Source organism: Ralstonia mannitolilytica (assembly GCF_905397375.1).
Lineage (GTDB): Bacteria > Pseudomonadota > Gammaproteobacteria > Burkholderiales > Burkholderiaceae > Ralstonia > Ralstonia mannitolilytica.
In genome coordinates, this window is sequence record NZ_CAJPVG010000009.1 from 113,487 (window position 1) to 170,588 (window position 57,102).

Consider the following 57,102-nt stretch of genomic DNA (forward strand, 5'->3'; position numbering starts at 1 on the left):
GTGACCGGCGCCCCGTGCGCGTCCACCAGGCGCAGCCCGGCTTCGGCTTCGATGCGGCCGATGCGCGTGACGGCCACGCCTGCCTGCCGGCCGGCAGCCACCACGGCACCGCGCGCCTCAGCCGGCGCGGTGAAGCAAAGCTCGTAGTCGTCCCCGCCGGCGAGCGTGCATTGCAACTGCAGCGCCGCCGGTTGCGCAGACAGCGTCGCCGAGCGCGGCACGCGCGCCACGTCGATCGTCGCCCCGACGCGCGATTGCGCCAGGATGTGGCCCAGGTCGCCGAGCAGCCCATCGGAAACATCGAGCGCCGCCCGGGCGATGCCCCGCAGCGCGAGGCCCAGTGCAACGCGCGGCGTCGGCATGTCCATGCGCGGCTGCACCTGGGCCAGCGCCCCGGGTGGCAGCGGCCATTCGTTGCGCAGCGCGCCCAGTGCGAGCCTCGCATCCCCGACGGTGCCCGAAAGCCACACATCGTCGCCTGGGCGGGCAGCATCGCGGCGCAGTGCGACGTCGGCCGGGACATCGCCAAAGACGGTCAGGCTGAGCGTGAGCGGACCGCGCGTGGTGTCACCGCCGATCAGCTCGCAATGGAGCGCGTCCGCCAATGCCAGCAACCCTTCCGAGAATGGGCCGAGCCACGCGGGATTCGCGTCGGGCAGCGCCAATGCCAGCGTAAACGCACGAGGCTCCGCGCCCATGGCGGCCAGGTCCGACAGATTCACAGCCAGCGCCTTGTGTCCAAGTGCGCGTGGCTGCGCATCCGCGAAGAAATGGCGGCCGGCGACCAGCATATCGGTCGAAATGGCGAGTTCATGCCCGGGGCGCGGCCCGAGCAGGGCGCAGTCGTCGCCCACCCCCAGCGTGGCACGGCGCGCGGGGCGCGTGAAATAACGGCGGATCAGCCCGAATTCCGACAATTCTGCGGTCAGATCGGCGGAGTTGGAGGGCGCGGCGGATGTGGGCACGGCAGCGGTGTTGGAAGGAAGTGGGGCAAGCCCGATGGTGCCGTGGCAAGGCGGTGGAATATTGTAGCGAATGCGCACAGCAGTCCCACCCAAAATCCCGTTGTGAGATCAGTTTTCACTATATAAAATGACGGGCCCAAGGAGGCGGACCTAGGGCCGGATATCGGCCTATCCCGAGACGCTCGTGAGGGTTTCCCGGCGGCCCGCTAGATGCGACGGCCGGCGTGCGCGCTGGCCACCCGATACGAGAGACCCATGACCACGGTGGATACCCAGCCTCAGCAGCCCGCCCGCACGGATGAAGAACTCAAGGCGCAGCAACGCGCCGCCTTGCGCAAGGCCGCGCTGGAGTACCACGAGTTTCCGACGCCGGGCAAGATTTCCGTCACGCCGACCAAGCCGCTGTCGAACCAGCGCGATCTGGCCCTGGCCTATTCGCCGGGTGTGGCCGCAGCCTGCGAAGAGATCGTCGAAGACGTCGCCAATTCGTTCCGCTACACCGCGCGCGGCAATCTGGTGGGCGTGGTGACCAACGGCACCGCCGTGCTGGGCCTGGGCGACATCGGCCCGGAAGCCTCCAAGCCAGTGATGGAGGGCAAGGCGGGCCTGTTCAAGAAATTCGCCGGTATCGATGTGTTTGACATCGAGATCAACGAAAAAGACCCGCAGAAGCTGGTCGACATCATCGCTTCGCTGGAGCCGACCTTCGGCGGCATCAACCTCGAAGACATCAAGGCACCCGAGTGCTTCTTCGTCGAGCGCGAGTTGCGCAAGCGCATGAAGATTCCCGTCTTCCACGACGACCAGCACGGCACGGCGATCGTCGTGGGCGCGGGCATCACCAATGCCCTCAAGGTGGTCGGCAAAGACATCAAGAAGGTCAAGCTGGTTGCGTCCGGCGCGGGCGCCGCAGCGCTGGCGTGCCTGGACCTGCTGGTCGACCTCGGCCTGCCGCGCGAGAACATCTGGGTGACGGACCTGGCCGGTGTCGTCTACGAAGGCCGTACCGAGCTGATGGACCCGGACAAGGCCCACTTTGCGCAGAAGACCGACAAGCGCACGCTGGCCGAAGTCATTGACGACGCTGACATCTTCCTGGGCCTGTCGGCCGCGGGCGTGCTCAAGCCGGACATGGTCAAGCGCATGGCCGACAAGCCGATCATCTTCGCGCTGGCCAACCCGAACCCGGAAATCCTGCCGGAACTGGCCAAGGAAGTGCGCCCCGACGTCATCATGGGCACGGGTCGCACGGACTACCCGAACCAGGTCAACAACGTCCTGTGCTTCCCGTTCATCTTCCGCGGCGCGCTCGATGTGGGCGCGACGACCATCACGCGTGAGATGGAAATTGCCGCCGTGCACGCCGTGGCCGAGCTGGCCCGCCAGGAGCAGAGCGACATCGTCGCCTCCGCCTACGGCATCCAGGATCTGTCGTTCGGCCCCGAATACCTGATCCCGAAGCCCTTCGACCCGCGTCTGATCGTCAAGATCGCGCCGGCCGTGGCGCAGGCGGCCATGCTTTCGGGCGTGGCGCAGCGTCCGATCGAAGACATGGACGCCTATCGCCAGCACCTGCAGCAGTTCGTCTACCACTCGGGCACGCTGATGAAGCCGATCTTCTCGGCGGCCCGCAAGGTGCCGATGGAGCACAAGCGCATCATCTTTGCCGAGGGCGAGGAAGAGCGCGTGCTGCGCGCCGTCCAGATCGTCGTGGACGAAAAGCTCGCCAGCCCGATCCTGATCGGCCGCCCGGGCGTGATCGCACACCGCATCGAGCGCTTCGGCCTGCGCCTGCGCGAAGGCGTGGATTTCACCGTGGTCAACCCCGAACACGACCAGCGCTTCCGCGAGTACTGGGAAACCTATTACAAGCTCATGGCGCGCAAGGGCGTGACGCCACAGTACGCCAAGCTCGAACTGCGCCGCCGCTCGACGCTCATCGGCGCGGTCATGATCCACAAGGGCGAAGCCGATGGCATGATCTGCGGCACGGTCAGCAACACGGCCGCGCACCTCCGTTACATCGACCAGGTCCTGGGTGGCACGAACAGCGTATACGCCGCAATGAATGGTCTGGTGCTGCCGGGGCGTCAGATCTTCCTGGCGGACACCCACGTCAATATCGACCCGACGGCGGAGCAGTTGGCGGAGATCACCATCATGGCCGCCGAGGAGCTGTGCCGCTTTGGCATCAAACCGAAGGTCGCGCTAGTGTCGCACTCGAACTTTGGCTCGTCAGAGGCGCCGTCGGCGGTCAAGATGCGCGAAACGCTCGCCATCTTGCGCGAACGTGCCCCGCAACTCGAGGTCGACGGCGAAATGCACGGGGACGCCGCACTGGACGAAAAGCTGCGCAACTCGCTGGTGCCGGATTCCACCCTCGCAGGTGAAGCGAACCTGCTGGTGATGCCGAACATCGATGCCGCCAACATCGCGTACAACCTGCTCAAGACGGCCGCCGGCAACAACATCGCCATTGGGCCGATCCTGCTCGGGGCGAAGAAGCCGGTGCACATCCTCACGCCGTCGGCCACCGTGCGTCGTATCCTTAACATGACGGCGCTGACCGTTGTGGATGCGGCCGCGCAAGTGCAGCGCTGATTGGCATTGCACAAGAAGGGGGCGCACGATGCTGCGCTCTTCTTTTTTGGCTCGCCAAGTGTGTGTGCGCTCACATTGCGAGAGCGTTAAGACTGGCAACAAAAAACCGCTCCAACATCGGCCGCCGGTTGATTGTTGTCATCGATGAGCGTACCCTTACGGCCTGAAGGGGTGCTTCTGAGCACACGAGGCCGGTAATCGCCTGGGCGCAGTCAAAAAAGCGATGTTTTGTACGCGTTCGGTTTGCCTTGTTCTGTGCACGCAATCGGTGTTGCAAGCGGAAGGATTCCCCAAGTCGTCTTCGGCGCTCGCCCGACTTGTCATTCTCCCCGCAAGGCCTCTTGATTGAGCCGCTTCGCTTTCAGCTGCAAACCGGTCGTCTGGATTCACGAGACGGCCGCCTGCGCTTGTAACCTGCGCCGGGCTGTCCTGTCGGCGCGATTCTCCCGTTAGGGCCTTGCTGATGACAAAGCGACTTGGAGCGTGGATCAGGCGCTCCGTTTGCCAGGTGGCGGTGCGCGGCGCGATGGCGGCGACGCTGGCGTTCTCGGTGGCCGGAGTGCCGGCCAGCGCGATTGCGCGAGATACCACGAATCTCAACGCCGGGCTGGGAACCATTCGCGTCGCAGATTTGCCCAACGAGGCGCAGCGCACGCTCGCGTTGATTGAGCAGGGCGGCCCCTTTCCGTATGCGAAAGATGGCACCACCTTCGGCAATTATGAGCGACGTTTGCCGGCGCAACGGCGCGGCTACTACCGCGAATACACCGTCAAGACGCGCGGTGCCCGCAACCGGGGCGCCAGGCGCATTATCTGCGGCGGCGATCAGCAGGCGGCCAACGACTGCTATTACACGGAAGATCACTACAACAGTTTTCAACGGATACAGCGATGACGACCAACATGTTTGGGCTGGACGACTCGCTCACCGCACGCGATGAGCGCGTGGCCCGCGAAGCGTGGCACAAGGCGCAAAATCTGTACGACGGCGTGGTCGGGATGCAATCCCTCGGCGCACGCCTTGGGGGTGCGACGGCAAAACCGCCGCAGACGAGCATGACGCAGGACATTACCAAGACGGACGACGGAGGCCGCGAAGACGCCATGAACCTGTTCAAGACCGTGCGTCCGAACATCGTGCAGTCGATTCGTGCGTTTCGCGTGGCGGACCTGGCCGAATCGGCGGCAAGCCTGGGCCAGCACTTCCTGTACGCCAACTGTTCGGCGGCCACCACGAAGAGCGAAGTGCTGGACGTCATCGCGCGCGAATTCCTCTTTCCCAAGCATTTCGGGAAGAACTTCGATGCGCTGGCCGATTGTCTGACCGACATGATCTACAAGGCCGGCCCGCAACCGGGTTTCGTGATCGTGCTCGAGGGCCTGCCGTGCCAGCCCAAGTTCGACAAGGAAGCGCGCGAGACGCTGCTGGATGTGTTTCGCGATGCGGCCGAGTTCTGGGCGGAGCGGAAGGTGCAGTTCCGCGTGTTCTACTCTTTCGCCTGAGGCGGCCGGCCAGTTCCTCGGCGTAGCGATGAAAAAGCCCGCAACTGCGGGCTTTTTTGCGTCTGGTGAACGCTGCGGCTCAGGCCGCGCGCTTGTTGCGGCGGATGCGGTCGAACCAGACCGCGAGCAGCAGGATTCCGCCGCGGATCAGGTACTGATAGAACGTCGGGACGTTCATCAGGCTCATCGCGTTCTGCACGGATCCCATGATGAGCACACCGACGAGGACGCCCGAGACCGTCGCCACGCCGCCCGTCAGCGAGACGCCGCCCAGCACGCAAGCGGAAATCACGCCGAGCTCCAGCCCGACCGACGTCTTCGGGTCGCCCAGGCTCATGCGCGAGGCGAGCATCACGCCGGCAAAGCCCGTCACCAGGCCCTGCAGCACGAACACGGCGATCTTGATGCGCATGACCGGCAGGCCGGCCAGCAGGGCCGCCTCCTCATTGCCGCCCACGGCCAGCACGTTCTTGCCGAAGACGGTCTTCTTGAGCAGGAAGCCGAACAGCGCGAAGCCGACGATGTTGCTCCAGATCGGGTAGGAGATGCCCAGGAACGCGCCGCCGCCGAGATCGAAGAAACGCTCTTCGGAAATCATCACCGCGTCGCCGTTGGAGGTGATGTAGGCGAGGCCGCGTACGACTTCCATCATGGCCAGCGTGACGATCAGCGAGTTGATCTGGTACCGCGCCACGAGCACCCCGTTGACCAGCCCGACCAGGCCGCCGGCCAGCACGCCCGCCGCCACGCCCAGCATCACGCTGTGCGTGGCGGTGATGAGCGTGGAGGCGACCACGCCCGCGAACGCGACGATGGACGCGACGGACAGGTCGACCTCGCCGAGCGCGAGCACGAACATCATCGTCACCGAGATCGAGCCGATGAGGGTGACCGACAGCAGCAGGCCCTGGATGTTGCGGCTGCTCACGAAGCCCGGCACGGTGAAGGCGAGGGTCGCAAACAGCAGCAGGAACACCACGACGATGCCCGATCGGTTGACGAGTTCCCACGCCAGGGTGGCGCGGTTGCCGAGGCGCGGAGGTGCCAGCGATGGCGCGCCCGGCACAGGTTCGGTGGATGGCGTTTGCATAGGTTCGGTTTCCATGGTCGTTGCGCGGCCCGTGAGTGGCGCGCCTTCAGCGTGGCAGCGCGAGTTTGATCAGTGCGTCGGGCGTGGCGTGCTGCCTCGGCAGATCGCCGACGATGCGGCCTTCCTTCATGACGAGCACGCGGTCGGCCACGCCGATGACTTCGGCCAGGTCGCTCGACACGACGATGACGGTGCGCCCGGCCTCGGCCAGGCCGTAGAGCAGGCTGTAGATCTCGCTGCGGGCGCCGACGTCGATGCCGCGCGTGGGCTCGTCCATCAGGAAGACGTCGATGTCTTCGGCCAGCCAGCGCGACAGGATCACCTTCTGCTGGTTGCCGCCCGAGAGCTTGCCGATCGGCGTGTCGCCGTTGCGCGTCTTGATGGCAAGCTTGTCGATGAACGCCTTCGTGGTCCGCGCCTCCTGCCGGTTGTTCAGCACGTTGAAGCGGCTGAAGTGGCGCCGGCAGCTGATGTTGAGGTTGTCCGACACCGAGGCGATGGCGACGATGCCTTCCTGCTTGCGGTCTTCCGGACAGAGGGCGACGCCGGCGCGCACGGCATCGCGCGGCGTGCTGAACTGTACGCGCCTGCCTTTGAGGTGCACCTCGCCTGCGGTCGGCTTGACTGCGCCGTACAGCAGCTTCATCAATTCCGAGCGCCCCGCGCCGACCAGCCCGAAGAAGCCCACGATCTCGCCGGCGCGTGCCGTGAACGAGGCGGGTTCGCGCAGGCCCGGGCCCATCAGGCCGCGCACGTCGACCTGCACCTCGCCGAGCTGGCGTGGCCGGTAGCCGTAGACGTCCTGGATGTCGCGGCCGACCATGCCGCGGATCAGCCGTTCGCGGTCGAGGCCCGCGCCGGCGTCGAACGTGTCGATGCGCCGGCCGTCCCGGAACACGGTGACGCGGTCGCACAGCTCGTACACCTCTTCCATGCGGTGCGTCACGTAGATGACGGCGCGGCCTTCGGCCCGCAGCGCGCGGATGATGCGGAACAGCTGCTGCGTCTCGCGCGAGGACAGCGAACTCGTCGGCTCGTCAAATGCGATGACGCGCGCATCGCGCATCAGCGCCTTGCCGATCTCGATCATCTGGCGCTGGCCGATCGACAGGTGCTTGACCGGCTGGTTCGGGTCCAGCTTCTCGCCGAGGCGTTCGAGCTCGCGCAGCGCACGCGCCATGAGCGTTTTCTCGTCGAGCACGCCGAGGCGGTTGGGCAGCGCGCCGAGCATCAGGTTTTCGGCCACCGTCAGCTCCGGCACGAGGTGCAGTTCCTGGTAGATGATCGCAATGCCCGCCGCGATGGCCGCGCGCGTGTTCGTGAACTGCTGCGGCACGCCGCCGAGCGACAGCGTGCCGTCCTCCGGTTGGTTGACGCCCGACAGCACCTTGAGCAGCGTCGATTTGCCGGCGCCGTTCTCGCCCATCAGGCCGTGCACCTCGCCGCGACGGATGTCGAGCGATACGTGGTCGAGCGCCAGCACGCCAGGAAAGCGCACGGTGATGCCGTCGAGCTTCAGATAGGCGCCAGCGGAAGCGTCGGCCGGACCGCTCGCATCAAGTGATTGGACTGTCATCGATTGCTCTTTGCGGATGCGCGTGGGGCGCGGAGCAGGCCCGCGCCGCGCGTTGCATCAAATGCCCAGTTCCTTGCGCACCTCCTGCCAGTTGCTGCGCGTCATCAGCTTGCCGGTGGTCTGCGTATCGGCGGGCGGCTGCTTGCCGGTCTTGATCCACTGGACGAGGTTGGCGGCGCTGTCCTTGCCGTGGCTCGTCGAACTCACGGCGATCGTGCCGAAGAAGCCTGTCGGTTCCTTGCGCTGGAACTCGGCAAACGCCTCCCCCGCGCCGTTGATGCCGACGCCGATCACATCGGCCGCGGGAATGTGCAATTGCTCGGTCGCCCGCACGCCGCCCAGCACGGTTTCTTCGTTGAGCGCGAAGATCACCCACTTCTTGATGTTCGGATGCTGCGCCAGCACCGGCGACGCCGCATTGAAGCCGCCTGCGTCATCGGTGGTCTTCTGCGGCGCGTCGAAGATGTTCTCCTTCTTGAAGCCGCCGGCCAGCAGCGTCTGCGTGGCGCCGTCGGTGCGCAGCTTGGCGGTCGGCAACTCGTAGTTGGTGATGCGCAGCGCGCCGACCTCTTCGGGTTTCCAGCCGCGGCGCTTCATCTCGTCGGAGATGGCCTGGCCGACCTGGTTGCCGATCTTGAAGGCGGACATGCCGAGGTGCGGCACGTCGGCCAGCGGCTTGCCGGACGAATCCACGAGTTGATCGTCCACGGTGACGAACTTCATGTCATAGCGCTTGGCGCGCGCCTTGATGGCCGGGCCCAGGCGCACGTCGGGCGCACAGATGACAAAGCCCTTGGCGCCTTGCGCGCCGAGGTTGTCGATGGCGGACAGCACCTTCTCGCCATCGGGCGTACCGATGTTCACGACCGTGAAGCCTTCCTTCTTGCCGAGATCCGTGGCGGCCTTCTGCTCGTTGATGAACCAGGCCTGCTCGGGCATCTTGACCAGGAAGCCGATCTTGAGCGGCTCGTCTGCATGGGCGGGCAGGCTGGCGGCCAGCGACCCCAGGCACAGGGCAGCGGCCAGGGCGGACAGGGTCAGCCGGCGAAGTTTGTGTTGCATGGTTTGTCTCCTCGTTGGTATGGCTCTAGTGGCACGACGTACTGCGGTGTGACTTCAGGGCTCGAACGGTTCGACCAGGTGGCGCCGGCCGAGCAGCATGGCGTCGGCCACGTGCTGCAGCGGGCGGACGTCCACGTCGCTCTGGCCGGCGTGGATCAGCTCAAGAAAGCGGGCGTACAGGCTGGGGTATTCGCGCTCCGGGCCGATCTCGATACCGACCCGGTCGATGGTCAGTTCCTTGCCGCCATGCGCGAGCCGCAGCGTGCCGTCACGCGTGGCGACTTCGATCTGCCAGAGCTCGCCGGCATCGTGGCGCCAGTCGAACTCCGCGTGGATGGGCGTGCCGCGCGCATCCGTAAAGTTGAGGTTCGCGGCAATCGGCGTTTGCTGGTTGGCGGGTACCCACAGCTCGGCGGACTCCAGGAAGAACGCGCGCGGCAGGATGCGCGTCAGGATCGACAGCGCGTTGATGCCGGGGTCGAACACGCCCAGCCCGCCTGGTTCCCAGATCCACTGCTGGTTCGGGTGCCAACGGCGCACGTCTTCCTTCCATTGCACGTCTACCGAGAAGATGGCCCGCTCAGCAAGCCACGCGCGTGCCGCCTCGACCCCCGGGGCGTGGCGCGAATGCCAGGACGCGAACAGCGTGCGGCCACGTTCGCGTGCCATCTGGGCGAGGAGGCCGACTTCGGACACGCTGGCGCCGGGCGGCTTCTCCAGCATCACGTGCTTGCCGGCGGCCAGTGCCGTGCGGGCTTGCGCAAAGCGCACCTGCGGCGGCGTGCACAGCGATACGGCCTGCAACTCCTGCTCGGCGGCCAGCATGGCCTCGAGCGACGTGTAGTGCCGCAGCCCCTCCACACGCGAATGCGGGCTCGCACACGCTGCCAGGCTGAATCCCGGTTCTGCGGCCAACGCCGGCAGGTGCTGATCGCGCGCGATCTTGCCCACACCGACGATGCCGATCGACACCTGCGTGAGTTCTCGGTGCATGGTCTATCGCCCCCAGCGCAGCACGAGCGGATCGAGCCGCCGCGCAATGTCGATCAGGCCGCGCCGCGTTTCCGGATGCATCGGCGGCAACGGGTGGCGCGGCGCCTCGCACGCGATCACGCCGCCTTCCTTCATCAGCGCCTTGGCGGCGAGGAGGCCGGCCTGGCGGTTCTCGTGATTGATGAGCGGCAACCAGCGCTGATAGCGCTCGAAGGCTAGGTCGAGCTGCCCTTGGGCGTGCGCCTCGATGATCGGCCGGATGCCGTCGGGATACGCGCCGCCGGTCATGCTGCCCGTGGCGCCGGCGTCGAGATCGGCCAGCAGCGTGATGGCTTCTTCGCCGTCCCACGGGCCTTCCACCGCGTCACCGCCGAGGCGGATCAGTTCGCGCAGCCTGGCCGCAGCCGCGGGCGTTTCGATCTTGAAGTAGGCCACTTGCTCGATCTCGCGGGCCATGCGCGCGAGGAAGGCGGGCGACAGCACCGTGCCGCTGGCCGGCGCATCCTGGATCATGATCGGAATGTCCACCGCGTCGGACACGCGCGCGAAGAATTCGTAGATCTGCGCTTCTGGCACGCGGAAGGTGGCGCCGTGGTACGGCGGCATCATCATCAGCATGGCGGCGCCCATGTCCTCGGCGCGGCGGCTGCGCTGTGCGCACACCTGGCTGCTGTAGTGCGACGTTGTGACAATCACCGGCACGCGGCCCGCCACGTGCTCGAGCGCCGTGCGGGTGAGCACTTCGCGCTCGTCGTCGGACAGCGAGAACTGCTCCGAAAAGTTGGCCAGGATGCACAGGCCGTCCGAGCCCGCGTCGATCATGAAGTCGATGGCACGCTTCTGGCTGGCGAGGTCGAGCTCGCCGGTTTCTGTGAACGTGGTGGGCACCACCGGAAAGATGCCCTGATAGCGCGGCTTGCGGGTCATGGAATCTGGAATGGGAGGAAGTCAGCGAACGTGTTGCGATCAGCGTGCAGGCCGCGCCGTCAGCAGGGCGCGCACGACAAACGTCATCATCACGGCAAACACGAGCGCGGCGGCGAGGAAGTACAGGCCGGCGGACAGGCTGCCCGTGGCGTTCTTGATGACGCCGATGCCGTAAGGGCCGAAGTAGCCGCCCAGATTGGCCAGCGAATTGATGGTGGCGATGCCGACCGCGGCGCTCGCGCCTGTCAGGAACTGCCCCGGGAGCGCCCACACCACGGCCTGGATCGCATAGGCCGCAAACCCGAAGAGGCACAGGCAGGCCAGTTGCAGCGCGGGCGTTTGCGCCCACGCGCTGGCCGCCATGCCCACCGCAGCCAGCGCCGACAGGGCGGCGATATGCCAGTACCGCTCGCCCGTGCGGTCCGAATGGCGCGGCACCAGGAGCAGGCCCACCACGGCAAACAGATATGGCACCGCCGACAGCACGCCCGTGGTGGCATCGCTCACGCCAAACTGCTTGATGATGGTCGGCAGCCACAGCGAGAGGCCGTAGATGCTCAGGGGAAACGGCAGGAACAGCAGCGCCAGCGCCAGGACGCGCACATCCTTGAGCGCCTTGAGCGGGTTGCCGTGCGACTTCAGCGCATAGGCGGCGTGGTCTGCGGCCAGCTCGTGCTCGATCCACGCGCGGTCGGCGGCGGGCAGCCACCGTGCATGCGCCGGGGATTCCGGCAGCACGCGCAGCGTGGGCAGGCACAGCAGCACAGCCGGCAAGCCGCTCCACACGAACAGCATCTGCCAGCTCGACAGCCCGAACGCGCCGGGCACCGACAGCAGCCACCCTGCCACCGGCCCCGTGATGATGAGCGCGATGGGCTGCGCCAGCACCAGCAGGCCGACGATGCGTGCGCGATGGCGCATCGGAAACCACTTGGTCAGGAAGTAGAGGATGCCGGGGTACAGGCCGGCTTCGGCCGCACCGAGCAGAAAGCGCAGCACGTAGAAGCTGACGGGCCCGCTCACCAGCGCCATGGCCATGGTGATCACGCCCCAGGTGAACAGGATGCGCGCGAACCAGCGGCGCGCGCCAAAGCGTTCCAGTGCCAGGTTGCTCGGCACTTCACACAGGAAATAGCCGACAAAGAACAACCCTGCGCCCAACCCGTAGGCCGCATCGCCGATACCGACCGCCGCATTCATGTGCAGCTTCGCAAATCCGACCACCGAGCGGTCGATATACGCCACCACGTAGATGAGCGCGAGAAACGGCATCAGCTTGCGCGTGAGCATGCCGATGATGCGCTGCTCCTGCGAGGCGTCGGCCGGGTTGGTGTGGGCGGTGCGGGCCGAAGTCGGCGTGCTGACGGTTTGAGTGGTCGCCATGTGTGCCCTCGGCTCAGTGGGAGTGGCGCGGCACGGCCGCGCCCCGGCAGCCGACCAGGAAATCGAGGTCGCAGCCTTCGTCGGCCTGCAGCACGTGGTTGACGTACAGGCGCTGGTAACCTCCCGCTTCGCCGTGCGAGCGCTGGTGCGGGTAGGCCGCCAGGCGGCTGGCGAGTTCTTCAGGCGAGATGTCGAGGTGCAGCGTGCCGGCCTCGCAGTCGAGTTCGATCCAGTCGCCGTCCTGCACGGCCGCGAGCGGTCCACCGGCGGCGGCTTCGGGCGCCACGTGCAGCACCACCGTGCCGTAGGCGGTACCGCTCATGCGGGCGTCGGAGATGCGCACCATGTCCTTCACGCCCTGACGCAGCAGCTTGGGCGGCAGGCCCATGTTGCCGACCTCAGCCATGCCCGGATAGCCCTTCGGTCCGCAGTTCTTCATCACGAGCACGGAGCTGGCATCCACCTCCAGGGTTTCGTCGACGATGCGCTCCTTGTAGTGCTCGAGATTTTCGAACACGACGGCGCGGCCGCGATGCTTGAGCAGCTCCGGACTCGCCGCGGAGGGTTTGAGCACCGCACCGCGCGGCGCCAGGTTGCCACGCAGCACGCGGATGCCGCCGTCGGCGATCAGCGGCTTGCTGAGCGGGCGGATGACTTCGTCGTCGGTGATGGGCGCGTCCTTGACGTTCTCCCACAGGGTCTTGCCGTTGACCGTCAGCGCGTCGGGATGCGGCAGCAGCTTGGCCTCGCCCAGGCGGCGCAGCACGGCTGGCAGGCCGCCGGCGTAATAGAACTCCTCCATCAGGAAGCGGCCCGAGGGCATCAGGTCAACGATGGTCGGCGTGTTGCGCCCGATGCGCGTCCAGTCTTCGAGCTCGAGCGGCACGCCGATGCGCCCGGCAATCGCCTTGAGGTGGATGACCGCATTGGTCGAGCCGCCGATCGCTGCGTTCACGCGGATGGCGTTCTCGAACGCTTCGCGCGTGAGGACCTTCGACAGCGTCAGCCCTTCCAGGGCCATCTCGACGATGCGGATGCCCGACATGTGCGCCAGCACGTAGCGCCGCGCATCCACCGCCGGGATGGCCGCGTTGTGCGGCAGCGAGGTGCCCAGCGCCTCCGCCATGCACGCCATGGTGGACGCCGTGCCCATCGTGTTGCACGTGCCGGCCGAGCGCGACATCCCCGCTTCGGCCGAGAGGAAGTGATGCAGCTCGATCTCGCCGGCCTTGAGCGCTTCGTGCAGTTGCCACACGGCGGTGCCCGAGCCGATGTTCTTGCCGTCGAGCTTGCCGTTGAGCATCGGCCCGCCGGTCACCACGATGGCCGGCACGTCGCAGCTTGCCGCGCCCATCAGCAGGGCCGGCGTGGTCTTGTCGCAGCCGGTGAGCAACACCACCGCGTCGATCGGGTTGCCGCGAATCGCCTCTTCGACGTCCATGGCCGCGAGGTTGCGTGTGAGCATGGCGGTCGGGCGCAGGTTCGATTCGCCATTGGAGAACACCGGAAACTCCACCGGAAATCCGCCCGCTTCGTAGATGCCGCGCTTGACGTGCTCCGCCAGCTTGCGGAAATGCGCGTTGCACGGCGTGAGCTCCGACCAAGTGTTGCAGATGCCGATGACCGGGCGGCCGTCGAACTCATGATCGGGAATGCCCTGGTTCTTCATCCAGCTCCGGTACATGAAGCCGTTCTTGTCGGCAGTGCCGAACCATTGGGCCGAGCGCAGCTTGGGTTTTGTTTCCGCCATGGGTGCGTGTGGGACGGACGCGCGCAATACTGGCGGCGCAGCATGCAGAAGCCGCGGCGCGTCCGTTGTCTCCGGTGTGGTTGTGGTTTTGATCGCCCCGAGTGTACGGAGGGCCCTGATATCCTTCCAATGAAATATTGGCCCCTATCGATATCCAATCCGATATCCCAGGAACACTCCGATGTCGAACACCAGTCCGTGGTACGTGCGTGCGCGCCTGAAGACGCGGCAACTCCTGCTGCTTATTGCGCTGGCTGAGGAAGGCAACATCCACCGCGCCGCCGCGGTGCTCAACATGACGCAGCCGGCCGCCTCCAAGCTGCTGCGCGAGCTCGAGGCGATGCTCGACGTGCCGCTGTTCGAGCGCATGCCGCGCGGCATGCGGCCGACGCGCTATGGCGAAGCGTTGATCCGCCACGCACGCGCGGTGGTCGGCAGCCTGGACCAGGCGCAGGAGGAAGTGCTGGGCCTCAAGGCCGGCCACCTTGGTCATGTGGCGGTGGGCACGATCACGTCGCCGGGCGTGCGGCTGCTGCCGCCGGTGGTGGCGCAGGTCACGCGCGAGCACCCGGGGCTGCGGGTGTCGCTCGAGATCGAGAACAGCAACGTGCTGCTGGAGCGCTTGGCGCAAGACAAGCTCGACCTTGTCGTCGGCCGGCTGTTTGCCGAGCACGACAAGCTGCACCTGCGCTACGAGCCGCTGGCCGACGAGCCGGTGGTGGCAGTCGCCCGCCCGGGGCATCCGCTGCTGGCCGCGCCGAGCCTGACGCTGAACGATGTGCAATCGGCCACATGGGTGGTGCCGCCCATCGGCAGCGTGCTGCGCCATCGGTTCGATCTCATGTTCCAGCGCGCCAGCCTGACCGCACCGACGAGCGTGGTGGAGACCTCCGCGCTGCTGTTCCTCACGCGCATCCTCGAGCAGAGCGACATGCTGGCCGTGATTGGCGTCGACGTCGCGCAGTACTACGCGTCGTATCGCATGGTGGAGATCCTGCCGCTGCCGATGCCGTGCCAGATGGACGACTTCGGCATCATCACGCGCACGGACCGGTTGCTGTCGCCCGCCGCGCTGCACGTGGTGGAAGCCTTGCGCGCGGCGGGGCGGGCGGCGTACGGCGCGGCGTGATGCAGCCTCGGCCTGAAGACAAGAAAAGCCCGCGCTTGCGGGCTTTCTGCTGTGGGGGCTTGCCGCTCAGGCGTTGGGCAGCGTGCCTTGCGGCGTCAGGTGGTTTACCGCCTCGGGCAGGCCTTCCGCGAGCTGGTCGGCAAGATCGCTTTCGTTGATTCCGAAGCTCGACGCGAGTTGCGACAGGGCGCCCGTGCCGCCCAGCGCCTGTGCGATCTGTTCGCCGGACACCGGCAGGTTTTGCCCGTTGCCGATCCACGACTTCACCTGTTCGCCCAGGCCGGCCTGCTCCAGGATCTGCTGCAGCGGGCCGATGCCGGCCGGGGCTGCCGCATCGACGGCAGCCGCATGGTCGGCGTTGCCACCGCCAAGCAGCCCGCCTAGCAGGCTGCCCAGGCCACCTGCGCCGGCCCCGCCGAGCAGGCTGCCAAGGGCACCCGCGCCACCGGCTGCACCGAGCAGGCCGCCGAGCGAACCGAACAGGCCGCCGCCCTGGTCCGCCTGGGCCTGCGGCGCAGCGTCGTCGGCACCTTGGGACCGGTGCTTCATCGCCAGGTACGCCAGCACGCCCACGGCGAGCAATAGCTTCTTGTTGCCGAGCAGGGACGATGGCGCGCCATTGGCGTCAGTGCCGCCGAGGATGGAATCGAGTAGACCCATGATGAAGCTCCTTTGGTCAGTGGCGGGCAAAGGGAGAAAGCCCGCCGGGGTGAGATCAAACGGTCAAGGTGTTGTCGTCAGAGCTCAAAACTCGCCAAGTACGGCGTGCAGCGCGGACACGGCCACCAGCGCAGCCGATTCCGTTCTGAGAATACGTCGTCCAAGTGTCAGTGGTAAGAAACCGGCAGCCTGGACAAGCGCTTCTTCGTCGGGGGAAAGGCCGCCTTCGGGGCCGATCAGCACAACGATGCCCGCAGCTTCGATGCGTGCGCGGGATTGCGCCGCCCACTGCGTGAGCGATTGCGTGCCGCGCGGCGACAGCAACACGCGCGGTGTGTCGGTCGAGCGGGCGGCAGCCAGCCACTCGCGCAGCGTGGCGATGGGTGCGACGCTTGGCACGCGCGCACGGCCGCATTGCTCGCATGCGGCCTGTACGAGCGCCTGCCAGTGCTGCACGCGTTTGACGGCGCGTTCGCCGGAGAGCCGCACCACGCCGCGCTCGGTCTGCAGCGGGGCGATGGCGTGCACGCCAAGCTCGACGGCTTTTTCGATCAGCCAGTCCATCTTGTCGCCGCCGGCGATGCCCTGGGCGAGCGTCAGGTGATAGCGTGCTTCGGTATCGGGTTGCGTCGCCTCTGCGAGGGTGGCGGTGGCATCGCGCTTGTTGATGGCGTCGAGCCGCGCCCGGAATTCCTGGCCGGAGCCGTCGAACAGGCAGACGTCATCGCCCACGGCCAGGCGCAGCACATGGATATGGCGCGTCACCGGTTCAGGCAGCGCGACGGTGGTGTCCGGGGCGAGCGGGGTGTCGACGTAAAAGCGGGGAAGCCCCATTTGAAGCGGTCCTTGTGGTGAATCCGGTCAGGCGATCAGGCAATCAGGCGGCTGCGGCGGGGCGGCAGGCCAGGCCCCAGCGGTAGCCGTCGGGGTCGCGCACGGCGGCGTAGCGTTCGCCCCAGAAGGCGTCGTGCGGGGCCATGACCGACGTGGCGCCCTGGTTCAGCGCGCGCTGGTAGACGGCATCGACGTCTTCGCAATACAGGTGGAAGTTCTGCGGGCATTCAAAGCCCGCGCTGGCCGGCGCCTTGGCGGTGGAGCCGAAGGCGCCCTCGGGGGCGAACATCAGCGTCAGTTCACCGTGGTAGGTCATCTCGACGTGGATCGGCCTGCCATGGTCATGAACTTCGTCCTGCACATCGAAACCGAACGCGTTGCGATAGAAGCTGATGGCGGCCGACGCGTCGCGCACGGTCAGGTAGGGCACGAGCCACGGTGTGTTGGCGGGGCGGGGGATGCTCATGGCGGGCTCCTTGTTCGGCTCAGGGCAACCAGGGACGACTAGTGTAGAGCGCCCGCCACGACACAATCAAAAAGAAATCAAAACACCTCGCTGGTGGGCGGCACGTTGCGCGCGCGCCCGCCGCTGCGTGCGACTTCATCGATGAGCCATTGGCGGAACAGCGCAAAGCCGGGGTGTTCGGCAGCCTGGTGCGGGTGGATCAGGTAGTACGACAGGCGCAGCGACGCCTCGGTCGCCAGCGGGCGCGTGAGCCGGCCGGCGGCGATGTCGTATTCGACGAGGATGCCCTGGCCGAGCGCCACGCCGTGGCCGTCGATCGCGGCCTGCAGTGCCATCAGCGCTTCGGAGAATGCCGGGCCGCGCGTCGCGTCGATCTGGCGCACGCCCACCTCGTCGAGCCATTGCTGCCAGGTGGGGTGGTGCGCGAGGTGGCGTCCGCCGCGTTCGTGCAGCAGCGTATGGGCGGCCAGGTCCTGCGGCATGCGGATGGCCGCCTGCAGCGCAGCGTTGCAGACGGGAAAGAAGTCGGTGGAGGTGAACCATTCCACGCGCAGGTTCGGCGCATTGACCTGGCGGTCGTCGATGCACAGGTCGAACTGGCCGTGGTCCTGCACGTCGGCGGTGGAGACCTCGACGCGCACATGCGGATGCTGGTTGAAGAAGCGATACAGCCGCGGAACCAGCCACTTGGCGCCGAAGGTCGGCGGGACGGCCACGCGCAGGGGCGCATCGGCGGTGTCCATCAGCAGGTCGGTGGCCTGCTCGAGTGCGCGCAGGGCATCGCGCACACGGGGCAGGTAGTTCTCGCCGGCGTCTGTCAGCGTGAGCTGGTTGTTGCGGCGGGCGAACAGCTTTTTCCCCAGATGATCTTCGAGCTGCTTGATCTGGTGGCTGACGGCGGCATTGGTGACGCAAAGCTCGCCTGCGGCCCGGCTGAAACTGAGGTGACGGCCCGCGACTTCAAAGACGCGCAATGCATTGAGGGGAGGGAGGCGCCGTGGCATGCGTTCTCGTTAAGAAAAATTTAACGTCTCGCGAAGAATTTGTAGTTTGCCACGCTTCGGGCACGCCCACTACAAATACGCCCGGGGACGGCGACGATGCCTGGTGTGTGCCTCCAGCGATCTCGAACCGCGCGGCGCGCCGGACCCCGTCCTACAAAAACATTTCAGGAGACGTCATGAATCGAACCACCGCTGTTCGCGGGATGCTTGCGTGCGCGATTGCGCTGGCAGGCTGGACCGCTCCCACCTTCGCCCAAACCAACGTCACGCTGTACGGCCGCGTGGCTGCCGGCATCGACTACCAGAACAACGTGGCCCCCACGTCCACGTCGCCGGGCGGCAGCCTCTGGCGCGGCGCCGACAACCAGTGGGGAACCAGCATGTTCGGCCTCATGGGCAAGGAAGACCTGGGCGGCGGCCTGCAGGCGGTGTTCCGGCTCGAATCCGGTTTTGGCGCGAGCAAGGGGCGCACGAACGGCGATGCGCTCTTCAACCGCCGTTCGTACGTCGGCCTGTCCAGTCCGACCTGGGGCACGCTGACGGCCGGCAAGAACCTCTTCATCAGCAACGACGTCTGGTTCCTCGACCCGACCGGCCAGCAGTTCATCGGCTCGGCCACGCTCGTGCGCGGGCGCAACTGGCCGGGCGCGAACAACATCGTTGAGTACCAGAGCCCGACCTGGGGTGGCTTCCAGATCGGCCTGCAGACCGGGCTGGGCGAACAACCGGGCTCGTTCAGCAACGGCCGCCGCGATGGCGTATCGGCCGTCTACAAGACCGGCCCCGTGGAGGTGCGCGCGATCTACGACGTGATCCGCGACGGCAACGGCAAGTTCAGCGACATCTTCAACTTCTCGAAGGAAGCGACGATCGGCGGCACGTACACCATCGGCAAGGCGAAGCTGTTTGCCGTGTATGAAAACCTGTCAGCGCCCGATGCCGTGGCCGGTGCCCCCACCAAGGCGCACCACTACTGGCTTGGCGTGAACTACGAGGTGACGCCGGCGCTGACGCTGATCGGCGCGGCATACCGCGTGAATGTGAACCATGGCGGCGGCAACGCGAACCTGTTCATGGCCGGCGCGAACTACAACCTCTCGAAGCGCACGATGCTGTACGCGAGCGTCGGCACGGTGCAGAACAGCGCCAACGCCAACTTCTCGGTGGAAGCGACCAACAACAACCCGGCGCCGGGCAAGAACCAGCTGGGTGCCTATACGGGTATCGTTCACTCGTTCTAAACCCGCGGCTCCACTCCCCTAGCAATGCCACGCATGAACATCCTCACCATCGATACAGGTACCACCAACACGCGCGTCACGGTGTGGCGTGATGACGTTGCACTCTGCCAGGCCGCGCGCCAGGTGGGGGTGCGCGACACCGCCATCACCGGCAACCGGACGACGCTGCAGCGCGGCGTGCAGGACACCATCGAAGCCGCGCTGCAGAGGGCCGGCTTCGGCATCGGCCAGGTCGACCTCGTGCTGGCCTCCGGCATGATCACCTCCAACGTCGGCCTGCACGAGGTGCCGCACCTGGTGGCGCCAGCCGGGCTGCGCGACCTGGCAGCGGGGATGGTGCAGGCCAGCATCCCCGAGGTGTGCGCCAAGCCGATCTGGTTTGTGCCCGGCGTGCGCAATCCGGTGGACAACCTCGGCCTGCACAACATCGAGTCGATGGACATGATGCGTGGCGAAGAGGTCGAGACCATGGGCCTGGTCTCGCGCCTCGGGATCAACGAACCGGCGGTGATCGTGCTGCCGGGCTCCCACTCGAAGTTCGTACACCTGGACGCCGACCAGCGCATCACCGGTTGCGTGACGACGCTCGCCGGCGAGCTGCTGCACGTGATCACGCACAACACCATCCTGGCCGATGCGCTGGATTCCGACTTCGCCAGCGAGGTCGATCCGGAGATGCTGCTCGCCGGCGCGCGCAGCGCCAGCAGCATCGGCCTCGGGCGTGCCTGCTTCATGGTGCGCACGCTGGGCCAGTTCACGATCTACGAGCGCAATGCGCGGGCGAACTTCCTGCTGGGCGCGGTACTGGGCGCGGATCTGCTCACGCTCAAGAACAGCAGCGCGATCCGCATGAATCCGGGCACGCAGTTCGTCATCACGGGCAAGCCGCTGCTGCGCGAAGCGCTGGCCGTGCTGGTGTCGGAGGACGACTTCTTCTCCGGCAAGGTCACGGTGACGAGCACTGAACAGCAGGAACACCTGGCCGGCAGCGGCGCGATCGCCATCGCCCGCGAGCGTGGCCTGGTGAAGACATTGAAGGTGGCGCAGGGCTAGCGCTCCGCACCGCCAGACTTTCATCCAACGCAAGACAGGTGCCGCCAGGACGGCATCGCAAGGAGACAACATGCAACAACAACGACGCGGGACATTCAAGGCCATTGCGGCCGCCACACTGTTCGCCATGGCAGGCGGCCTTTCGGTCTTTGCCCACGCAGCCGATGACGTGAAGATCGGCTTCCTGGTCAAGCAGCCCGAAGAGCCGTGGTTCCAGGACGAATGGAAGTTCGCAGACCAGGCTGCCAAGGAGAAAGGCTTCAAGCTGGTGAAGATCGGCGTGCCCAGCGGCGGCGAAGTGCTGACCGCCATCGACAACCTGGGCGCGCAGCACGCGCAGGGCTTCGTGATCTGCGTGCCCGACGTGAAGCTCGGACCGGCGGTCGTCGCCAAGGCCAAGCAGAACAACCTCAAGCTGATGACGGTGGATGACCGGTTGGTCGACGGCGCAGGCAAGCCGATCGAAGCCGTGCCGCACATGGGCATCTCGGCCACGAAGATCGGCGAACAGGTGGGCGATGCCATCGCGCAGGAGATGAAGAAGCGCGGCTGGAACCTGTCAGAGGTTGGCGCCATCCGCATCGCCTATGACCAGCTGCCGACCGCCAAGGAACGCACCGACGGCGCCGTCGCCGCGCTCACCAAGGCAGGCTTTCCGGCCGCCAACGTGCTGACCAGCCCGCAGGCCAAGACGGATACCGAGGCCGCGTTCAACGCCGCCAACATCACCCTGACCAAGAACCCGAAGTTCAAGCACTGGATTGCCTTCGGCCTCAATGACGAAGCCGTGCTGGGCGCCGTGCGTGCGGCGGAAGGCCACGGTGTGAAGCCGGCAGACATCATCGGGGTTGGCATCGGCGGCAGCCAGTCGGCGCTCAACGAGTTCGCCAAGCCTGAGAAGACCGGCTTCTTCGGCACCGTGTTGATCAGCCCGAAGCGTCACGGCTACGAGACCTCGGTCAACATGTACGAGTGGATCAAGAACAACAAGGCGCCGGACCCGCTCATCCTGACCAGCGGCCGCCTGATGACGCGCGAGAACGAGAAGCAGGTCCGCCAGGAGATGGGTCTGTGATCCTGCGGACGACGTTGTTGAAGGAGACTTGCCATGTCGGCGTTTCTTGAGTTTCGTGGCATCAGCAAGGTGTTTCCGGGTGTGCGGGCGCTGTCCGATGTGTCGTTCGGCATCGAATGCGGTCGCGTGCACGGCTTGCTGGGCGAGAACGGCGCGGGCAAGTCGACGCTGTTGAAGATCCTGGGCGGCGACTATCAGCCCGATGGCGGGCAGATCGTCGTCGAGGGAACGCCGACGGCGTTTCCGACCACGCGCGCGGCGCTGGATGCCGGCATTGCGGTCATCCACCAGGAGCTGCAGACGGTGCCCGAGCTGACGGTGATGGACAACCTGCTGCTCGGCCACCTGCCGGCCAGCGGCGGGTTCATCCGTCAGCGCGAGGCGATGGCGTGGACGCGCGAGCAGCTCGGCCGCATCGGCGTCGACCTGGACCCGCGCGCCAAGCTGAAGCACCTGTCGATCGGCCAGCGCCAGATGGTCGAGATCTGCAAGGCGATCCTGCGCGATGCGCGGGTGATTGCGCTGGACGAGCCGACGAGTTCGCTGTCGATCCGGGAGACCGACATCCTGTTCCGCCTCGTGAAAGACCTGCGCGCGCAGGGCCGTGCGCTGATCTACATCTCGCACCGGCTCGATGAGATTTTCGAGCTGTGCGATGGCTGCACGATCTTCCGCGACGGCCGCAAGGTGGCGGATTTCCCGTCGATGACCAACGTCACGCGCGACGAGCTGGTGGCGCAGATGGTCGGCCGCCAGATCGACGACATCTTCGATTACCGCGCGCGGCCGCTGGGCGAGGTGCGCTTGCGGGTGGATGGCCTGATGGGCCCGAAGCTGGCTGAGCCGGCAAGCCTGTCCGTACGCCGCGGCGAAATTGTCGGCTTGTTCGGGCTGGTGGGCGCAGGGCGCTCGGAACTGGCGCGGTTGATCTACGGGGCAGATCGCAAGACGGCGGGCAGCATCACGCTCGACGGCGCGCCGATCCGCATCCGGGATGTGGCCGATGCCATCCGCCAAGGCATCGTGCTGTGCCCGGAAGACCGCAAGGAAGAGGGCATCATCGGCTGCCGCTCGGTGTCGGAAAACATCAACATCAGCTGCCGGCGCAACCAGCGCCGCTTCGGCCTGTTCGTCAATGACCGGCAGGAAGCGAAGACGGCCGATCACTACATCACGCGCCTGCGCATCAAGACGCCCAACCGCGAGCAGCCGATCCGCCTCCTGTCGGGCGGCAATCAGCAGAAGGCGATTCTGGCGCGCTGGCTGGCCGAAGACGACATGCGCGTGCTGATCATCGACGAGCCCACGCGCGGCATCGACGTTGGTGCCAAGAACGAGATCTACCAGGTGCTGTACGAGCTGGCCGAACGCGGCGTGGCCGTGCTGATGATTTCCAGCGAGCTGCCGGAAATCCTCGGTGTGGCCGACCGCGTGCTCGTGATGAGCGAAGGCCGCATCGCCGGCGAATTGCCGCGCGAACAGGCCAACGAGCAAGCCGTGCTCAAGCTCGCGCTGCGGCCAGAGTCCGCGCCGTTGCCGTCCGCACCTTTGCCGCCGCTGGCGGCATGAGAACCCCGGAGTCCAAGATGTCCCAGTCTCAACCCCTGCAACATTCCGATGCGCTCGCCGCATCGGCACGCTCTGCCATGAACAAGACGCGCCTGCTTCGCCTGCTGGACGATTTCAGCCTGCCGCTGATCTTCGCCATTCTCTTTGCCGCGCTGTCGTTCTCCGTCGAGTATTTCTTCTCGTGGCAGAACATGGTCGGCCTCGCGCTGTCCGTCTCGCAGATCGGCATGGTTGCCTGCACGATGATGTTCTGTCTGGCGTCGCGTGATTTCGATCTGTCGATCGGCTCCACGGTGGCGTTTGCCGGCGTGCTGTGCGCCATGATCATCAACGCCACAGGCAGCATTGCACTCGGCATTGGCGCGAGCCTGGTGGCGGGCGCGATCATCGGCGGCATCAATGGTTTCGTGATCGCCAAGCTGAAGATCAATGCGCTGATCACAACGCTGGCCACGATGGAAATCGTGCGGGGCCTCGCTTTCATCGCCTCGCACGGGCAGGCGGTGGGCGTGTCCGACATGGATTTCTTCGACCTCGGCAACACGATCTTTTTTGGTGTGCCGACGCCGGTGTGGGTCGCGGCGCTGTGCTTTGTCGTGTTTGGTGTGCTGCTCAACAAGACGATCTACGGCCGCAATACGCTGGCGATTGGCGGCAACCCGGAAGCCGCGCGGCTGGCCGGCGTGAACGTCAACATGACGCGCATCGTGATCTTCCTGATCCAGGGCGTGATTGCCGCGCTGGCCGGCGTGATCCTGGCGGCGCGCATCACCAGCGGCCAGCCGAATGCGGCGCAAGGCTTTGAGCTGAACGTGATTTCGGCCTGCGTGCTGGGCGGCGTGTCGCTGCTCGGCGGCCGCGCAACCATCAGCGGGGTGCTGGTCGGCGTGCTCATCATGGGCACCGTGCAGAACGCGATGAACCTGCTGAACATCGACGCGTTCTATCAGTACCTCGTGCGCGGCGCGATCCTGCTGGCAGCGGTGCTGGTCGACCAGTTGAAGAACCGTGGCGGCTGTGAGTGAGGCCGTGCAGATGACAACCGCAACCACGCTGTCCGATCTGCGCTGCACGCTGGGCGAAGGCATCGTCTGGGACGACGCCCTGCGCGTGCTCTGGTGGACCGACATCCAGGAATCGCTGCTGTGGCAGCACGATCCGGCGACGGGGCAGGAGCGCCAATGGCCGCTGCCGCAACGCGTCGGCTCTTTCGTGCTGACGGACGAGCCCGGCGTGCTGATCCTGGGCCTTGCCAAGAACATCGCCCGCTTCGACACGCGCACCGGCACGCTCACGCTGCTGGCTGACGTCGAATCAGACAACCCGACCACGCGCATCAATGACGGTCGCGCAGACCGCACCGGCAATTACGTCTTCGGCACCTTGCATGAAGGCGGCCCCGAACCGACTGGCAGCTTCTACCGCTTCACGCCGATGGGCGTGCTGCAACGCCTGGCGCTGCCCTCCATCGCGATTGCCAACAGCATTGCCTTCAGCCCCGACGGCGGGACGATGTACTGGTGCGATACGCCGAGCCGCCGCATCCACGCGTGCGACTACGACGGGCAGACCGGCGCAGTCGCCAATATTCGCGTCTTCGCCGATCTGCGTGACCAGGATGCCGATGGCGCCCACAAGGGCTCGCCCGATGGCTCGACCGTCGACGCAGACGGCTGCCTGTGGAATGCCGAGTGGGGCGGCAACCGCCTGACGCGCTACGCACCGGACGGCCGCGTGCTGGCGCGCGTGTCCGTGCCGGCATCGCAGCCCACATGCCCTGCATTTGGCGGCGAAGCGCTCGACACGCTGTATCTGACGACGGCGCGCGACGGCTTGTCGGCGCGCCGCCTGGCAGAAGACGTGCATGCCGGCGCGACGTTGCAGCTTGCCGTGCCGGACGTACGCGGATTGCCGGAGGGCCGGTTCGGCCATGCCTACGTTGCAGCTTGAAAACGGCACGCTACGCGCCGAGGTATTGCCCGAAGCCGGTGGCGGCTTGCTGCGTTTCGATCTGCTGCGTGACGGCGATGTCGCGCCGATCTTCCGGCCGGGGACATCAGAAGCCGCGCTGCACGATCCGAGAGCGCTCGCCTGTTTTCCGCTCGTGCCGTGGTCCAACCGCATCGGCGGTGGGCGCTTCCAGTTCGAGGGGCGGACCATCGACGTGCCGGGCACGCGTGACGACGAAGCGTATCCGCTGCACGGTCACGGCTGGCTGATGCCGTGGGAGGTGGTCTCACAAACGGACACGTCGGTCGAACTCGCCGCAACGGTCCACCACGGCCGCCCCTTCCGCTACCTGACGACGCAGCGCTACACGCTCGCGGGCAACACGCTGGAAATCTCGCTGACGGTACGCAACGAAGGCGCGCCGCTGCCGTTCGGGCTGGGCGTGCATCCGTTCTTTCCGCGCACGCCGGATGTTCGGTTGCTCGCCAGCGCCACGGCCATGTGGGAATCCGCATCGGACCATCTGCCGACGGTTCTGCAGGCGCCACATGCAGATGCAGACTTTCGCAAGCTCCGGAAGCTCGAAGCCAACGCCGCCATCAATCACAGCTTTGAAGGCTGGGATGGCCACGCCGAGATCGTCTGGCCCAGCCGCCGCGTGTCTGTGCAGATCACGGCCGACACGTCGCGCTATGTGCTGTACACCCCAGCCGGGTACGACTTCTTCTGCTTCGAGCCGGTCGACCACGCCATCAACGCGCACAACTTACCCGGCCTGGCGCAAGACCACGGGCTGACGGTTCTCGGCACGGGTCAGAGCCTGCAGCGCAGCTATCAATTCACCGTGATCCGAACTGACGCATGACTGTTTCTCCGATGTCTTTTCCGCCGCGTCTTGCCGGCAAGGTCGCCTTGGTCACGGGCGCCACGCAAGGCATTGGCGGCGCGATTGCCAAGCTGTTCGCGCAGCACGGCGCGCGCGTGATCGTCAACGCGCTGGTGCGTGACGCGCGCGCCGAAGCCTTTGCCGCCGAAATGGGCGACAGCGTTGGCGACGACAACATCCTCCTCGTGCAAGCCGACGTGCGCGACCGCGCCCAGATCGACGCCATGGTCGCTGCCGGCGTCGAGCGCTTTGGCGGCATCGATGTGCTGGTCAACAACGCCGGTATCAACGTGTTTTCCGATCCGCTCGCGTTGAGCGAGGACGACTGGGCGCGCTGCCTTTCCGTCGATCTGGAAGGTGCGTGGCATTGCGCGCGTGCCGTGCTGCCGCACATGCTGGCGCGCGGGGCGGGCAGCATCGTCAACATCGCGTCGGTGCACGGGCACAAGATCATTCCGGGCGCGTTTCCGTATCCGGTGGCCAAGCACGGGCTGATCGGGCTCACGCGTGCGCTGGGTATCGAATATGCGGCGCGCGGTATCCGCGTCAATTCGATTTCGCCGGGACTGATCCTCACGCCGATTGCCGAGGCCGGCTTTGCCGCTGCCCCCGATCCGGAAGCCGAACGCCGCCGCCAGGCCGAGCTGTTGCCGTGCAAGCGCATCGGCGAGCCCGAAGAAGTGGCCTACACCGCGCTGTTCCTCGCCTCCGACGAGGCGCGCTTCATCAACGCGACCGACATCCTCATCGATGGCGGCCGCTCGCAGCTCTATCACGAATGACCTGGACAACCCACCTTCCGCTGATTGCCATCCTGCGCGGCATCCGGCCTGACGAGGTGCTCGCGCACACGCAGGCGCTGGTCGATGCCGGTTTCGACGCCATCGAAATTCCGCTGAACTCGCCCGACTGGGCGCAGAGCGTGCAACTCGCCGCGCGTGCCTTTGGCGACCGCGCGCTGATCGGCGCGGGCACCGTGCTGCGCGCCGAAGACGTTGACCTGATGGTCGCGGCCGGCGGCAAGCTGGTCGTCACGCCCAACACGCATACGCCGGTGATCCGCGCTGCCGTCCACGCCGGCCTCGTCACCTGTATCGGCTGCATGACCGCCACCGAGGCTTTTGCCGCGCTCGACGCAGGCGCGCAGGCGCTGAAGATCTTCCCGGCCGGCAATCTCGGGACCGGTTATGTCCGGGCGCTCAAGGCCGTGCTGCCCGCTGACGTGCCGGTATTTGCCGTCGGCGGCATCACGCCGGAGAACCTTGCCGATTACCTTGCCGCCGGCTGCATCGGCGCCGGGCTCGGCAGCGACCTGTATCGCCCCGGCCAGCCCGCCGAGCGCACCGCCGAACGCGCGCGCGCCTTTGTCGCGGCCTACCGCGCCGTCCAATCTGTCCGCACCTGAACGCACCTTCGATTCGATCCATGAAAATCACCCGCCTGACCACCTACCGCCTGCCTCCGCGCTGGATGTTCCTGAAAGTCGAGACCGACGAGGGCGTCACCGGCTGGGGCGAGCCCGTCATCGAAGGCCGTGCGCGCACGGTGGAAGCGGCGGTGCACGAGCTGTCCGACTACCTCGTCGGCCAGGACCCGAGCCGCATCAACGACCTCTGGCAGACCATGTACCGCGCCGGCTTCTACCGCGGCGGGCCGATCCTGATGAGTGCCATCGCCGGCATCGACCAGGCGCTGTGGGACATCAAGGGCAAGGTGCTGGGCGTGCCGGTGTACGAACTGCTCGGCGGCCTCGTGCGCGACAAGATGCGCACCTACAGCTGGGTCGGCGGCGACCGCCCGGCCGACGTGATTGCCGGCATGAAGGCGCTGCAGGCCGGCGGCTTCGATCACTTCAAGCTCAACGGCTGCGAAGAGATGGGCATCATCGACACGTCCCGCGCGGTGGACGCGGCGGTGGCCAAGGTTGCCGAGATCCGCTCGGCGTTTGGCAACACTGTCGAATTCGGGCTGGATTTTCACGGTCGTGTGTCTGCGCCGATGGCCAGGGTGCTCATCAAGGAGCTGGAGCCGTATCGCCCGCTCTTTATCGAAGAGCCCGTGCTGGCCGAGCAGGCCGAAACCTATGCCCGCCTGGCCGCCCACACCCATCTGCCCATCGCTGCCGGCGAGCGCATGTTCTCGCGCTTCGACTTCAAGCGGGTGCTGGAGGCAGGCGGGGTGTCGATCCTGCAGCCGGACCTGTCTCACGCGGGCGGCATTACCGAATGCGTGAAGATCGCCGCCATGGCCGAGGCTTACGATGTGGCGTTGGCGCCGCATTGCCCGCTTGGCCCCATCGCGCTGGCGGCCTGCCTGCACGTGGATTTCGTCAGCTGGAACGCGACGTTGCAGGAACAGAGCATGGGCATCCATTACAACAAGGGCGCCGAACTGCTCGATTACGTGCGAAACAAGGCCGACTTCGCGCTGGAAGGCGGCTACATCCGCCCGCCGCGCCTGCCCGGCCTGGGCGTGGACATCGACGAGGCGCTGGTCATCGAACGCAGCAAGGAAGCCCCCGACTGGCGCAACCCCGTGTGGCGACACGCAGACGGCTCCGTCGCGGAGTGGTAAGCCGGGCGGGGGAGGGCAGCGGGCGGGCCGAAGATCGCCAAAACGGCCCCAGCCGGGCCGTGTCGGTCTGGTAAAATCGCGGTTTTCCCGCCTACCGTCTTTCCGCCCGCAGGTTCGCATGACCGCCCCCGCACTCCACTCGAATACGACCCAGCCCACCCAGCTGATGGCCAATGCCATCCGCGTGCTTGCCATGGACGCCGTCCAGCAGGCCAACTCTGGCCACCCCGGCGCGCCGATGGGCATGGCTGACATCGCCGTGGCACTGTGGAGTCGCCACCTGCGGCACAACCCGCTGAACCCGCGCTGGCCCGATCGCGACCGCTTCGTGCTGTCCAACGGCCACGGCTCGATGCTGATCTACGCGCTGCTGCACCTGACCGGCTATGACCTGCCGATGTCGGAACTGAAGAACTTCCGCCAGTTGCACAGCAAGACCGCCGGCCACCCCGAATACGGCATCACCCCGGGCGTCGAGACGACGACCGGCCCGCTGGGCCAGGGCATCACCAACGCCGTCGGCATGGCACTGGCCGAGCGCCTCCTGGGCCAGGAGTTCAACCGCCCCGGCTTTGACATCGTCAACCACCACACCTACGTCTTCCTGGGCGACGGCTGCCTGATGGAAGGCATCAGCCACGAAGCCTGCTCGCTGGCCGGCACGCTCAAGCTGAACAAGCTGATCGCGCTGTGGGACGACAACGGCATCTCGATCGACGGCGACGTCGTCCACTGGTTCAACGACGACACCCCGAAGCGCTTCGAAGCGTACGGCTGGAACGTGATCCGCGCCGTGGACGGCCACAACGTCGACGCCGTGGACGCCGCCATTGCCGAAGCGAAGAAGTCCGACAAGCCGACGCTGATCTGCTGCCGCACCGTGATCGGCAAGGGCGCGCCGAACAAGCAAGGCGGCCACGACGTGCATGGCGCCCCGCTGGGCGGGGTGGAAATTGCCGCTGCGCGTGAAGCGCTGGCCTGGCCGCACGCCCCGTTCGAAGTGCCGCAAGCCGTGTACGACGCGTGGGACGCCAAGGGCCAGGGCCAGGCGCTGGAGAAGGCCTGGAATGCGCTGTTCGATGCCTATTCCGACCGCTACCCGGCCGAAGCCGAGCAATTCGAGCGCCGCATGCGCGGCGAACTGCCCGCCAGCTTTGAAAAGGCCGTCGACGCGTTCATCGAGAAGTGCGAACTCAAGGCCGAGACCATCGCCACGCGCAAGGCGAGCCAGAACACCCTCGAAGCGTACGGTCCGGTGCTGGGCGAACTGCTGGGCGGCTCGGCCGACCTGACGGGCTCGAACCTGACCAACTGGAGCGGCAGCAAGGCCGTGCGTGTGGACGCCTGGGGCAACCACATCAACTACGGCGTGCGCGAGTTCGGCATGAGCGCCATCATGAACGGCATCGCGCTGCACGGCGGTTACATCCCGTACGGCGGCACGTTCCTGACGTTCTCCGACTACAGCCGCAACGCGCTGCGCATGGCCGCGCTGATGAAGATCCGCTCGATCTTCGTCTTTACGCACGACTCCATCGGCCTGGGCGAAGACGGCCCGACGCACCAGTCGATCGAGCACGTCGCCAGCCTGCGCCTGATCCCCAACATGGATGTCTGGCGTCCGGCCGACACCACCGAAACCGCCGTGGCCTGGGCTGCCGCCATCGAGCGCCAGCATGGCCCGAGCTGCCTGATCTTCAGCCGCCAGAACCTGCCGTTCCAGGCGCGCAATCCGGCCACGCGCGAGGCCATTGCGCGCGGCGGCTATGTGCTCCGCGATGCCGCCAACGGCAAGCCGGACGTGGTCATCATCGCCACCGGCTCGGAAGTCGGCCTGGCCGTCGGTGCAGCCGACCAGCTCGCCGCCGAGGGCATTCACGCGCGCGTGGTGTCGATTCCGTCCACCACGGTGTTCGACAAGCAGGACGCCGCGTACAAGGCCGGTGTGCTGCCGCATGGCGTGCCGCGCATTGCCGTCGAAGCCGGTGTGACCGACTTCTGGTGGAAGTACCAGGTGCAGGCCGTGGTGGGCATCGACACGTTCGGTGAATCCGCCCCGGCAGGCGTGCTGTTCAAGCACTTCGGCTTCACGGTCGAGAACGTGGCGAACACCGCCAAGAGCGTCATTGCCTAACTGAATTTGCGCGCGCGGCACCCACGAGGTGCCGCGTTGCTTTCGTCGATTTCTTTTCTGCTATCAGGAGACTGACCATGACCATCAAGATCGGCATCAATGGCTTCGGCCGCATCGGACGCATGGTGTTCCGCGCCGCCGTCGCCAACTTCAAGGACATCGAAGTCGTTGCCATCAACGACCTGCTCGAGCCGGACTATCTGGCGTACATGCTGAAGTACGACTCGGTGCACGGCCGCTTCGAGGGTGAAGTCTCGGTCGACGGCAACACGCTGGTCGTCAACGGCAAGAAGATCCGCCTGACCGCGGTCAAGGATCCGGCCGAACTGAAGTGGGGCGAAGTCGGCGCAGACGTGGTGGTCGAATCCACCGGCATCTTCCTGACCAAGGAAGGCGCACAGAAGCACATCGACGCAGGCGCCAAGAAGGTGATCATGTCGGCCCCGTCGAAGGACGACACCCCGATGTTCGTGTATGGCGTGAACCACGAAACGTACAAGGGCGAGGCGATCATCTCGAACGCTTCGTGCACGACCAACTGCCTGGCACCGGTTGCCAAGGTGCTGAACGACAAGTGGGGCATCAAGCGCGGTCTGATGACGACCGTGCACGCTGCCACCGCCACGCAGAAGACCGTTGACGGCCCGTCCAACAAGGACTGGCGCGGCGGCCGCGGCATCCTGGAGAACATCATCCCGTCCTCCACCGGCGCCGCCAAGGCCGTGGGCGTGGTGATCCCGCAGCTGAACAAGAAGTTGACCGGCATGTCGTTCCGCGTGCCGACCTCCGACGTGTCGGTGGTCGACCTGACCGTCGAGCTGGAAAAGTCCGCCACGTACGACGAAATCTGCGCCGAAATGAAGGCGCAGAGCGAAGGCGCCCTGAAGGGCGTGCTCGGCTACACCGAGGACAAGGTCGTCGCTACGGATTTCCGCGGCGATGCGCGCACCTCGATCTTCGACGCCGAAGCCGGTATCGCGCTGGACGGCACCTTCATCAAGGTCGTGAGCTGGTACGACAACGAATGGGGCTACTCGAACAAGGTGCTCGAAATGGCCCGCGTGGTGGCAAAGTAAGCCGGTACGCCGCCCAGGAAAAAACGCGCCTTCGGGCGCGTTTTCTTTTAACCGGTGGCCGGCATTCCTTCGGCCAGCGGCGCTTTTTTTGTTATACAGTTGGAGGAAAACGTTTGCAGCGGGGTCAACCGGACGTGCGCGTCCATTGGAATTTGCTTTGAAATTCGGGTTGCCTTCCGTACACTGAACAAATACTACATTCGGGTGCGGCAACCGCGTCTGCCGCGCCGGGCCCATTGCCTCGGCAATGGTTGCCCCTGCACCTTCCAATGTGTCTGAGCCAAGGCGTCCCATGGTCAACGTCGATACCAAACTGTTGGTGATTTTTGTCGAGCTGCTCAGCAAGCGGAACGCCACCTACGTGGCAGAAAAGATGCACATGACGGCGCCGGCGGTGTCGCATTCGCTGGGCCGCCTGCGGGAAATCTTCGATGATCCCCTCTTCATTCGTGTTCCGCACGGGCTGACCCCGACCCCCAAGGCGCTGGAACTCGGCCCGAAGGTCCGCGAGATGCTCGATCTGTGGGCCGCCATCAACGAGGGCGATATCGCCGCGTTCGAGCCGGCCGAGGCGACGGGCACCTTCAACATCAGCTTTGCCGGCACGCTCGGCGATGCCTTGTTCGACCGCTTCCTGCTGCGCATCAAGCGCCTCGCGCCGGGCCTGCAGGTCCGGCTGACCGAGTCGTCGTCGTGGGAGGCCGACGTGGCCGCCATGCGCGCCAATGAGCTCGATCTGGCGTTCTCGCCGTTCCCGACGCGCCATCCCGAGATCGTGGAAGAGGTCGTGACCTCCTTCAACATGTGGGTCTGCGCACGCAAGGGCCACCCGATCCTGGGCAATGGCTGCACGCTCGAGCAGTACCTCGACTGCGAGCACATCTTCGTGGCGCAGGGCAGCCCCGGCGCCCGCGTCGCGCCGTCGCTGATCCCGCTCGACTACGCCTTGCAGCAGCGCGGGCTCAAGCGCAATTCGACCATGACCGTGCACGGCTGGCGCACGCAGGCCGAGGTGGCGGCGCAAACCGACATGATCTTCACGGTCAATTCGCTGATGAAAGAGCTGGTCTGCCAGACGTACGAGCTGAACGCCTTCCCGCTGCCCACCGAACTCGAAACCGTCCTTGGCCTGAACATGCTGTGGCACCGTAGCCGCAACACGCACCCGATGCTCGTGTGGGCGCGCCAGTTGTTCAAGCAGGTCGTGGCCGAATACACAGGGCAGCCCGTGGATGCCTCAGGTCATCCGACGCTGCCGTCCGATGGCTCCGGCAAGGGCAAGGCTGCCAGGAGCAGCAAGGGGGATCCGGAAAAGGAGGGTGAGACGCGGTTGTCCGTGTGACCCGCGCTTCCCGCCTCAACAAAAACGGCCGCAGATGAAGCGGCCGTTTCTTTTTCCCCGGAGCAATGCGTCAGCGTTTCGGGCGGTGCGGGCAGGGCTCTTTCGTGCAGTTGCCGTAGAGCGACAGCGCGTGTTCCTGCAGCGCGAAGCCGCGTGCGCGGGCAATGCTCTGCTGGCGCTGCTCGATCTCGGCATCGAAGAATTCTTCCACGCGGCCGCAATCGAGGCACACCAGATGGTCATGGTGCTTGCCTTCGTTGAGTTCATAGATCGCCTTGCCGGATTCGAAGTTGTTGCGCGACAGCAGGCCCGCCTGCTCGAACTGCGTGAGGACGCGATAGACCGTGGCCAGGCCAATGTCCATGTGTTCCGCGAGCAGGATGCGGTACACGTCTTCAGCGCTCATGTGGCGCTCATCGCTGGTCTGAAAGATCTCGAGAATCTTCAACCGCGGCACCGTGGCTTTCAGACCGATGTTCTTGAGGTCTGCAGGACTCGGCATGCGCCAGGCTCCCTAGAGTACAATGTTCGGATATTCCAATCATAAGGGTTTTGGCGATAAAAGTCCCATTGACGGGCCTGCCTCAGGTGCCCGGGCCGTCGCCAGAACCCCCCGTGCCGGGCTTGCCCCGGAACCGTTTGAAGGCCGATCGCTCATGACCTTTTCCTTTGCGCGCAGTCCTGCCCGTTTTGCCCATGTCGCCCGTCGCGGCGGCCTGTTGATGGGCGCCATGCTCGCCGCGTCGGCGTTGCTGGCCGGGTGCGGCACCTATGACAGCACCACGCGCAGGATCGCGAATGCCATCACGCCGTATCGCATCGATATCGTGCAGGGCAACTTCGTGTCGCGCGAGCAGGCCGCACAGCTCAAAGAAGGCATGACGCGCGACCAGGTGCGCTTCGTGCTCGGTTCGCCGCTGCTGACCGACATGTTCCACGCCAACCGCTGGGACTACATCTTCTCGTTCAAGCGCGGCAATACCAACGTCGTGCAGGAGCGCAAGCTGACGGTGTGGTTCGACGGCGATCGCCTGGCTAAATGGGCCGGGGCTGAAGACCTGCCGTCGGAGCAGGACCTGATTGCCGAGATCGACGGCATCAAGCGTCCGAAGAAGGACGCTGCCCAGGCCGCTGCAGCGGCGGGCGCAGCGCCGGCATCGCGTGCGCCGTCCATCCCGTCGGCCGAAGTGAGCGACCGTGTGCAATCGACCGCCGGCTCGAAGAACAACGTCGACGTGACGCTGCCGGAGCGCCGCAGCGGCGGCGGTGGCACGGATACCAGCGTTCCGCCGCCGGCCACCCAATCGCAGTAAACGCCGTGAAGCGCGCATAGCCAGCGCGCCGGCATCACGACTTCGAGCGAGCGGCGGACGGGTTCCGCCGCTTGTGCGTTTTACAGACCGTTTCCCCTTTTGCAGCTTTTCGCTTCCACCGACATGAAAATCGCGATTGCAGGCGCCTCGGGCCGCATGGGCCAGATGCTGATCGACACCGTATTGCGCACCCCCGGCGTGACGCTGGGCGCTGCGCTGGATCGTCCGGGCAGCGATGCCGTGGGGCAGGACGCCGGCGCTAGGCTTGGCAAGGCCACGGGCGTGATCGTGACCGACGATGTGCGCGCAGGCCTGTCGCAGGCTGACGTGCTGATCGATTTCACCCGCCCTGACGCGACGATCCACCACCTGGACATCGCGCGTGAACTCGGCAAGGCCGTGGTGATCGGCACCACCGGCTTCACGGCCGAGCAGAAGGCCAGCTTCAAGACCTACGGCGAGTCGATCGGCGTGGTCTGGGCGCCCAACATGAGCGTGGGCGTGAACGCCACGTTCAAGCTGATCGAAGTGGCGGCCAAGATCCTGGCGCAGGGCTACGATGTCGAGATCATCGAGGCACACCACAAGCATAAGATCGATGCGCCGTCGGGCACCGCGCTCAAGATGGGCGAGATCGTGGCCGAGGCGCAGGGCACCCGGCTGTCCGACCGCGCCGTCTATGCGCGCGAAGGCGAGACCGGCCCGCGCGAGCTGGGCACCATCGGCTTTGCCACCGTGCGCGGTGGCGACATCGTCGGCGACCACACCGTGCTGTTTGCCGGCGAAGGCGAGCGCATCGAGATCACGCATCGCTCCAACACGCGGCAGTCGTATGCCGAGGGCGCGGTGCGCGCAGCGGTGTTCGTGGCCGGCAAGAAGGGCCTGTACGACATGAACGACGTGCTGGGCCTGTAACAAGCGCACAAAAAGAGGCGCCGGCAGGCCTGTTCGGCGCCTTCTTGCGCCGTTGCCGCGGCTCCGGCGGGGCGGGTGGCGACGGTATAATCGGGCCTTTTCCGTTATCCAATCCGGCCGCGCGCGCAGGCGCCGCGGCTGCAATCGCCCGCAGCATCCGGGCGTTCCGTCACCATGCAAGAGAAATATTCCCCGTCTGACGTTGAACAGCTGGCGCAACAACACTGGCAGGCCAAAGACGCCTATCGCGTGACCGAACACGCGCGCGCCGCTGACGGCTCGGACAAGCCCAAGTTCTACGCCTGCTCGATGCTGCCGTATCCGTCGGGCAAGCTGCACATGGGCCACGTGCGCAACTACACGATCAATGACGTGATGACGCGTCATCTGCGCATGAAGGGGTACAACGTCCTGATGCCGATGGGGTGGGACGCCTTCGGCATGCCGGCGGAGAACGCGGCGCTCAACAACGGCGTGGCCCCGGCCACCTGGACCTACGACAACATCGCTTACATGAAGAAGCAGATGCAGTCGATGGGCCTGGCGATCGACTGGTCGCGCGAGGTCGCCACCTGCGACCCCAACTACTACCGCTGGAACCAGTGGCTGTTCCTGAAGATGCTCGAGAAGGGCATCGCCTACCGCAAGACTGGCACCGTGAACTGGGATCCGGTCGACCAGACCGTGCTCGCCAACGAACAGGTGATCGACGGGCGCGGCTGGCGCTCGGGCGCGGTGGTGGAAAAGCGCGAGATCCCGATGTACTACCTGCGCATCACCGAGTACGCGCAGGAACTGCTCTCCGATCTGGATGCACTGGGCTGGCCGGAGCGCGTCAAGCTGATGCAGCAGAACTGGATCGGCAAGAGCGAGGGCGTGCGCTTTGCGTTCCCGCACACCATCCCGGGCCAAGATGGCAAGCCGATCAATGACGGCAAACTGTACGTCTTCACCACGCGCGCCGACACCATCATGGGAGTCACCTTCTGCGCCGTGGCGGCCGAACACCCGATCGCCACGCATGCCGCGCAGACCAACCCGGCACTCGCGGCCTTCATCGACGAATGCAAGCACGGCAGCGTCATGGAAGCCGACATGGCGACCATGGAAAAGAAGGGCATGCCGACCGGCCTGACGGTCACGCACCCGCTCACGGGCGAGCCCGTGCCGGTGTGGGTCGGCAACTACGTGCTCATGAGCTACGGCGACGGCGCCGTGATGGGCGTGCCCGCGCACGATGAGCGCGACTTCGCGTTCGCCAACAAGTACGGCCTGCCGATCAAGCAGGTCGTGGATGTGAAAGGCCAGCCGTACGACACCACCACCTGGGCCGACTGGTACGCCGACAAGGAGCACGGTGTGCTCGTCCACAGCGGCAAGTACGATGGCCTGAACTATCAGCAAGCCGTCGATGCCGTGGCCGCCGACCTGGCCGCCCAGGGCGTCGGCGAGAAGAAGACCACCTGGCGCCTGCGCGACTGGGGCATTTCGCGCCAGCGCTACTGGGGCACGCCGATCCCGCTGATCCACTGCGAGAGCTGCGGCGTCGTGCCGGTGCCCGAGCAGGACCTGCCGGTGCGTCTGCCCGAAGACCTCGTTCCGGACGGCACGGGCAACCCGCTCGCCAAGGATCCGCGCTTCCTGAATTGCACGTGCCCGTCGTGCGGCAAGCCCGCGCGCCGCGAGACCGACACGATGGATACCTTCATCGATTCGTGCTGGTACTACATGCGCTATACGTGCCCGGACGGCGCCACGATGGTCGACGCCCGCAACGATTACTGGATGCCGATGGACCAGTACATCGGCGGCATCGAGCACGCGATCCTGCACCTGCTGTACGCGCGCTTCTGGACCAAGGTCATGCGCGACCTGGGCCTCGTCAAGTTCAACGAACCGTTCACCAACCTGCTTACGCAGGGCATGGTGCTCAACGAGACGTATTACCGCGAAGACGCTGCGGGCAAGAAGCAGTGGATCAACCCGGCGGACGTCGACGTGCAGACCGACGAACGCGGCCGCCCCGTGGGCGCCACGCTCAAGGCCGACGGGAAGCCGGTGGTGATCGGCGGCGTGGAGAAGATGTCGAAGTCGAAGAACAACGGCATCGACCCGCAAGCGCTGATTGACCAGTACGGTGCCGATACGGCGCGCCTGTTCACGATGTTTGCCGCGCCGCCCGAGCAGCAGCTCGAATGGAGCGACGCCGGTGTGGAGGGCGCCTCGCGCTTCCTGCGCCGCGTGTGGAACTTCGGCGTCGTACATGGAGATGCGATTCGCGCGGGACATGGCAATGGCGTCGTCGCCGGTGCCACCGATGCCGACCGCACGCTGCGCCGCGAACTGTACACCGTGCTCAAGCAGGCCAACTACGACTACGAGCGCCTGCAGTACAACACCGTCGTGTCTGCGACGATGAAGATGCTCAACGCGCTGGAAGGCGCCAAGGACGCGGGCGCCGACGCGCGCCGTGAAGGCTTTGGCATCCTGCTGCGCGTGCTGTACCCGGTGGTGCCGCACATCACGCATGCACTGTGGCAGGAGCTCGGCTATGCAGGCGTGTATGGCGACCTGCTCGACGCCCCGTGGCCGCAGGTCGATGAGAATGCGCTGGTGCAGAGCGAGATCGAACTCGTGCTGCAGGTCAACGGCAAGGTGCGCGGCAGCATCGTGGTGCCGGCCGATGCCGACCGCGCCACCATCGAAGCGCTCGCCGCCAAGGACGAGGCCGTGCAGCGCTTTGCCGACGGCAAGCCGCCGAAGAAGATCATCGTGGTGCCCGGCCGTCTGGTGAACGTGGTGGCCTGATTGGGCCCCTCACTCAAGGAACGCAAGGTTATGTCGCTGTCTCGTCGCCACTTCGGCCGTACCGTCTTCGCGCTGGCTGTGGCTTTGCCGGTGCTGTCCGCCTGCGGTTTCCACTTGCGCGGCAATACCGACTTCGCCTTCAAGAAGCTGTACATCAACCTGCCGCAGAACTCGCAGATGCGCGCGCAGCTGCGCCGGTTGATCGACAACGGATCCGACACGGTCATCGTGTCGGACAAGAAGGACGCCGATGCGCTGCTCGACGTGCTGGCCGAGGACCGCGTGAAGACGATCTCGTCGCTCACGCCGCAGGGCGTGGTGCGCGAGTACCGCATCACGTACCGCTTCCGGTTCCAGCTGCGCGATGCGCGCGACAATCTGCTGATCCCGCCGTCGGAGATCACGCAGTTCCGCGACCTCTCGTACAACGAGACGCAGGTGCTCGCCAAGGACTACGAGGAAGCGGCGCTCTACCGCGACATGCAGGGCGATGTCGTCAACCAGCTGGTGCGCCGGCTGGCCGCTGTCAAATTGCCGTCGTAAGCGGCGGCCGCCCCGTCATGCAACTGCGGCTCGACGCGCTCGAAGGGCACCTGAAGCAGGCCGCCGCCAAGGGCCTGGCGCCGCTGTATGTGGTGCACGGCGACGAGCACCTGCTCGTGCTCGAGGCCGTCGATGCGCTGCGTCAGGCCGCACGCGCCCAGGGCTTCACCGAGCGCGAAGTGATGAGCGTCGAGCGCGGCTTTTCGTGGTCGCGCGTGACGGAGGCGCAGCAGTCGATGTCGCTGTTCGGCGATCGCAAGATCGTCGAGTTGCGCATTCCGTCCGGCAAGCCCGGCAAGGATGGCGGCGAAGCCCTGCGCGCCCTTGCCGCGGGCACGCCGTCCGGCCCTGCCACCGACACCATCACGCTGATCACGCTGCCGCGCCTGGACTTTGCGACGGCAAAGTCGGCATGGTTTGCCGCGCTGGAAGGCGCCGGCGTGTCGATCAAGGTCGAATCCGTGGATCGCACCAAGCTGCCCGGCTGGATCGGCGAACGTCTTGCCCGCCAGCAGCAGCGCGTGGAACCCGGCGAGCCGGGTCGACGTGCCCTGCAATTTATTGCCGATCGCGTGGAGGGCAACCTGCTGGCCGCCCATCAGGAAATCCAGAAGTTGGGCCTGCTGCACCCGCCGGGCGTGCTGACGTTCGACGATGTGCACGATGCGGTGCTCAACGTGGCGCGCTATGACGTGTTCAAGCTGTCCGAGGCGATGCTGGCCGGCGACGTGCCGCGCCTGGTGCGCATGCTCGAAGGCCTGCGCGGCGAGGGTGAGGCCACGGTGCTGGTGCTGTGGACGTTGACCGAGGAAATTCGCGTATTATCAAAAATCGCCTCGGGCGCCGCCCTGGGCAAGCCGGTGGCCTCGATGCTGCGCGAGCTGCGGGTCTGGGGCCCGCGTGAGCGGCTGGTGCCGCAGGCGGCGCAGCGCCTGTCGCAGCGGGAACTGGAAGATGCGCTGGCCATGGCCGCCAGGCTCGACCGGCAGGTCAAGGGCCTGCGCGAACCGTCGCTGCCGGCCGAGCCATGGGATGGCCTGCTGCAGCTGGCAATGCGCGTTGCGCGCCCCGGCAGCCTCCCGGTCGCCGTGTAGCCGGCGCCTTCCCTTCTCACTTGAATCTGAATCGCCGGTGCATGCGCCGGCCGCGACCATCATGAAGCAGCTCGACGTGAACGAATACATGGCCCTCGTCGGCCGGCAGGCGCGTGTCGCCTCGCGCGGCATGGCACGTGCCGGCACCGCGCAGAAGAATCGCGCGCTGCTGCATATCGCCGCCGCCATCCGCCGCGATGCCGCCAAGCTCAAGGAGGTCAACGCCCGCGACGTCGAGCGTGCGCGCGCCAACGGGCAGGATGCTGCCTTTGTCGATCGGCTCACGCTCACCGATCGCGCCATCGACACCATGGCAGCGGGCCTGGAGCAGATCGCCGCGCTACCCGACCCCATCGGCGAGATCAGCAACATGAAGTTCCGCCCGACCGGCATCCAGGTCGGCCAGATGCGTGTGCCGCTCGGCGTGATCGGCATCATCTATGAGTCGCGCCCGAACGTGACCGTCGATGCCGCTGCGCTGTGCATCAAGTCAGGCAATGCGACCATCCTGCGTGGCGGCTCGGAAGCCATCGAGTCGAACGGCGCGCTGGCCGCGCTCATCGAGGAAGGATTGGCCGACGCGGGCCTGCCCGCCAACGCCGTGCAGGTAGTGGCCACCACGGACCGGGCCGCCGTCGGCAAGCTCATCACCATGACGGAATACGTCGACGTGATCGTGCCGCGCGGTGGCAAGAGCCTGATCGCACGCCTGATGGAAGAGGCGCGCGTGCCGATGATCAAGCACCTGGACGGCATCTGCCACGTCTACATCGACGCCGATGCCGACATCGAGAAGGCCGTGCGCGTGTGCGACAACGCCAAGACCCAGCGCTACGCGCCGTGCAACACGATGGAAACGCTGCTCGTCTCGCGCGACATTGCCGCGCGTGCACTGCCGCCACTGGTGAAGATCTACCAGGAGAAGGGGGTGGAGCTGCGCGTGTGTGCGCAGACGCGCGCCACCCTGGAAGCCGCGGGCTTCGGCAACCTCAAGGATGCCGTCGAAGCCGACTGGCATACCGAGTACCTGGCCCCGATCCTCTCGATCCGCACGGTCGACGGCCTGGATGCCGCCATCGAGCACATCAACACCTACGGCTCGGCGCACACCGATTCGATCATCACCGAGAACTACTCGACCGGCATGCGCTTCCTGCGCGAGGTCGATTCGGCCAGCGTGATGATCAATGCCTCCACGCGCTTTGCCGACGGTTTCGAGTATGGGCTGGGGGCGGAGATCGGCATCTCCAACGACAAGCTCCACGCACGCGGGCCGGTCGGGCTGGAGGGGCTGACCTCGCTCAAGTACGTCGTGTTCGGGCACGGCGAGATCCGCACCTGATCCGGCTCACCACCAGCGCGCCGCCACGAGCGGCGCGCATTGCTTCAACGAGAACGACATGCTCTGGGTCAAAGCCTTTCACATCGTCTTTATCGCGTCGTGGTTTGCAGGACTCTTCTACCTGCCGCGCATCTTCGTCAACCTCGCCATGGAAACCGAGCGCGTGGCGATCACGCGCCTGTTGATCATGGCGCGTAAGCTGTTCCGCTTCACGACCATGCTGGCGATCGTGGCGATCCTGCTCGGCCTGTGGCTGTTCCTCGGCTACCGCATCGGCATGTATCCGCCCAATGGCTGGATGCACGCAAAGCTGGCGCTGGTGCTCGTGACGATCGGCTATCACCATGGCTGCGGAGTGCTGCTGCGCAAGTTTGAAGCCGGCGCCAACAAGCGCTCGCACACGTTCTACCGCTGGTTCAATGAACTGCCGGTGCTGTTGTTGTTGGCGATCACGATCCTCGTCGTGGTCAAGCCGTTCTGATGGTTGGTTTTCCGATGCCGATTGCTTACTTTGCACCGTGCCCCCGTGGTCTTGAACAGGCGCTGGCCGATGAACTGGCCGAAATCGCCATCCGCCCCGAGGTGGATGAGCTGGCGGCGTTCGAGGTCGGGCGCACCGTGCCAGGCGGCGTGCATTTCTTCGGCACGCCGGGCGCGGCGTATGCCGTCAACCTGCACAGCCGCATCGCCAGCCGGGTGCTGATGCGCCTGGCCGCGCGCGGGTACCGCTCGGAAGACGACATCTACGCGCTGGCCGCCGCGCAGCGCTGGGAAGACCACTTCACGCCCGACGAGATGATCCGCGTCGACGTGACCGCGCACAAATCGCCGCTGCAGAGCCTGAAGTTTGTCGGCCTGCGCGTGAAGGACGGCATCTGCGACCGCTTCCGCCAGCGCACCGGCGCGCGGCCCAGCGTCGACACCGTCTCGCCGGACGTGCGCATCCATGCGTACCTCACCGAGACGGATTGCACGCTGTACCTCGACACGACCGGCGAGCCGCTCTTCAAGCGCGGGTGGCGCCAGGAGAAAGGCGAGGCGCCGCTGAAGGAAAATCTCGCGGCGGGCATCCTGCGCCTGACCGGCTGGACGGGCGCGCAAGGCGTGCCGTTCTACGACCCGATGTGCGGCAGCGGCACGTTCCTCGTGGAAGCGGCGCAGCGCGCGCTCGGCATCGCACCGGGCGGCCAGCGCGCCTTTGCATGCGAGTGGTTCCAGGACCATGACGCCAAATGCTTCAAGCGCCTGCGCGAAGCGGCCGCCGATGCCGCCGCGGCCGCCATGCGCCGCGCGCCGCCCTTGGTTGCCGGCGCCGATATTTCCACCGACATGCTCGCCTACGCCGCCGCCAACTGGCAGCGTGCCGGCTTGCCCGGCGAGCCGATGCTCAAGCAGGTCGATGCGCGTTTCGGCCGGCCGCCGTTTGATGCGCCCGGCGTGCTGCTGATGAACCCGCCGTACGGCGAGCGCATCGCCGTGCGTGGTGCGCAGGGTTCGCGCCGCCGCCGGCCGGAAGGCGAGGGCGATGAAGGCGGCACCGTCTTCGAGCGTGCCAGCCGCGCCATGGGCGCTCCGCGCGATGAATTCCGTCGCCAGCCGGAGCCGCCGCCGCCCGTCGATCCGCAAGAAGAAGCCGCCGCCAACGAGTTCGCCCAGGCCTTTGCAGGCACGCTCAAGCGCGAGTTTGCCGGCTGGAAGGCGTTCGTCTTTACCGGGGACCTGTCGATGCCGCGCCGCATGCGGCTCAAGGAATCGCAGCGCACGCCGCTCTACAACGGCAACATCGAATGCCGCCTGTTCCGTTTCGAGATGGTCAAGGGCGGTATGCGCGATCGCCCGGAGCGCTCCGCAAAGGGCGATGCCTCAAACGATAACGCCGAGGCGTAAGGCCTCGGCGCTGCGTTGCGGCCTGGCGGGGGAACGGCTCACGCCGCCTGCTGCTCCTGGAAGTGTTCCATCCAGCCCGCGAGTTGATCCGGTGTGAGCGGCGTCTGGCTGTCGAGCAGGCGCAGCTTGACGGCCGCCCCGTCCCGCTCGGCCTTGACCGACCAGCCTTTGCCGTCCAGCCACAGCAGGAATGCCAGCCATTGGGCATGCGCTTCCGATACCTTGTGCGTGGATGCCGCTTCCAGGAATTCCGTCAGCGTGGGCGGCTCGACGATCGTCGCTGCATCCGCGCCGGCCGGCGACACCTGGCCGTTGAGCACATCGGCAAGCACCTCCAGAGCCTGTGCGGCCGGCTTGCTCTCGAAGCGCGACGACAGCGCCTGGTAGGCCTGTCGGACCGCGTGGCTGAACTGGCCGGTGCGCACGCTTTCCTCGCCGACGAGTTCTGTGTAGTCCTTCATTGCCCAGTCCGGCTGCGCCACCGAATGCAGCCCGACGGCGGCCGCAGCGCGCAGGTAATCGTTGACGGCACTGAACGACGACAGCCCCGACACCGCGATGTACAGCGTCTGCAGCGCGCCGATGCGGTGCGTGAGCGTCTGGCTCTGGCGCACGGTCATCTTCTCGCGCAGCAGGGCGTCGCGCTCGCGGCGCAGGTCGGAAAACTCGAGCGCCTGCTTGAGCTCCACGCGCAGCGCGGTGATGTCCCACGGCTTCTTGATGTAGCGGTGGATCTGCCCCTGGTTGACAGCCTCCACCGTGTCCTCGATTTCCGAGTAGGCGGTGGTCAGGATGCGCACCAGGTGTGGATAGCGCTCGCGCGCGTAGCGCAGCAGTTCGTTGCCGAGCTCGCCCGGCATGCGCTGGTCGGATACGAGCACGCCCAGCGTGGCGGCGTGCTGGTCGAGCATGCGCTTGCCCTCTTCGACCGAGGTGGCGGTGACGACCGGCGCCAGTGAACCGATGGCACGGCCGAAGTAAGTCAGCGCCAATGTCTCGTCGTCCACGTACAGGATCTTGGGCTCATTGCCCCCGGGATTGGTCATCCATCACTCCTCATAGCAAGTGCAGTCAATGCGCGGAGCCGGTGCGGCGCGGCTCGTGTTGTGAATGGTGTTGTCATGGGAACGTCAAGGTCACGCGCGTGCCTGCGCTGGGTGCGGAATCGATCGCAATCGCTCCTCCGAACGATTGCATGATCCGCGTACAAAAAATCATGCCCATGCCGTTGCCGCCCTCTTCGGCGCGCGTCGTCACGGGGTCTATGGTGAGCCGGGCGAGGACGTCGGGGGCGATGCCGGGGCCGTTGTCCTCGATGCGGATCATGTGCCGCCCCCCGCCCGCGTCGGGCGCCTGGCCCGCGACGATCTCGAGCCGTGGCTGCGGGCTGTGCTGCAGCGCCTGCAGCGCATTGCTGGTCAGTGAAGACAGCACCAGCATCACGCAGTTGGGCAGGGTGACGACCGGGAAATCCTCGTCCACGCGGTAGGACACCCATTCGCGCTGCGCGTTCGTGAAGGGGTACGTATCGAGCAGCGATCGGATCAGCTCGCTCGCGCTGCTCGGTGTGGTGCCGGCCCCCGGCTTGCCGTACGTGTTGCGCACGGAGTTCAGGAACGAGGCGATCACCGAGAGGCAGTAGCGCGCGTTGTCCTGCACGCGGTCGGCGGCGCGGCCGATTTCGGACAGCGCCTCGGGAGGGCGCTCGGCCTGATCGATGCGCATGCGGATGCCGCGCGCGAAATTCGAGATGGCAGCCAGCGGCGTATTCAGCTCGTGCGCGAGGAAGGCGAGAGTCTCGTCGATGGCCATCAGGCGCTGGGTACGCAACAGGCGGTCCTGCCGCAGGACGAGGGCTTCCTGCAACGAACGCCGCACATCGTCTGGCTGATACGGCTTCTCCAGGATCTTGAACACGCGCCCGGTGTTGACAGCCTGGATAAGCAGATCCTTGTCGGCATACGCGGTGACCAGGATGGTGGCGATATCGCCATATTCGGCATCGATGAAGCGCAGCAGCTCCGTGCCGTCGCCGCCGGGCATGCGGAAATCGGTCAGGACGACGCTGATGCGCTCGTGCGCGTCGCGCAGCACGGCCTTCGCCTCGTCGACGCTGTTGGCCGTGAGCACGTCGTAGCCCGTGCCGATGGCGCGAGCAAACCACTTGCAGGCTTGCTCCTCGTCGTCGACGTAGAGGATGGTGACGGTATCGGGCGTGGCGTCCATGGTGCGGCCTAGTCCGCGCGCGGCAGGTCGAACGTGAAGCGCGCCCATTCGCCTTCCTTGCTCGTGACGGCGAGCGTGCCGCCGTGGCGCTGGATCACGCTGTAGCTGATCGACAGGCCCAGCCCCAGGCCCTTGCCGACTTCACGCGTGGTGAAGAACGGCTCGAACACGCGCGTGAGGTTTTTCTCGGAGATGCCGGGGCCGTTGTCGGTGACGACCACGTGCAGGCGATCGCCGATCCACTCCGCGGCAATCTCAATGCGCGGCTGCTCGCGCTGGACCTTCTGCATGGCCAGCGCCGCATTCGAGAGCAGATTGATCAGCACGCCGATGATGGCCGCCTCGTCACCGCGCACGAGCGTGTCGGGCGGCAGCTTGCGCTCGACGGTGACGCCGCGCAATTCGTGGCTCGTCAGGCGGACGGCCGAATCGATGGCCTTTTCCACCAGGAAGGGCGCGTCGGCCTCGCCCTTTTCGGGACTGCGGTACGCGAAGGTCTTCAGGTCCGACACGATGTGCTGCACCCGCTGCATGCCTTCCTTTGCGTCGGCCAGGCACTCGAGCAGCATGGGGCTGGCCTTGGCCGCCGGGTCTTCCTGCGCCACCGCGATCGCCATCAGGCAGAAATTGACCGGGTTGTTGATCTCGTGCAGCAGCCCCGCCGACAACGTGCCGATGGCGGCCATCTTTTCCTGCTGCAGGAGCTGGCCCTTGATCTCGACGAGGCTGCGGTTCGTGGTTTCGAGCTGGATGTTCTTGTTGGCCACTTCCTCCTTCAGCTTGAACAGCTCGAAGCGGCTGTTCTCGTTGAAGTACGTGCAGAACACGCCCAGCGTGGACGTTAAGATCAGGAACTGCGAATTGACGAAGAACGTACTGCCGGCAATGCTGGCAGGGTCGTGAATCAGGCATGCCAGCAGATACAGCGTGTAGGTGATCACCCCGAAGCCGATGGTCTGCCGCGTGTTGAACGGCAGCACGCTGCCGGCCGCGAAGACGGCCAGGTGCAGGCCCGTCGCATAGATGGACTGCGCGCCCTGCGTGACGGAAATCATCCACGCGATCATGACCTGCGGGAAGCAGAGCCAGAGCAGCGTCAGGTAAGACAGTCGCTGCCTGCCCCACCGCGTGGGCAGAATCAGATAGACGACGAAGATCAGCAGCGACGTGAAGGCGCGCGCCAGGAAGAACCGCTTGAGCTCGCCCGGATACGTGTTGTAGTCCAGGCCGCTTCCCATCAGTACCAGGACGATACCCACCAGCGCCGTCGTCCGGCTGAACGATAGGCGGAAGCCTTCCCGCTCCGAGCGGTTGAAGGCGTGCTTCAGGGAATCTCGTACGCTTTCGGCCATCTAGCTCACCGTCGCCTCGCAGAACACGTTGACGCCGGTCGCATCAACGTACGTCCGGATATCCCGGCAGGCCTCATCCGGGAAGGTGGACGCGAGCTGTTCTTCGTTCCGATAGATCAGGTACCACTCGAGCAGGTGCTCCATCGTGAAGAGCCGTTCCGGGTTGCTCGAATGCACGTTGGTCGCCAGCATGCGGCCGCCGGGGCGCGTGCGTGTGGTGAAGTAGGTCAGCAGGCGGTTGCACACCTTGTCGGAGATGTAGTCGAACAACCCCGCGCAATAGACGGCATCGCAGTCGCGCACTTCCTCTGCCTTGCGCGCAGGGCGCTTGATCAGCTCATGCACCGACTGGTGAACGAACTGCGCGGACAGCGTGGTGCCCCCTTGCCTTGCGGCTTCGGTCAAGCGGTCCTTGGCATAGTCCAGGGTCTCCTGGCTGAAGTCGATGAGCTCGAATTCGAGCAGGTGCGGTTCTTCGAATTCGCGCAGGAAGCGCTGGATTTCCACCGCGGGGCCGCAGCCGAGGTTCATGACACGATAGGGGCGCCCCTCGGCCTTGGCGCGGATGGCGAGCTGCTTCAGGAAATCGACGAGGATGTCGATGCGGTTGCGGTGTGCCTGGGCGACTTGCGCCTTCAGGAACGTCACGTTGACGATCTGGAAATAGGTGCTCGGCCCCTCCTGCGGGTCGCCCAGGATCTGGTTCACCATCTCGTAGTCGCCGGCATAGCCGAGCGGTTTCGTGAACGTCCGGTGCACGAACGGCGAGCGCAGCAGCAGCGGATGCAGGGCCGTCTGCGCAAAGGCGCGGTGGGAGGGCGCGAGGCTGGCCTCGACTTCCGCGGCCTCGGCTTCGAGAATGTCGAGGTAGTGCTTGACGCGCAGCATCACCGGCTCGGCGAGCTCCATGAAGACGTCGGGGCGCAGCTTGCCGTCTTCGCGCGGCAGGGATTTCGACAAATCGACCTGCTCCACCCACCGCGAGACTTCGGCCAGGAAGGCCCGCATCTCGTTGATGACGATCTGGTATTCGCGCCGGATGCGGAAGCGTTCCTGCCATTCCCGCACGAACGTTCGCGCTTCTTCGCCCACCGACGCAGGCGTATCGGCCACCTCCGACAGTTCGCGCCACTCGTCGATCAGCGTGAGCGAGACAACCGCGGTCAGGCCCGTGTTGACGAGGCTGATCACGACGGCCTTGCCCAGGTAGACCTGGCGCGTGCCGATCTTGATCGCAAGATCGGACAAGACCTCGCTCACCTGCACGATCGAGTACGGGTTGTAGATCTCCATCACCAGCGCACGCCGCTGCAGCGTGATGATGGTGCCGCGGACCTGCTGACCCTGGGAGTTGCGGAAGCTGACCGCCGGATCGATTTGGTTGGGTGAGTACACGGTGCGAATTTGCCGGAGACTTCAGGGGAAAACGTCTGCGCCAGGCGGGACGCTCACTCCAACAAACGCGCATCCGGGGCCGAACGGCAGTCCCGGACACGGCAACCCTCGGCGCCAGAACGCCGGGCATGCCGCCGCATCGGTCGTGAAAGCGCGCCGAGGCCGTCCGCTGGCCCCAGCCCGCTTCGAGAAAGATCAGGGAACAAGCGCGGATGCGAACGCCTTACCGCCGTGGCACTCTGCTGCTCGCCGGTCAACAGCGTGGCAGCGGGAATCGTGCAACCGTGAACAGACTGGAACGATGCACTTCCTGACATCCGCAACGCGCGCTGGTTGAACGCGCGGTCCGCTGCTGCATCCCAAATCGTCTCTCAAGAGAATCCCGCACAGTAAACCTTCCGGGGCGCCGTACCGGATTGCAGGCCGGCGCCCTCGCTCGCCATGATGCCGCAGCATTGCCACGCATGCATCAGGGTGATTCAGCCGGGCCACGCTCTGACGTCGCGGCTGCCGATGATGCGATCGATTGTACTTGCCCGATGTGGGCCACACAATGTAAAGACCGGCGCCGCTGCGCCGGTTGCCGCCACTGTCTCAGCGCGATTTGCGGCCGGTCAGTGCGTCGGGGTTCTGCTTGTAGTTGGCCAGGAACTGGGTGTAGCTGTACACCTGAGCCGGGAGCAGGTGGCTGGGCATGTCGAACAGTGCGTAGTAGTACGGTTCGCGCCCCTGGCATACCTCGGCGGGCAGGCAGTATTGCTCCCAATCAACACAGGCCGGCGTGTACATGCCATCGCCGGGCCAGAAGAAGGGGACGAGCTTCTTGTCGTGCAGCCCCTTGATGAGGGCTTCGGGCGCGTTGTAGGCCTCGGCGTTTTCCAGATGCGTGAGCATGCTCGCGTTGGTTTCGATGACCATGAGCGTGGCGCGCCCATCCGCAGTGAGCAGCAGCACGCCAGCGGGATGTGGATACAGGTAAAACTCGATGAAGCGGTAGCGCGCGGACAGGTCACGCACCAGCCTGGTGACCGCCGGGTCCGACAGGAAACTGAACGAGTGGCGCGAGAGCAGGTCGCGCAGCGTGCTCGAGAGGTTGCTGAAGTAGCGCATCTGCAGCGCTTCGATCTCCGCATTCAGCCGCTCGGCCATCGCCGGGTTGTCTTTCTTGATGTAGCGGTCGATCAGGCCGTCGTTGAAGCCCTGCACGGCGATGTTCTCGTCGGCCATGCCGGTAAGCAGGATCGTCATGCACGGCAGGTCCTTCAGCTCGGCGCAGAACTCCAGCCCGTTCATGCGCGGCATGGAGTAGTCGACAACGATGACGGAAGGCTGCAGGAAGCGGTTGACCTCGTGGATCTGGCGGTAGATGCGGTCAACGTCGAGCTGGATGGTCCGGCGCTCCGTCGAGAAGGTGAGGTCATCGTGCGTCACGCGCACCGGCAGGAAGCCCGGCATGCGCAGTGAATGCCACTGGCGCAGCCACGCCAGCGCCTCTTCCGGGTCATTGAAGGCCAACAGGGCACGTGAAGGGTCCATCTGGAACCCAAGGCTTTCCACGAACGATTGGCTGTCGTCGACCACCACCGTGAGGGTGGGGTGGAAATAGACCGGCAGGGCGCTGTCCTGTTGCATACGTCGGGCGGGTTCGGAAGGAAGGGCAGCGGCAGCGCGCGGCCGGTGTGGCCCGCGCTGCCCGCTTGCACTACGTTACTGCCTGCGGCAGTCGGGGGCAAGCGCGGCGCGGAGGGGAGGCGGCGGGCCGGCGTTCGTGGCCCCCCCGGGGGGCGCCTATTCGACCGCCTTCACCATGTCTTCGACGACCTTTTTGGCGTCGCCGAACACCATCATCGTCTTGTCCATATAGAAGAGTTCGTTGTCGAGCCCCGCGTAGCCGGCGTTCATCGAGCGCTTGTTCACGATGATGGTCTTGGCCTTGTAGGCCTCCAGGATCGGCATGCCGGCAATCGGCGACTTCGGGTCGTTCTTGGCGGCGGGGTTGACCACGTCGTTGGCGCCGAGCACCAGCACCACATCGGCCTGGCCGAACTCGCCGTTGATGTCTTCCATTTCGAAGACCTGGTCGTACGGCACTTCGGCCTCGGCGAGCAGCACGTTCATGTGCCCCGGCATGCGGCCGGCGACGGGGTGGATGGCGTACTTGACCGTCACACCCTTCTCCGACAGCTTTTCGGTCAGCTCCTTCAGGGCATGCTGGGCGCGCGCCACAGCCAGCCCGTAGCCCGGAACGATGATGACCGTTTCCGCGTTCCCCAGCAGGAAGGCGGCATCGTCGGGCGAGCCGGACTTGACCGGCCGTTGCTGCCCGCCGGCCGCCGCCGCACCGGCGGAAGCCTCCGAGCCGAAGCCGCCGAGGATCACGTTGAAGAACGACCGGTTCATCGCCTTGCACATGATGTACGACAGGATGGCACCTGACGAGCCTACCAGCGAGCCCGCGATGATCAGCATCGGGTTGTTGAGCGAGAAGCCGATGCCCGCCGCCGCCCAACCCGAATACGAATTCAGCATCGACACCACCACCGGCATATCCGCCCCGCCGATCGGGATGATGATCAGCACGCCGAGCACGAAGGCGATCCCCGTCATGATGATGAACGGCAGCCAGCTCTGGCTCAGGAAGAACAGGATGCCGAAGCCCAGCATCGCCACCGCCAGCAGCAGGTTCAGCGTGTGCTGGCCCGCAAACTGCACTGGCGCGCCCTGGAACAGGCGGAACTTGTATTTGCCCGACAGCTTGCCGAACGCGATGACGGAGCCGGAGAACGTGATGGCGCCGACGAACGTGCCGATGAACAGTTCCACGCGGTTGCCCAGCGGCAATACGTTGTCGCCGGCCATCGTGATGCCAAAGGCCGACGGCTCCGCCACGGCGGCCACGGCAATGCACACCGCGGCCAGGCCGATCAGCGAATGCATGGCGGCCACCAGCTCGGGCATCTTGGTCATCTCGACCGTGCGCGCCACATACGCGCCGATGCCGCCGCCCGCCACCAGGCCGGCAAGAATCAGGACGAAGCCGGTAGACGTGCCGCTCTCGGTGCCGGCAAACATCTCCGTCTTGAGCTTGTAGATGAGCGCGACGGTCGTGACGGCGGCGATGGCCATGCCGGTCATGCCGAACGCGTTGCCGCGCCGCGCCGTGGTCGGGTGCGACAAGCCCTTGAGCGCCTGGATGAAGCACACCGACGCGACAAGATACAGCAGGGTGACGAGGTTCATGCTCATGGCTTGACCCCCTCGTCTTGCCCGGATTTGGCCTTCGGCTCCTTCTTCTTGAACATCTCAAGCATGCGCTGCGTGACGAGGAAGCCGCCGAACACATTCACCGCCGCCAGCGCCACCGCCACCACGCCCATCGTGCGCCCCAGGCCCGTCTGCGTGAGGCCCGCTGCCAGCATGGCGCCGACGATGATGATGGCCGAGATGGCGTTGGTCACGGCCATCAGCGGCGTATGCAGCGCCGGGGTGACCGTCCAGACCACGTGGTAGCCGACGTAGATCGCCAGCACGAAGATGATCAGGTTGATCACCGTGTGATTGACCAGCTCCATCTTGCTTCTCCTCTTACCCTCTTGCTTGTGCGATTCGGGGCGGTCGGCGGCACGCGAGGGGCGCCGCCGCCGGTGCTCAGATTGCCTTGATTTCCTTGATCTTGTTGCCCTCGCCCAGCAGCACGACCTTGGGCTTGTGGCTGGCGACTTCCTCTTCGTTCATCGGCGCATAGGTGCAGATGATCAGCAGGTCGCCCACGTGGGCGCGGCGTGCAGCGGCACCGTTGAGCGAGATTTCCCCGGAGCCGCGCTTGCCCTTGATGATGTAGGTGGAGAAGCGCTCGCCGTTGTTGACGTTGTACAGCTCGATCTTCTCGTACTCGCGCATGTCGGCGGCGTCGAGGAGATCCTCGTCGATGCCACACGAGCCTTCGTAGTCCAGATCGGCCTGGGTGACCGTCGCGCGGTGCAGCTTGGCGCGAAGCATGTTGCGTTGCATGAAGCTATCCTTGAAACAAAAGATGAAATCGCCACTGGCGGCCAGGCCGGCGTCATGACACCAGCCGGGCCGCCGTCTCCGTTGTTATGTGGCGGCGCTCGTGGCGGCGGGCGCGCGCACTACCTGGCCGCCCTGGCTGAGCAGGCAGGCGGCCACGATGTCGTCTTCGCGGTTGATGACCAGGCCGCCATCCTTGTCGATGATCAGCTTGAGGAAATCGAGCACGTTTCGGGCGTAGAGGGCGGAGGCGTCGGCCGCCACCATCGACGCGAGGTTGGTGTAGCCCACCAGCGTGACGCCGTGCTTGACGACCACGCGGTCGGCTTCGGTCAGCGGGCAGTTGCCGCCTTGCGCGGCGGCCAGGTCGACCACCACCGAGCCCGGCTTCATCGCCTGGACGGTTGCTTCGGACAGCAGCGTCGGCGCGCGGCGGCCCGGGATCAGCGCGGTCGTGATGACGATGTCGGCCTGCTTGGCGCGCTCGTGCACGAGTTCGGCCTGGCGGCGCATCCAGTCGGGCGGCATCGGGCGGGCATAGCCGCCGACGCCCTGGGCGATCTCGCGTTCTTCGTCGGTGAGGAACGGGACGTCGAGGAATTTCGCGCCCAGCGATTCGATCTGTTCCTTCACGGCGGGGCGCACGTCGGACGCTTCGATCACGGCGCCCAGGCGCTTGGCGGTGGCAATCGCCTGCAGCCCCGCCACGCCCGCGCCGAGGATGAGCACGCGCGCGGCCTTCACCGTGCCGGCGGCCGTCATCAGCATCGGCATGAAGCGCTGGTAATGATTGGCCGCCACCATCACGGCCTTGTAGCCGGCGATGTTGGCCTGCGACGAGAGCACGTCCATGCTCTGCGCGCGCGTGGTGCGGGGCGCCGCTTCCAGCGCGAATGCGGTGACATTGGCCGCAGCCAGGCGCGCCGTGTTGTCGTCGTCGAACGGATTGAGCATGCCGACCAGCACCGCGCCCGGCTGCATCTGCGCCAGCTCCGCCGGTTCAGGCGAGCGCACCTTCAGCACGATCTGCGCACCGAGCGCTTCGGCGGCGGTGCCGATCCGGGCGCCGGCCGCCACATAGGCTTCGTCAGGCTGGGCGGCAGCGACGCCGGCGCCCGATTGCACCGTGACCTGGTGGCCTTGCGCGACGTACTTCTTCACCGTCTCCGGGGTCGCGGCAACGCGCGTCTCGTCCGCCCGCGTCTCCTGCGGGATGCCGATGTGCATCGTGTTCTCCTCGTCGTGGTGCGCGCGATGCGGAACGGCGCGCAGATCGGTTTTTTGTTGAACGATGTGGAGCTTACCCGAACTTTTTGGCAGGCGGACCGGCCCTGAAGACCTGCTCGATCATGAGCATTCGCTTAGCGGCACGCGCTGGATTGTCGCGCCGACCCCGCTCTTTGTTGCAACTCAATTGCAATTAGGATAGCGTGGCCGTTTTCGACGCGTTCAGTATTGCCATGCAGCGTAGACGATGTCTTATCCCCTTGCACGCAAGGTGGAGCCTAACCGGGGCGGTTTTGTGCAGCGCATCAAGCATGGCCGCCGCCGAGACGGTCCCAACGTTTGCGCTGGACGAATCGATCGTGCTGGGCTCCGCGGGCGACGAACGTTTGCGCGCGCGGCGGGCGAGCTCCGCTACGCTGACCGACACGCCGCTCAAGGATGTGCCGCAGTCGGTGGGCGTCGTCACGCGCGGCGCGCTCGATGACTTTGGCGCAACACGTCTGGACACGGCGCTTGACTGGGTCAGCGGGATCAGCCGGCAGAACAACCTGGGCGGCATGGCCGACAACTTCGCCATCCGCGGCTTTGCGGGCGACCTCAACACGGGCGCGGACTATCTCGTCAACGGGTTTTCAGGCAATCGCGCCAACAGCGTGCCGGTGGACGCCGTCAACGTTGCGCGCATCGATGTGCTCAAGGGGCCGTCGGCGGCGCTGTATGGGCGCAGCGACCCCGGCGGCATCGTCAACATCGTCACGCGCACGCCGCAGTTCAGACCGTCGCGCGAGGTGACGCTGGCCGTGGGCAATCCGGACCGATACCGGCTCGCGACAGAGATGACCGGCCCGCTGTCCGAGCGCGTGGCCTATCGCCTTGGCGTGGCGGCAGAGAGCAGCCAGGGCTTCCGCGATTTTTCGTCCAGCCGGCGATACGTCGTCGCCCCGTCGTTCACGTGGCTGGCAACGGACGACACTGTCGTGACGTATGCGTTTGAGGCCGCGCAGCTGAAGACGCCGTTCGATCGCGGCATCGTCGCCATGAACCAGCAGCTCGGTGCGCTGCCGCCGTCGCGCTTTCTCGGTGAGCCGGGGGACGGCGATACGACCGTGCGCACGCAAAGCCATCATCTGACGGTCGAGCACCAGCTGAACCATGGCTGGAAGCTCAATGGCGGGCTGCAGTATCGAGCGTCGCAACTGTTCGGGAAGTCGTCGGATGCGGCGAGCCTGCAGGCGGACGGCCGCACCCTGTGGCGCCAGGCCCGCGAGCGCGACTATCACGCGAACGACCTCGCCGGCCGTATCGACGTGCAGGGCGATGTGCATACCGGCGCGATCCGACATACGCTGGTGGCCGGCGCCGATTTCTACAACTTCCGCTACGACCCGGTGCTGTACCGTGTCAACCCGAGCGCCGCCGCGCCGTATGCCATCGATATTTTCGACCCCGTCTACGGCCAGCCGCGCCCGAGCATGCGGCCGAGCATCAGCACGCGCGAGTTCCAGCGCGGTTTCGGCGCGTTCGTGCAGGACCAGATTGCCCTGTCCGCGCAATGGAAGCTGCTGGCCGGCGTGCGCATGGACCGCTTCCTGCAGCACGCCGACAATCGCCTGACAGGCACGCGTGTCGCGCAGCAGCAGACGGCCTACAGCCCGCGCATCGGCATCGTGTATCAGCCCCTGCCCACGCTGTCGCTGTACGCCAATACGTCGCGTTCGTTCCGGCCCAACACGGGCGTGGGCGCGCAGGGCAACGCGTTCGCGCCCGAGCGTGGGCGCGGCTACGAAGTGGGCGCCAAGTTGGAAACCGCCGACGGCCGGCTCGGTGGCACGCTGGCGCTGTACTCGATCGACAAGACGAACGTACTGACGGGCGATCCGCGCGATGCGACGTTCCAGCGCACGGCGGGTGCGGTGCGCAGCCGCGGTGTCGAGCTCGATGTGTCGGGGCAGGTGACGAAGAACGTCAAGATGCTGGCCACGTATGCCTATACCGACGCCCATGTCACCGCCGATACGGTGCTGCCGCGAGGCGCGCCACTGTCGAACATTCCGCGTCATAGCGCCAGCGTACTCGGCCTGTATGAGTTTGGCGCGGGCGCGTTGGGCAGGGCCGGCGCGGGTGGTGGCGTGGTCTACGTAGGTGAGCGCGCCGGCAACAGCGTCAACAACGGTTTCAAGCTTCCCGCCTACACCACCGTGCGCCTGCATGGCTATGTGCAGCCGACGCGCGCACTGCGTTTTTCGCTCACGGTCGATAACCTGTTCGACAAGCGCTACTACGCCAGTTCGTACAACGAGCTGTGGGTGGCCCCAGGCGCGGAGCGGCAGATCACGCTGGCCGCGACCTACAAGTTCTGACGATGGGGGTCGGTTCTTCGCGGCTTGCCGCAGTGGATGCGCTGCGCGGCCTCGTGATGACACTGATGGTGGTCGACCATCTGCGTGAGTTCTTCTTCCTGCACGCGCAGGTGGCAGACCCCGTCGATCTGGCGGTCACTTCGCCGGCGCTGGCGCTGACACGCTTTGCCAGTCACCCGTGCGCGCCGGTATTCGTGTTTCTGGCGGGCATGTCGGCGTGGCTGTCCGCGCAGAAGCCCGGCGCGGATCGGCTCGGTGTGTCGGCGCATCTGGTCCAGCGTGGGCTGTTCCTCGTGGTCCTGGAGTTGACCGTCGTGAACTTTGCCTGGACGTTTGCCTTGCCGCCCACGACGGTCTATCTGCAAGTCATCTGGACGATCGGCTTGTCGATGATCGCGCTGGCGGGGCTGATCTGGCTGCCGCGCGGCGGGTTGCTGGCGGTCTCGCTGGTGATCGTGGCGGGGCACAACCTGCTCACGCAGACGCATCTGGCGCCGGGTTCCACGTGGCATGCGCTGTGGGCGGTGCTGCATCAGCGCGACTGGATTGTGCTGGGCGATGCGCTGCGGCTGCGCACGTCGTATCCGGCGCTCGCGTGGGTCGGTGTGATCGGCCTCGGTTATGCGTTTGCGCCGGCGTATGCGCGGCGCTCACCGGAGGCGCGGCGGGCGTTGTGTTGGCGGCTGGGCGTGGCGAGCCTGATCGGGTTTACGATGCTGCGCGCGTTCAACGGCTATGGCGAGCCGCAACCGTGGGCCGGTTACCCTGATGCGCTGGGCACCGCCGTGTCGTTCCTCAATCTCACCAAGTACCCACCGTCGCTGGATTTCCTGCTGCTGACGCTCGGCTTGGGCCTGTGTGCGCTGGCATGGCTCGACCGCCTGCCCGTACGCGCAGCGCACGTGCTGCAGACGCTGGGCGCTGCGCCCATGTTCTTCTATCTGCTGCATCTCTATCTGCTGCACGTCGCCTATCTGGCGGCGTTCCACCTGTTCGGCGCCAACCACGGCTCGCGTTTCGGCTTCGATTCCGTCTGGCAGCTGTGGGCGGCATGGCTGCCGACGCTCGCGCTGCTGTATTGGCCGACTCGCTGGTTTGCAGGGCTGCGCCGCACAGGGCGTTACCGGTGGATGCACTATTTGTGACGCCGCCGCCATCCCCAGCAGGGGTGGCCGCGGACGGCTACAATAACGCCTTGTTTTTGTTGCCTTTTTTGCCATGAACCAAGCCGTCCGCTGGAAGCCCAGCGTCACCGTTGCCGCCGTCATCGAACAGGACGGGCGCTTTCTGCTGGTGGAAGAGCACACCGACGCCGGTTTGCGCCTGAACCAGCCTGCCGGCCACCTGGACCCCGACGAAAGCCTGGTCGACGCCGTCGCACGCGAGGCGCTGGAAGAAGCCGCGCACAGCTTTGTGCCGACGGCCTTCCTGGGCTGCTACATGGCGCAGTTCCAGCCGCCGCAGGGCGATCCGGTCACCTATGTGCGGATGGCGTTCACGGGCGAACTCGGCCCCTTCGACCCGCGTCGCAAGCTCGATGACGGCATCGTCCGCACGGTATGGATGACGGCCGATGAAATCCGCGCCACCCGCGAGCGCCACCGCAGCCCGCTGCTGCTCGCCTGCGTGGAGGACTACGTGGCCGGCAAGCGCTATCCGCTCGACATCATCCACACGCATCCGAGCACCTACGGCCTGGAGGTGGTGCGATGACCAAGAGGCGCGTGGTCGTCGGTATGTCCGGCGGCGTCGATTCCTCCGTCACGGCGTGGCTGCTCAAGCAGCAGGG

Annotated in this window: 51 protein-coding genes (2 of these 51 running past the window's edge); 29 read left to right on the forward strand and 22 right to left on the reverse strand. The window is 66.0% G+C overall.

What is annotated here, in order from left to right; all coding sequences use genetic code 11:
• Window positions 1-965, reverse strand: the 5' portion of a protein-coding gene (gene thiL, locus KHN96_RS16875; protein ID WP_238587551.1) for a thiamine-phosphate kinase. The gene continues 43 nt to the left of window position 1, outside the view; only the first 965 of its 1,008 coding nucleotides appear in the window; it begins with the start codon at window positions 963-965; its stop codon lies beyond the left edge, outside the window.
• Between the two features lie 255 nt (window positions 966-1,220).
• Between thiL and KHN96_RS16880 the strand changes: the two genes are divergently transcribed.
• The 3 genes from KHN96_RS16880 (at window position 1,221) to KHN96_RS16890 (ending at window position 5,069) form a co-directional block, all read left to right on the forward strand.
• Entirely contained in the window at window positions 1,221-3,566 is a 2,346-nt protein-coding gene (locus tag KHN96_RS16880; RefSeq protein WP_045785994.1) for an NADP-dependent malic enzyme, read from the forward strand.
• Window positions 3,567-4,029: 463 nt separating this feature from the next.
• Window positions 4,030-4,461, forward strand: coding sequence for a ribonuclease (locus tag KHN96_RS16885; protein ID WP_062737963.1), 432 nt, complete (start codon window positions 4,030-4,032; stop codon window positions 4,459-4,461).
• Entirely contained in the window at window positions 4,458-5,069 is a 612-nt protein-coding gene (locus KHN96_RS16890; RefSeq protein ID WP_045785996.1) for a barstar family protein, read from the forward strand. Before KHN96_RS16885 ends, KHN96_RS16890 begins: the two co-directional genes overlap by 4 nt.
• A 79-nt stretch (window positions 5,070-5,148) precedes the next feature.
• Here KHN96_RS16890 and araH (KHN96_RS16895) read toward each other — a convergent pair whose 3' ends face one another.
• From araH (KHN96_RS16895) to KHN96_RS16925, 7 genes are read right to left on the reverse strand one after another with little or no spacing between them, the layout of a single operon-like run.
• Window positions 5,149-6,159, reverse strand: a complete 1,011-nt coding sequence (gene araH / locus KHN96_RS16895; RefSeq protein WP_062737962.1) for an L-arabinose ABC transporter permease AraH — start codon at window positions 6,157-6,159, stop codon at window positions 5,149-5,151.
• Between the two features lie 46 nt (window positions 6,160-6,205).
• Window positions 6,206-7,735, reverse strand: a complete 1,530-nt coding sequence (araG, locus tag KHN96_RS16900) for an L-arabinose ABC transporter ATP-binding protein AraG (RefSeq protein WP_045785998.1) — start codon at window positions 7,733-7,735, stop codon at window positions 6,206-6,208.
• A gap of 57 nt (window positions 7,736-7,792) precedes the next feature.
• Window positions 7,793-8,797, reverse strand: coding sequence for an arabinose ABC transporter substrate-binding protein (locus KHN96_RS16905; RefSeq protein ID WP_062737961.1), 1,005 nt, complete (start codon window positions 8,795-8,797; stop codon window positions 7,793-7,795).
• A gap of 54 nt (window positions 8,798-8,851) precedes the next feature.
• Window positions 8,852-9,790, reverse strand: coding sequence for a Gfo/Idh/MocA family protein (locus KHN96_RS16910; RefSeq protein WP_062737960.1), 939 nt, complete (start codon window positions 9,788-9,790; stop codon window positions 8,852-8,854).
• A gap of 3 nt (window positions 9,791-9,793) precedes the next feature.
• Entirely contained in the window at window positions 9,794-10,717 is a 924-nt protein-coding gene (locus KHN96_RS16915) for a dihydrodipicolinate synthase family protein (protein ID WP_062737959.1), read from the reverse strand.
• A 39-nt stretch (window positions 10,718-10,756) separates the two neighbouring features.
• The gene (locus KHN96_RS16920; protein WP_062737958.1) at window positions 10,757-12,100 is read right to left on the reverse strand and encodes an MFS transporter; all 1,344 of its coding nucleotides are present in this window, start codon (window positions 12,098-12,100) and stop codon (window positions 10,757-10,759) included.
• A gap of 13 nt (window positions 12,101-12,113) precedes the next feature.
• Entirely contained in the window at window positions 12,114-13,850 is a 1,737-nt protein-coding gene (locus tag KHN96_RS16925) for an IlvD/Edd family dehydratase (protein WP_062737957.1), read from the reverse strand.
• A gap of 181 nt (window positions 13,851-14,031) precedes the next feature.
• Between KHN96_RS16925 and KHN96_RS16930 the strand changes: the two genes are divergently transcribed.
• Entirely contained in the window at window positions 14,032-14,979 is a 948-nt protein-coding gene (locus KHN96_RS16930; protein ID WP_045786004.1) for a LysR family transcriptional regulator, read from the forward strand.
• Between the two features lie 66 nt (window positions 14,980-15,045).
• Here the strand turns inward: KHN96_RS16930 and KHN96_RS16935 are convergent, their stop codons facing one another.
• The 4 genes from KHN96_RS16935 to gcvA all read right to left on the reverse strand — a co-directional run bounded on the left by KHN96_RS16935 (window position 15,046) and on the right by gcvA (window position 17,943).
• Window positions 15,046-15,639, reverse strand: a complete 594-nt coding sequence (locus KHN96_RS16935; RefSeq protein ID WP_115044081.1) for a YidB family protein — start codon at window positions 15,637-15,639, stop codon at window positions 15,046-15,048.
• Window positions 15,640-15,723: 84 nt separating this feature from the next.
• Window positions 15,724-16,473 carry a 16S rRNA (uracil(1498)-N(3))-methyltransferase gene (locus KHN96_RS16940; protein WP_045786006.1) on the reverse strand — a complete coding sequence of 250 codons (750 nt, stop codon included), beginning with the start codon at window positions 16,471-16,473 and terminating at the stop codon, window positions 15,724-15,726.
• 43 nt (window positions 16,474-16,516) lie between these two features.
• Complete coding sequence (locus tag KHN96_RS16945; RefSeq protein ID WP_045786007.1) at window positions 16,517-16,939, reverse strand: VOC family protein; 423 nt, start codon at window positions 16,937-16,939, stop codon at window positions 16,517-16,519.
• 77 nt (window positions 16,940-17,016) lie between these two features.
• Window positions 17,017-17,943 carry a transcriptional regulator GcvA gene (gene gcvA, locus KHN96_RS16950; RefSeq protein ID WP_062737956.1) on the reverse strand — a complete coding sequence of 309 codons (927 nt, stop codon included), beginning with the start codon at window positions 17,941-17,943 and terminating at the stop codon, window positions 17,017-17,019.
• A 176-nt stretch (window positions 17,944-18,119) separates the two neighbouring features.
• Between gcvA and KHN96_RS16955 the strand changes: the two genes are divergently transcribed.
• From KHN96_RS16955 to KHN96_RS17015, 13 genes are all read left to right on the forward strand, one after another.
• Window positions 18,120-19,184 (forward strand): porin, encoded by a 1,065-nt coding sequence (locus KHN96_RS16955; RefSeq protein WP_062737955.1) that lies wholly within the window; start codon window positions 18,120-18,122, stop codon window positions 19,182-19,184.
• 33 nt (window positions 19,185-19,217) lie between these two features.
• Entirely contained in the window at window positions 19,218-20,237 is a 1,020-nt protein-coding gene (locus KHN96_RS16960) for a 2-dehydro-3-deoxygalactonokinase (protein ID WP_045786010.1), read from the forward strand.
• A gap of 70 nt (window positions 20,238-20,307) precedes the next feature.
• Window positions 20,308-21,312, forward strand: coding sequence for an arabinose ABC transporter substrate-binding protein (locus KHN96_RS16965; RefSeq protein ID WP_045786011.1), 1,005 nt, complete (start codon window positions 20,308-20,310; stop codon window positions 21,310-21,312).
• Window positions 21,313-21,345: 33 nt separating this feature from the next.
• A complete protein-coding gene (gene araG / locus KHN96_RS16970) occupies window positions 21,346-22,881 on the forward strand; it encodes an L-arabinose ABC transporter ATP-binding protein AraG (RefSeq protein WP_115044079.1) in 1,536 nt (511 codons plus the stop codon).
• A gap of 17 nt (window positions 22,882-22,898) precedes the next feature.
• Window positions 22,899-23,906, forward strand: a complete 1,008-nt coding sequence (gene araH / locus KHN96_RS16975; RefSeq protein ID WP_062737953.1) for an L-arabinose ABC transporter permease AraH — start codon at window positions 22,899-22,901, stop codon at window positions 23,904-23,906.
• 10 nt (window positions 23,907-23,916) lie between these two features.
• Window positions 23,917-24,831: an SMP-30/gluconolactonase/LRE family protein gene (locus KHN96_RS16980; RefSeq protein ID WP_062737986.1), complete on the forward strand. Its 915-nt coding sequence runs from the start codon at window positions 23,917-23,919 to the stop codon at window positions 24,829-24,831.
• Window positions 24,812-25,696, forward strand: coding sequence for an aldose 1-epimerase (locus tag KHN96_RS16985; RefSeq protein WP_062737952.1), 885 nt, complete (start codon window positions 24,812-24,814; stop codon window positions 25,694-25,696). The genes KHN96_RS16980 and KHN96_RS16985 overlap by 20 nt, the downstream gene beginning before the upstream one ends.
• The gene (locus tag KHN96_RS16990) at window positions 25,693-26,499 is read left to right on the forward strand and encodes an SDR family oxidoreductase (RefSeq protein WP_062737951.1); all 807 of its coding nucleotides are present in this window, start codon (window positions 25,693-25,695) and stop codon (window positions 26,497-26,499) included. Before KHN96_RS16985 ends, KHN96_RS16990 begins: the two co-directional genes overlap by 4 nt.
• Window positions 26,496-27,122 (forward strand): 2-dehydro-3-deoxy-6-phosphogalactonate aldolase, encoded by a 627-nt coding sequence (locus tag KHN96_RS16995; protein WP_045786014.1) that lies wholly within the window; start codon window positions 26,496-26,498, stop codon window positions 27,120-27,122. The genes KHN96_RS16990 and KHN96_RS16995 overlap by 4 nt, the downstream gene beginning before the upstream one ends.
• A gap of 20 nt (window positions 27,123-27,142) precedes the next feature.
• A complete protein-coding gene (gene dgoD / locus KHN96_RS17000) occupies window positions 27,143-28,291 on the forward strand; it encodes a galactonate dehydratase (RefSeq protein ID WP_045786015.1) in 1,149 nt (382 codons plus the stop codon).
• 118 nt (window positions 28,292-28,409) lie between these two features.
• Window positions 28,410-30,425, forward strand: coding sequence for a transketolase (tkt, locus tag KHN96_RS17005; protein WP_062737950.1), 2,016 nt, complete (start codon window positions 28,410-28,412; stop codon window positions 30,423-30,425).
• Window positions 30,426-30,502: 77 nt separating this feature from the next.
• Window positions 30,503-31,501 (forward strand): type I glyceraldehyde-3-phosphate dehydrogenase, encoded by a 999-nt coding sequence (gene gap, locus KHN96_RS17010; RefSeq protein WP_045786017.1) that lies wholly within the window; start codon window positions 30,503-30,505, stop codon window positions 31,499-31,501.
• A gap of 292 nt (window positions 31,502-31,793) precedes the next feature.
• A complete protein-coding gene (locus tag KHN96_RS17015; RefSeq protein WP_045786018.1) occupies window positions 31,794-32,843 on the forward strand; it encodes a LysR family transcriptional regulator in 1,050 nt (349 codons plus the stop codon).
• A gap of 70 nt (window positions 32,844-32,913) precedes the next feature.
• Here KHN96_RS17015 and fur read toward each other — a convergent pair whose 3' ends face one another.
• On the reverse strand, window positions 32,914-33,345 hold the full coding sequence (gene fur / locus KHN96_RS17020) for a ferric iron uptake transcriptional regulator (protein WP_045786019.1): 432 nt from the start codon (window positions 33,343-33,345) through the stop codon (window positions 32,914-32,916).
• 154 nt (window positions 33,346-33,499) lie between these two features.
• Here fur and KHN96_RS17025 point away from each other — a divergent pair, with 154 nt between their 5' ends.
• The 8 genes from KHN96_RS17025 (at window position 33,500) to KHN96_RS17060 (ending at window position 42,745) form a co-directional block, all read left to right on the forward strand.
• Entirely contained in the window at window positions 33,500-34,156 is a 657-nt protein-coding gene (locus KHN96_RS17025) for an outer membrane protein assembly factor BamE (protein ID WP_045786020.1), read from the forward strand.
• A gap of 123 nt (window positions 34,157-34,279) precedes the next feature.
• Window positions 34,280-35,071 carry a 4-hydroxy-tetrahydrodipicolinate reductase gene (dapB, locus tag KHN96_RS17030; RefSeq protein WP_062737949.1) on the forward strand — a complete coding sequence of 264 codons (792 nt, stop codon included), beginning with the start codon at window positions 34,280-34,282 and terminating at the stop codon, window positions 35,069-35,071.
• A 174-nt stretch (window positions 35,072-35,245) separates the two neighbouring features.
• The gene (leuS, locus tag KHN96_RS17035) at window positions 35,246-37,879 is read left to right on the forward strand and encodes a leucine--tRNA ligase (RefSeq protein WP_045786022.1); all 2,634 of its coding nucleotides are present in this window, start codon (window positions 35,246-35,248) and stop codon (window positions 37,877-37,879) included.
• Between the two features lie 30 nt (window positions 37,880-37,909).
• Window positions 37,910-38,422: an LPS-assembly lipoprotein LptE gene (locus KHN96_RS17040; RefSeq protein ID WP_045786023.1), complete on the forward strand. Its 513-nt coding sequence runs from the start codon at window positions 37,910-37,912 to the stop codon at window positions 38,420-38,422.
• Window positions 38,423-38,439: 17 nt separating this feature from the next.
• Window positions 38,440-39,516 (forward strand): DNA polymerase III subunit delta, encoded by a 1,077-nt coding sequence (gene holA, locus KHN96_RS17045; RefSeq protein ID WP_062737948.1) that lies wholly within the window; start codon window positions 38,440-38,442, stop codon window positions 39,514-39,516.
• 61 nt (window positions 39,517-39,577) lie between these two features.
• Window positions 39,578-40,858: a glutamate-5-semialdehyde dehydrogenase gene (locus tag KHN96_RS17050; RefSeq protein WP_045787779.1), complete on the forward strand. Its 1,281-nt coding sequence runs from the start codon at window positions 39,578-39,580 to the stop codon at window positions 40,856-40,858.
• Window positions 40,859-40,916: 58 nt separating this feature from the next.
• Window positions 40,917-41,339 carry a CopD family protein gene (locus tag KHN96_RS17055; RefSeq protein ID WP_045786025.1) on the forward strand — a complete coding sequence of 141 codons (423 nt, stop codon included), beginning with the start codon at window positions 40,917-40,919 and terminating at the stop codon, window positions 41,337-41,339.
• 14 nt (window positions 41,340-41,353) lie between these two features.
• Window positions 41,354-42,745 (forward strand): THUMP domain-containing class I SAM-dependent RNA methyltransferase, encoded by a 1,392-nt coding sequence (locus tag KHN96_RS17060; RefSeq protein ID WP_045787780.1) that lies wholly within the window; start codon window positions 41,354-41,356, stop codon window positions 42,743-42,745.
• A gap of 38 nt (window positions 42,746-42,783) precedes the next feature.
• Here KHN96_RS17060 and KHN96_RS17065 read toward each other — a convergent pair whose 3' ends face one another.
• The 9 genes from KHN96_RS17065 to KHN96_RS17105 all read right to left on the reverse strand — a co-directional run bounded on the left by KHN96_RS17065 (window position 42,784) and on the right by KHN96_RS17105 (window position 52,953).
• Complete coding sequence (locus KHN96_RS17065) at window positions 42,784-43,791, reverse strand: response regulator (protein WP_045786026.1); 1,008 nt, start codon at window positions 43,789-43,791, stop codon at window positions 42,784-42,786.
• A 73-nt stretch (window positions 43,792-43,864) separates the two neighbouring features.
• A complete protein-coding gene (gene phcR, locus KHN96_RS17070) occupies window positions 43,865-44,971 on the reverse strand; it encodes a two-component system hybrid sensor histidine kinase/response regulator PhcR (RefSeq protein WP_045786027.1) in 1,107 nt (368 codons plus the stop codon).
• Between the two features lie 8 nt (window positions 44,972-44,979).
• Window positions 44,980-46,323 carry a sensor histidine kinase gene (locus KHN96_RS17075; RefSeq protein ID WP_115075703.1) on the reverse strand — a complete coding sequence of 448 codons (1,344 nt, stop codon included), beginning with the start codon at window positions 46,321-46,323 and terminating at the stop codon, window positions 44,980-44,982.
• Entirely contained in the window at window positions 46,324-47,718 is a 1,395-nt protein-coding gene (locus KHN96_RS17080; RefSeq protein ID WP_045785878.1) for a class I SAM-dependent methyltransferase, read from the reverse strand.
• A gap of 594 nt (window positions 47,719-48,312) precedes the next feature.
• Window positions 48,313-49,350, reverse strand: coding sequence for a response regulator (locus tag KHN96_RS17085; RefSeq protein ID WP_045785879.1), 1,038 nt, complete (start codon window positions 49,348-49,350; stop codon window positions 48,313-48,315).
• Between the two features lie 156 nt (window positions 49,351-49,506).
• On the reverse strand, window positions 49,507-50,964 hold the full coding sequence (locus tag KHN96_RS17090) for an NAD(P)(+) transhydrogenase (Re/Si-specific) subunit beta (RefSeq protein WP_045785880.1): 1,458 nt from the start codon (window positions 50,962-50,964) through the stop codon (window positions 49,507-49,509).
• Entirely contained in the window at window positions 50,961-51,290 is a 330-nt protein-coding gene (locus KHN96_RS17095; RefSeq protein ID WP_045785881.1) for an NAD(P) transhydrogenase subunit alpha part 2, read from the reverse strand. The genes KHN96_RS17090 and KHN96_RS17095 overlap by 4 nt, the downstream gene beginning before the upstream one ends.
• Before the next feature lie 76 nt (window positions 51,291-51,366).
• Window positions 51,367-51,729 (reverse strand): aspartate 1-decarboxylase, encoded by a 363-nt coding sequence (gene panD / locus KHN96_RS17100; RefSeq protein WP_045785882.1) that lies wholly within the window; start codon window positions 51,727-51,729, stop codon window positions 51,367-51,369.
• Window positions 51,730-51,813: 84 nt separating this feature from the next.
• The gene (locus KHN96_RS17105; protein ID WP_045785883.1) at window positions 51,814-52,953 is read right to left on the reverse strand and encodes a Re/Si-specific NAD(P)(+) transhydrogenase subunit alpha; all 1,140 of its coding nucleotides are present in this window, start codon (window positions 52,951-52,953) and stop codon (window positions 51,814-51,816) included.
• 311 nt (window positions 52,954-53,264) lie between these two features.
• Between KHN96_RS17105 and KHN96_RS17110 the strand changes: the two genes are divergently transcribed.
• The 4 genes from KHN96_RS17110 to mnmA all read left to right on the forward strand — a co-directional run.
• On the forward strand, window positions 53,265-55,313 hold the full coding sequence (locus KHN96_RS17110; protein ID WP_062737946.1) for a TonB-dependent siderophore receptor: 2,049 nt from the start codon (window positions 53,265-53,267) through the stop codon (window positions 55,311-55,313).
• A gap of 2 nt (window positions 55,314-55,315) precedes the next feature.
• Window positions 55,316-56,458: an acetyltransferase domain-containing protein gene (locus KHN96_RS17115; RefSeq protein ID WP_115044075.1), complete on the forward strand. Its 1,143-nt coding sequence runs from the start codon at window positions 55,316-55,318 to the stop codon at window positions 56,456-56,458.
• A gap of 73 nt (window positions 56,459-56,531) precedes the next feature.
• Window positions 56,532-57,026 (forward strand): NUDIX hydrolase, encoded by a 495-nt coding sequence (locus KHN96_RS17120; protein WP_062737944.1) that lies wholly within the window; start codon window positions 56,532-56,534, stop codon window positions 57,024-57,026.
• On the forward strand, window positions 57,023-57,102 hold the beginning of the coding sequence (gene mnmA / locus KHN96_RS17125; RefSeq protein WP_062737943.1) for a tRNA 2-thiouridine(34) synthase MnmA. Its footprint extends 1,033 nt past the window's final position; the window shows 80 of its 1,113 coding nt (coding positions 1-80); the start codon lies at window positions 57,023-57,025; its stop codon lies beyond the right edge, outside the window. The genes KHN96_RS17120 and mnmA overlap by 4 nt, the downstream gene beginning before the upstream one ends.

Coding starts and splice junctions, on each gene's coding strand:
- KHN96_RS16880 (WP_045785994.1), top strand. CDS start 1,221: ATGACCACGGTGGATACCCAGCCTCAGCAGCCCGCCCGCACGGATGAA.
- KHN96_RS16885 (WP_062737963.1), top strand. CDS start 4,030: ATGACAAAGCGACTTGGAGCGTGGATCAGGCGCTCCGTTTGCCAGGTG.
- KHN96_RS16890 (WP_045785996.1), top strand. CDS start 4,458: ATGACGACCAACATGTTTGGGCTGGACGACTCGCTCACCGCACGCGAT.
- araH (WP_062737962.1), bottom strand. CDS start 6,159: ATGCAAACGCCATCCACCGAACCTGTGCCGGGCGCGCCATCGCTGGCA.
- araG (WP_045785998.1), bottom strand. CDS start 7,735: ATGACAGTCCAATCACTTGATGCGAGCGGTCCGGCCGACGCTTCCGCT.
- KHN96_RS16905 (WP_062737961.1), bottom strand. CDS start 8,797: ATGCAACACAAACTTCGCCGGCTGACCCTGTCCGCCCTGGCCGCTGCC.
- KHN96_RS16910 (WP_062737960.1), bottom strand. CDS start 9,790: ATGCACCGAGAACTCACGCAGGTGTCGATCGGCATCGTCGGTGTGGGC.
- KHN96_RS16915 (WP_062737959.1), bottom strand. CDS start 10,717: ATGACCCGCAAGCCGCGCTATCAGGGCATCTTTCCGGTGGTGCCCACC.
- KHN96_RS16920 (WP_062737958.1), bottom strand. CDS start 12,100: ATGGCGACCACTCAAACCGTCAGCACGCCGACTTCGGCCCGCACCGCC.
- KHN96_RS16925 (WP_062737957.1), bottom strand. CDS start 13,850: ATGGCGGAAACAAAACCCAAGCTGCGCTCGGCCCAATGGTTCGGCACT.
- KHN96_RS16930 (WP_045786004.1), top strand. CDS start 14,032: ATGTCGAACACCAGTCCGTGGTACGTGCGTGCGCGCCTGAAGACGCGG.
- KHN96_RS16935 (WP_115044081.1), bottom strand. CDS start 15,639: ATGGGTCTACTCGATTCCATCCTCGGCGGCACTGACGCCAATGGCGCG.
- KHN96_RS16940 (WP_045786006.1), bottom strand. CDS start 16,473: ATGGGGCTTCCCCGCTTTTACGTCGACACCCCGCTCGCCCCGGACACC.
- KHN96_RS16945 (WP_045786007.1), bottom strand. CDS start 16,939: ATGAGCATCCCCCGCCCCGCCAACACACCGTGGCTCGTGCCCTACCTG.
- gcvA (WP_062737956.1), bottom strand. CDS start 17,943: ATGCCACGGCGCCTCCCTCCCCTCAATGCATTGCGCGTCTTTGAAGTC.
- KHN96_RS16955 (WP_062737955.1), top strand. CDS start 18,120: ATGAATCGAACCACCGCTGTTCGCGGGATGCTTGCGTGCGCGATTGCG.
- KHN96_RS16960 (WP_045786010.1), top strand. CDS start 19,218: ATGAACATCCTCACCATCGATACAGGTACCACCAACACGCGCGTCACG.
- KHN96_RS16965 (WP_045786011.1), top strand. CDS start 20,308: ATGCAACAACAACGACGCGGGACATTCAAGGCCATTGCGGCCGCCACA.
- araG (WP_115044079.1), top strand. CDS start 21,346: ATGTCGGCGTTTCTTGAGTTTCGTGGCATCAGCAAGGTGTTTCCGGGT.
- araH (WP_062737953.1), top strand. CDS start 22,899: ATGTCCCAGTCTCAACCCCTGCAACATTCCGATGCGCTCGCCGCATCG.
- KHN96_RS16980 (WP_062737986.1), top strand. CDS start 23,917: ATGACAACCGCAACCACGCTGTCCGATCTGCGCTGCACGCTGGGCGAA.
- KHN96_RS16985 (WP_062737952.1), top strand. CDS start 24,812: ATGCCTACGTTGCAGCTTGAAAACGGCACGCTACGCGCCGAGGTATTG.
- KHN96_RS16990 (WP_062737951.1), top strand. CDS start 25,693: ATGACTGTTTCTCCGATGTCTTTTCCGCCGCGTCTTGCCGGCAAGGTC.
- KHN96_RS16995 (WP_045786014.1), top strand. CDS start 26,496: ATGACCTGGACAACCCACCTTCCGCTGATTGCCATCCTGCGCGGCATC.
- dgoD (WP_045786015.1), top strand. CDS start 27,143: ATGAAAATCACCCGCCTGACCACCTACCGCCTGCCTCCGCGCTGGATG.
- tkt (WP_062737950.1), top strand. CDS start 28,410: ATGACCGCCCCCGCACTCCACTCGAATACGACCCAGCCCACCCAGCTG.
- gap (WP_045786017.1), top strand. CDS start 30,503: ATGACCATCAAGATCGGCATCAATGGCTTCGGCCGCATCGGACGCATG.
- KHN96_RS17015 (WP_045786018.1), top strand. CDS start 31,794: ATGGTCAACGTCGATACCAAACTGTTGGTGATTTTTGTCGAGCTGCTC.
- fur (WP_045786019.1), bottom strand. CDS start 33,345: ATGCCGAGTCCTGCAGACCTCAAGAACATCGGTCTGAAAGCCACGGTG.
- KHN96_RS17025 (WP_045786020.1), top strand. CDS start 33,500: ATGACCTTTTCCTTTGCGCGCAGTCCTGCCCGTTTTGCCCATGTCGCC.
- dapB (WP_062737949.1), top strand. CDS start 34,280: ATGAAAATCGCGATTGCAGGCGCCTCGGGCCGCATGGGCCAGATGCTG.
- leuS (WP_045786022.1), top strand. CDS start 35,246: ATGCAAGAGAAATATTCCCCGTCTGACGTTGAACAGCTGGCGCAACAA.
- KHN96_RS17040 (WP_045786023.1), top strand. CDS start 37,910: ATGTCGCTGTCTCGTCGCCACTTCGGCCGTACCGTCTTCGCGCTGGCT.
- holA (WP_062737948.1), top strand. CDS start 38,440: ATGCAACTGCGGCTCGACGCGCTCGAAGGGCACCTGAAGCAGGCCGCC.
- KHN96_RS17050 (WP_045787779.1), top strand. CDS start 39,578: ATGAAGCAGCTCGACGTGAACGAATACATGGCCCTCGTCGGCCGGCAG.
- KHN96_RS17055 (WP_045786025.1), top strand. CDS start 40,917: ATGCTCTGGGTCAAAGCCTTTCACATCGTCTTTATCGCGTCGTGGTTT.
- KHN96_RS17060 (WP_045787780.1), top strand. CDS start 41,354: ATGCCGATTGCTTACTTTGCACCGTGCCCCCGTGGTCTTGAACAGGCG.
- KHN96_RS17065 (WP_045786026.1), bottom strand. CDS start 43,791: ATGACCAATCCCGGGGGCAATGAGCCCAAGATCCTGTACGTGGACGAC.
- phcR (WP_045786027.1), bottom strand. CDS start 44,971: ATGGACGCCACGCCCGATACCGTCACCATCCTCTACGTCGACGACGAG.
- KHN96_RS17075 (WP_115075703.1), bottom strand. CDS start 46,323: ATGGCCGAAAGCGTACGAGATTCCCTGAAGCACGCCTTCAACCGCTCG.
- KHN96_RS17085 (WP_045785879.1), bottom strand. CDS start 49,350: ATGCAACAGGACAGCGCCCTGCCGGTCTATTTCCACCCCACCCTCACG.
- KHN96_RS17090 (WP_045785880.1), bottom strand. CDS start 50,964: ATGAGCATGAACCTCGTCACCCTGCTGTATCTTGTCGCGTCGGTGTGC.
- KHN96_RS17095 (WP_045785881.1), bottom strand. CDS start 51,290: ATGGAGCTGGTCAATCACACGGTGATCAACCTGATCATCTTCGTGCTG.
- panD (WP_045785882.1), bottom strand. CDS start 51,729: ATGCAACGCAACATGCTTCGCGCCAAGCTGCACCGCGCGACGGTCACC.
- KHN96_RS17105 (WP_045785883.1), bottom strand. CDS start 52,953: ATGCACATCGGCATCCCGCAGGAGACGCGGGCGGACGAGACGCGCGTT.
- KHN96_RS17110 (WP_062737946.1), top strand. CDS start 53,265: ATGGCCGCCGCCGAGACGGTCCCAACGTTTGCGCTGGACGAATCGATC.
- KHN96_RS17115 (WP_115044075.1), top strand. CDS start 55,316: ATGGGGGTCGGTTCTTCGCGGCTTGCCGCAGTGGATGCGCTGCGCGGC.
- KHN96_RS17120 (WP_062737944.1), top strand. CDS start 56,532: ATGAACCAAGCCGTCCGCTGGAAGCCCAGCGTCACCGTTGCCGCCGTC.